This window comes from Rhodoferax sp. LB1P47 (assembly GCF_056521445.1).
The window spans coordinates 114060-168307 of sequence record NZ_JBWMAU010000007.1 but is presented as its reverse complement, the minus strand read 5'-3'; the positions used below and the strand labels follow the sequence as shown (position 1 = coordinate 168307).

General features: G+C 63.5%; 54 protein-coding genes and 1 pseudogene (2 of these 55 cut by a window edge). 26 read left to right on the top strand and 29 right to left on the bottom strand.

What is annotated here, in order from left to right:
- Both erpA and mdtD read left to right on the top strand, forming a co-directional pair.
- A protein-coding gene (gene erpA / locus AC0969_RS10625) for an iron-sulfur cluster insertion protein ErpA (protein ID WP_092758362.1) crosses the window boundary here: on the top strand, window positions 1-175 show its final stretch. It extends 191 nt beyond the left edge of the window; the window shows 175 of its 366 coding nt (coding positions 192-366); the start codon falls outside the window, past its left edge; its stop codon occupies window positions 173-175.
- Between the two features lie 62 nt (window positions 176-237).
- Window positions 238-1644 carry a multidrug transporter subunit MdtD gene (mdtD, locus tag AC0969_RS10620; RefSeq protein WP_479624117.1) on the top strand — a complete coding sequence of 469 codons (1407 nt, stop codon included), beginning with the start codon at window positions 238-240 and terminating at the stop codon, window positions 1642-1644.
- Window positions 1645-1647: 3 nt separating this feature from the next.
- On the opposite strand, the gene AC0969_RS10615 is transcribed toward mdtD, so the two are convergent.
- The gene (locus AC0969_RS10615) at window positions 1648-2751 is read right to left on the bottom strand and encodes an anhydro-N-acetylmuramic acid kinase (protein ID WP_479624116.1); all 1104 of its coding nucleotides are present in this window, start codon (window positions 2749-2751) and stop codon (window positions 1648-1650) included.
- A 4-nt stretch (window positions 2752-2755) separates the two neighbouring features.
- The gene (locus AC0969_RS10610) at window positions 2756-4096 is read right to left on the bottom strand and encodes a peptidoglycan DD-metalloendopeptidase family protein (RefSeq protein WP_479624115.1); all 1341 of its coding nucleotides are present in this window, start codon (window positions 4094-4096) and stop codon (window positions 2756-2758) included.
- A gap of 174 nt (window positions 4097-4270) precedes the next feature.
- Between AC0969_RS10610 and tyrS the strand changes: the two genes are divergently transcribed.
- Both tyrS and dtd read left to right on the top strand, forming a co-directional pair.
- A complete protein-coding gene (tyrS, locus tag AC0969_RS10605; protein WP_479624114.1) occupies window positions 4271-5515 on the top strand; it encodes a tyrosine--tRNA ligase in 1245 nt (414 codons plus the stop codon).
- Window positions 5516-5522: 7 nt separating this feature from the next.
- Window positions 5523-5960: a D-aminoacyl-tRNA deacylase gene (gene dtd, locus AC0969_RS10600; RefSeq protein WP_479624113.1), complete on the top strand. Its 438-nt coding sequence runs from the start codon at window positions 5523-5525 to the stop codon at window positions 5958-5960.
- Here dtd and AC0969_RS10595 read toward each other — a convergent pair.
- From AC0969_RS10595 to AC0969_RS10580, 4 genes are read right to left on the bottom strand one after another with little or no spacing between them, the layout of a single operon-like run.
- Window positions 5957-6565: an OmpA family protein gene (locus tag AC0969_RS10595; protein ID WP_479624112.1), complete on the bottom strand. Its 609-nt coding sequence runs from the start codon at window positions 6563-6565 to the stop codon at window positions 5957-5959. The two genes, dtd and AC0969_RS10595, sit on opposite strands and share 4 nt — an antisense overlap.
- Window positions 6562-7017, bottom strand: a complete 456-nt coding sequence (locus AC0969_RS10590; protein ID WP_479624111.1) for a FecR family protein — start codon at window positions 7015-7017, stop codon at window positions 6562-6564. Before AC0969_RS10590 ends, AC0969_RS10595 begins: the two co-directional genes overlap by 4 nt.
- A gap of 13 nt (window positions 7018-7030) precedes the next feature.
- A complete protein-coding gene (gene ybeY / locus AC0969_RS10585; protein WP_479624110.1) occupies window positions 7031-7495 on the bottom strand; it encodes an rRNA maturation RNase YbeY in 465 nt (154 codons plus the stop codon).
- 47 nt (window positions 7496-7542) lie between these two features.
- The gene (locus AC0969_RS10580) at window positions 7543-8499 is read right to left on the bottom strand and encodes a PhoH family protein (RefSeq protein ID WP_479624109.1); all 957 of its coding nucleotides are present in this window, start codon (window positions 8497-8499) and stop codon (window positions 7543-7545) included.
- A gap of 163 nt (window positions 8500-8662) precedes the next feature.
- Between AC0969_RS10580 and AC0969_RS10575 the strand changes: the two genes are divergently transcribed.
- Genes AC0969_RS10575 through AC0969_RS10560 form a run of 4 tightly spaced genes read left to right on the top strand, consistent with a single transcriptional unit; the run spans window position 8663 to window position 12230 of the window.
- Complete coding sequence (locus AC0969_RS10575) at window positions 8663-9769, top strand: MlaE family ABC transporter permease (RefSeq protein WP_479624108.1); 1107 nt, start codon at window positions 8663-8665, stop codon at window positions 9767-9769.
- A gap of 1 nt (window position 9770) precedes the next feature.
- Window positions 9771-10583, top strand: coding sequence for an ABC transporter ATP-binding protein (locus AC0969_RS10570; RefSeq protein WP_479624107.1), 813 nt, complete (start codon window positions 9771-9773; stop codon window positions 10581-10583).
- Complete coding sequence (locus AC0969_RS10565; protein WP_479624106.1) at window positions 10573-11550, top strand: MlaD family protein; 978 nt, start codon at window positions 10573-10575, stop codon at window positions 11548-11550. The genes AC0969_RS10570 and AC0969_RS10565 overlap by 11 nt, the downstream gene beginning before the upstream one ends.
- A gap of 23 nt (window positions 11551-11573) precedes the next feature.
- Entirely contained in the window at window positions 11574-12230 is a 657-nt protein-coding gene (locus tag AC0969_RS10560; protein ID WP_479624105.1) for an ABC-type transport auxiliary lipoprotein family protein, read from the top strand.
- Between the two features lie 2 nt (window positions 12231-12232).
- Here the strand turns inward: AC0969_RS10560 and AC0969_RS10555 are convergent, their stop codons facing one another.
- Complete coding sequence (locus AC0969_RS10555) at window positions 12233-12760, bottom strand: bactofilin family protein (RefSeq protein ID WP_479624104.1); 528 nt, start codon at window positions 12758-12760, stop codon at window positions 12233-12235.
- 177 nt (window positions 12761-12937) lie between these two features.
- On the opposite strand from AC0969_RS10555, the gene ruvA reads away from it, so the two are divergent.
- Window positions 12938-13510, top strand: coding sequence for a Holliday junction branch migration protein RuvA (ruvA, locus tag AC0969_RS10550; protein ID WP_479624103.1), 573 nt, complete (start codon window positions 12938-12940; stop codon window positions 13508-13510).
- Between the two features lie 57 nt (window positions 13511-13567).
- On the opposite strand, the gene AC0969_RS10545 is transcribed toward ruvA, so the two are convergent.
- Window positions 13568-14743, bottom strand: a complete 1176-nt coding sequence (locus AC0969_RS10545; RefSeq protein ID WP_479624102.1) for a carbonic anhydrase — start codon at window positions 14741-14743, stop codon at window positions 13568-13570.
- Window positions 14744-14863: 120 nt separating this feature from the next.
- Here AC0969_RS10545 and ruvB point away from each other — a divergent pair, with 120 nt between their 5' ends.
- Complete coding sequence (ruvB, locus tag AC0969_RS10540) at window positions 14864-15925, top strand: Holliday junction branch migration DNA helicase RuvB (RefSeq protein ID WP_315246398.1); 1062 nt, start codon at window positions 14864-14866, stop codon at window positions 15923-15925.
- Between the two features lie 53 nt (window positions 15926-15978).
- Here the strand turns inward: ruvB and AC0969_RS10535 are convergent, their stop codons facing one another.
- The 8 genes from AC0969_RS10535 to AC0969_RS10500 form a co-directional block, all read right to left on the bottom strand.
- On the bottom strand, window positions 15979-16620 hold the full coding sequence (locus AC0969_RS10535; RefSeq protein ID WP_479624101.1) for a histidine phosphatase family protein: 642 nt from the start codon (window positions 16618-16620) through the stop codon (window positions 15979-15981).
- Window positions 16621-16623: 3 nt separating this feature from the next.
- Complete coding sequence (locus AC0969_RS10530; RefSeq protein WP_479624100.1) at window positions 16624-17235, bottom strand: DUF4136 domain-containing protein; 612 nt, start codon at window positions 17233-17235, stop codon at window positions 16624-16626.
- Window positions 17232-18161 carry a tRNA 2-thiocytidine(32) synthetase TtcA gene (gene ttcA, locus AC0969_RS10525; protein WP_479624099.1) on the bottom strand — a complete coding sequence of 310 codons (930 nt, stop codon included), beginning with the start codon at window positions 18159-18161 and terminating at the stop codon, window positions 17232-17234. The genes AC0969_RS10530 and ttcA overlap by 4 nt, the downstream gene beginning before the upstream one ends.
- A gap of 57 nt (window positions 18162-18218) precedes the next feature.
- A complete protein-coding gene (locus AC0969_RS10520) occupies window positions 18219-18971 on the bottom strand; it encodes a substrate-binding periplasmic protein (RefSeq protein ID WP_479624098.1) in 753 nt (250 codons plus the stop codon).
- Between the two features lie 11 nt (window positions 18972-18982).
- Window positions 18983-20359 (bottom strand): GGDEF domain-containing protein, encoded by a 1377-nt coding sequence (locus tag AC0969_RS10515; RefSeq protein WP_479624097.1) that lies wholly within the window; start codon window positions 20357-20359, stop codon window positions 18983-18985.
- Window positions 20350-21117, bottom strand: coding sequence for a substrate-binding periplasmic protein (locus tag AC0969_RS10510; protein ID WP_479624096.1), 768 nt, complete (start codon window positions 21115-21117; stop codon window positions 20350-20352). Before AC0969_RS10510 ends, AC0969_RS10515 begins: the two co-directional genes overlap by 10 nt.
- 136 nt (window positions 21118-21253) lie before the next feature.
- The gene (locus tag AC0969_RS10505; protein WP_479624095.1) at window positions 21254-21625 is read right to left on the bottom strand and encodes a dihydroneopterin aldolase; all 372 of its coding nucleotides are present in this window, start codon (window positions 21623-21625) and stop codon (window positions 21254-21256) included.
- 10 nt (window positions 21626-21635) lie between these two features.
- Window positions 21636-22436, bottom strand: a complete 801-nt coding sequence (locus AC0969_RS10500; RefSeq protein WP_479624094.1) for an SDR family oxidoreductase — start codon at window positions 22434-22436, stop codon at window positions 21636-21638.
- Between AC0969_RS10500 and AC0969_RS10495 the strand changes: the two genes are divergently transcribed.
- The 6 genes from AC0969_RS10495 (at window position 22394) to AC0969_RS10470 (ending at window position 27206) form a co-directional block, all read left to right on the top strand.
- Complete coding sequence (locus AC0969_RS10495) at window positions 22394-23557, top strand: class I SAM-dependent methyltransferase (RefSeq protein ID WP_479624093.1); 1164 nt, start codon at window positions 22394-22396, stop codon at window positions 23555-23557. The genes AC0969_RS10500 and AC0969_RS10495 overlap by 43 nt on opposite strands.
- A gap of 2 nt (window positions 23558-23559) precedes the next feature.
- The gene (locus tag AC0969_RS10490) at window positions 23560-23754 is read left to right on the top strand and encodes a DUF2905 domain-containing protein (protein WP_479624092.1); all 195 of its coding nucleotides are present in this window, start codon (window positions 23560-23562) and stop codon (window positions 23752-23754) included.
- 13 nt (window positions 23755-23767) lie between these two features.
- Window positions 23768-24694, top strand: a complete 927-nt coding sequence (locus AC0969_RS10485; RefSeq protein WP_479624091.1) for an ROK family protein — start codon at window positions 23768-23770, stop codon at window positions 24692-24694.
- A gap of 160 nt (window positions 24695-24854) precedes the next feature.
- Window positions 24855-25142, top strand: coding sequence for an H-NS histone family protein (locus tag AC0969_RS10480; protein WP_479624090.1), 288 nt, complete (start codon window positions 24855-24857; stop codon window positions 25140-25142).
- Between the two features lie 238 nt (window positions 25143-25380).
- Window positions 25381-26070, top strand: coding sequence for a glutathione S-transferase family protein (locus AC0969_RS10475; RefSeq protein WP_479624089.1), 690 nt, complete (start codon window positions 25381-25383; stop codon window positions 26068-26070).
- On the top strand, window positions 26070-27206 hold the full coding sequence (locus AC0969_RS10470; RefSeq protein ID WP_479624088.1) for a tRNA nucleotidyltransferase/poly(A) polymerase-related protein: 1137 nt from the start codon (window positions 26070-26072) through the stop codon (window positions 27204-27206). Before AC0969_RS10475 ends, AC0969_RS10470 begins: the two co-directional genes overlap by 1 nt.
- 53 nt (window positions 27207-27259) lie before the next feature.
- Here the strand turns inward: AC0969_RS10470 and AC0969_RS10465 are convergent, their stop codons facing one another.
- Window positions 27260-28279 carry a substrate-binding domain-containing protein gene (locus AC0969_RS10465; RefSeq protein ID WP_479624087.1) on the bottom strand — a complete coding sequence of 340 codons (1020 nt, stop codon included), beginning with the start codon at window positions 28277-28279 and terminating at the stop codon, window positions 27260-27262.
- A gap of 508 nt (window positions 28280-28787) precedes the next feature.
- Here AC0969_RS10465 and AC0969_RS10460 point away from each other — a divergent pair.
- From AC0969_RS10460 to AC0969_RS10440, 5 genes are all read left to right on the top strand, one after another.
- Complete coding sequence (locus tag AC0969_RS10460) at window positions 28788-29774, top strand: hypothetical protein (RefSeq protein ID WP_479624086.1); 987 nt, start codon at window positions 28788-28790, stop codon at window positions 29772-29774.
- Between the two features lie 297 nt (window positions 29775-30071).
- Entirely contained in the window at window positions 30072-31352 is a 1281-nt protein-coding gene (locus tag AC0969_RS10455; RefSeq protein WP_479624085.1) for an ABC transporter substrate-binding protein, read from the top strand.
- 98 nt (window positions 31353-31450) lie between these two features.
- The gene (locus AC0969_RS10450) at window positions 31451-32383 is read left to right on the top strand and encodes a carbohydrate ABC transporter permease (RefSeq protein WP_479624084.1); all 933 of its coding nucleotides are present in this window, start codon (window positions 31451-31453) and stop codon (window positions 32381-32383) included.
- An 11-nt stretch (window positions 32384-32394) separates the two neighbouring features.
- On the top strand, window positions 32395-33240 hold the full coding sequence (locus AC0969_RS10445) for a carbohydrate ABC transporter permease (protein WP_479624083.1): 846 nt from the start codon (window positions 32395-32397) through the stop codon (window positions 33238-33240).
- A 48-nt stretch (window positions 33241-33288) separates the two neighbouring features.
- Window positions 33289-34476: an ABC transporter ATP-binding protein gene (locus AC0969_RS10440; protein ID WP_479624082.1), complete on the top strand. Its 1188-nt coding sequence runs from the start codon at window positions 33289-33291 to the stop codon at window positions 34474-34476.
- A 111-nt stretch (window positions 34477-34587) separates the two neighbouring features.
- On the opposite strand, the gene panC is transcribed toward AC0969_RS10440, so the two are convergent.
- The 3 genes from panC to AC0969_RS10425 are packed head-to-tail and all read right to left on the bottom strand — an operon-like array spanning window position 34588 to window position 38333.
- On the bottom strand, window positions 34588-35430 hold the full coding sequence (panC, locus tag AC0969_RS10435; RefSeq protein ID WP_479624081.1) for a pantoate--beta-alanine ligase: 843 nt from the start codon (window positions 35428-35430) through the stop codon (window positions 34588-34590).
- Window positions 35431-35454: 24 nt separating this feature from the next.
- Window positions 35455-36339 carry a 3-methyl-2-oxobutanoate hydroxymethyltransferase gene (gene panB / locus AC0969_RS10430; protein WP_479624080.1) on the bottom strand — a complete coding sequence of 295 codons (885 nt, stop codon included), beginning with the start codon at window positions 36337-36339 and terminating at the stop codon, window positions 35455-35457.
- On the bottom strand, window positions 36336-38333 hold the full coding sequence (locus tag AC0969_RS10425) for a lytic transglycosylase domain-containing protein (protein WP_479624079.1): 1998 nt from the start codon (window positions 38331-38333) through the stop codon (window positions 36336-36338). Before AC0969_RS10425 ends, panB begins: the two co-directional genes overlap by 4 nt.
- Window positions 38334-38354: 21 nt before the next feature.
- On the opposite strand from AC0969_RS10425, the gene AC0969_RS10420 reads away from it, so the two are divergent.
- Window positions 38355-38945, top strand: coding sequence for a 5-formyltetrahydrofolate cyclo-ligase (locus AC0969_RS10420; RefSeq protein WP_479624078.1), 591 nt, complete (start codon window positions 38355-38357; stop codon window positions 38943-38945).
- Between the two features lie 229 nt (window positions 38946-39174).
- On the opposite strand, the gene AC0969_RS10415 is transcribed toward AC0969_RS10420, so the two are convergent.
- Window positions 39175-40161: a LysR substrate-binding domain-containing protein gene (locus AC0969_RS10415; protein ID WP_479624077.1), complete on the bottom strand. Its 987-nt coding sequence runs from the start codon at window positions 40159-40161 to the stop codon at window positions 39175-39177.
- A gap of 216 nt (window positions 40162-40377) precedes the next feature.
- Here AC0969_RS10415 and AC0969_RS10410 point away from each other — a divergent pair, with 216 nt between their 5' ends.
- Window positions 40378-40845 carry a DUF2917 domain-containing protein gene (locus AC0969_RS10410; RefSeq protein ID WP_479624076.1) on the top strand — a complete coding sequence of 156 codons (468 nt, stop codon included), beginning with the start codon at window positions 40378-40380 and terminating at the stop codon, window positions 40843-40845.
- A gap of 60 nt (window positions 40846-40905) precedes the next feature.
- Here the strand turns inward: AC0969_RS10410 and AC0969_RS10405 are convergent.
- From AC0969_RS10405 to AC0969_RS10385, 5 genes and pseudogenes are all read right to left on the bottom strand, one after another.
- A pseudogene (locus AC0969_RS10405) lies at window positions 40906-41719 on the bottom strand (DODA-type extradiol aromatic ring-opening family dioxygenase).
- A gap of 96 nt (window positions 41720-41815) precedes the next feature.
- Complete coding sequence (locus AC0969_RS10400) at window positions 41816-43213, bottom strand: Dyp-type peroxidase (protein WP_479624075.1); 1398 nt, start codon at window positions 43211-43213, stop codon at window positions 41816-41818.
- Window positions 43210-45060 carry a cytochrome P450 family protein gene (locus AC0969_RS10395; RefSeq protein ID WP_479624074.1) on the bottom strand — a complete coding sequence of 617 codons (1851 nt, stop codon included), beginning with the start codon at window positions 45058-45060 and terminating at the stop codon, window positions 43210-43212. The genes AC0969_RS10400 and AC0969_RS10395 overlap by 4 nt, the downstream gene beginning before the upstream one ends.
- A gap of 45 nt (window positions 45061-45105) precedes the next feature.
- On the bottom strand, window positions 45106-49161 hold the full coding sequence (locus tag AC0969_RS10390; RefSeq protein ID WP_479624073.1) for an ATP-binding protein: 4056 nt from the start codon (window positions 49159-49161) through the stop codon (window positions 45106-45108).
- A gap of 18 nt (window positions 49162-49179) precedes the next feature.
- On the bottom strand, window positions 49180-49518 hold the full coding sequence (locus AC0969_RS10385) for a 2Fe-2S iron-sulfur cluster-binding protein (protein ID WP_479624072.1): 339 nt from the start codon (window positions 49516-49518) through the stop codon (window positions 49180-49182).
- 110 nt (window positions 49519-49628) lie between these two features.
- Here AC0969_RS10385 and AC0969_RS10380 point away from each other — a divergent pair, with 110 nt between their 5' ends.
- Window positions 49629-50156, top strand: coding sequence for an N-acetyltransferase family protein (locus tag AC0969_RS10380; RefSeq protein WP_479624071.1), 528 nt, complete (start codon window positions 49629-49631; stop codon window positions 50154-50156).
- Between the two features lie 180 nt (window positions 50157-50336).
- Here AC0969_RS10380 and AC0969_RS10375 read toward each other — a convergent pair whose 3' ends face one another.
- Complete coding sequence (locus AC0969_RS10375; protein ID WP_479624070.1) at window positions 50337-50999, bottom strand: Crp/Fnr family transcriptional regulator; 663 nt, start codon at window positions 50997-50999, stop codon at window positions 50337-50339.
- 82 nt (window positions 51000-51081) lie between these two features.
- Entirely contained in the window at window positions 51082-51750 is a 669-nt protein-coding gene (locus AC0969_RS10370; RefSeq protein WP_479624069.1) for a helix-turn-helix transcriptional regulator, read from the bottom strand.
- Between the two features lie 238 nt (window positions 51751-51988).
- Between AC0969_RS10370 and AC0969_RS10365 the strand changes: the two genes are divergently transcribed.
- Together AC0969_RS10365 and AC0969_RS10360 are read left to right on the top strand one after the other, a co-directional pair.
- The gene (locus AC0969_RS10365) at window positions 51989-53038 is read left to right on the top strand and encodes a hypothetical protein (protein WP_479624068.1); all 1050 of its coding nucleotides are present in this window, start codon (window positions 51989-51991) and stop codon (window positions 53036-53038) included.
- 147 nt (window positions 53039-53185) lie between these two features.
- Window positions 53186-53422 (top strand): hypothetical protein, encoded by a 237-nt coding sequence (locus AC0969_RS10360; RefSeq protein WP_479624067.1) that lies wholly within the window; start codon window positions 53186-53188, stop codon window positions 53420-53422.
- 619 nt (window positions 53423-54041) lie between these two features.
- Here the strand turns inward: AC0969_RS10360 and AC0969_RS10355 are convergent.
- Window positions 54042-54248: the end of a DUF6279 family lipoprotein gene (locus AC0969_RS10355; RefSeq protein WP_479624066.1), read on the bottom strand. Its footprint extends 639 nt past the window's final position; the window shows 207 of its 846 coding nt (coding positions 640-846); its start codon lies beyond the right edge, outside the window; the stop codon is at window positions 54042-54044.

The window sequence follows — 54248 nt, the reverse complement described above, 5'->3', positions numbered from 1 at the left end:
AGACGACACCACCATGACCAAAAACGGTGTGTCCCTGCTGATCGATGCCATGAGCTACCAGTATCTGCTGGGTGCCGAGATCGACTACAAGGAAGACCTGCAAGGTGCCCAGTTCGTCATCAAGAACCCCAACGCCACCAGCACCTGCGGCTGCGGCTCCAGTTTTTCAGCCTGATCGCTAAACGTACCTAAAAAAGCCGCCCGAGGGCGGCTTTTTTGTGGGTGAAACAAAGAAATATGCAAGACGACGTATCCAACCAGCGCCTGCTGTGGCTAGTGGCCATTGGGTTTTTCATGCAGACGCTGGATGCCACCATCGTCAATACCGCCTTGCCCGCCATGGCGGCCAGCCTGGGGGTAAGTCCGTTGCGCATGCAGTCGGTGGTGGTGGCCTATTCGCTGACGATGGCCATGCTGATTCCGGCCTCGGGCTGGATGGCCGACCGTTTTGGCACGCGCCGCCTGTTTGTGTCAGCGATTGTGTTGTTCACGCTGGGGTCGTTGCTGTGTGCTGTTTCCCAAAGCCTGAGCCAACTGGTGCTGTCGCGCATCGTCCAGGGTGTCGGCGGGGCTTTGCTGCTGCCGGTGGGGCGGCTGGCGGTACTGCGGGCCTTTCCGCGCGCGCAATTTTTGAAGGCCATGAGTTTTGTGGCCTTGCCGGGGTTGATCGGTCCACTGATCGGCCCCACGCTCGGCGGCTGGCTGGTGGAATACGCCACCTGGCACTGGATTTTCCTGATCAACCTGCCGGTGGGGTTGCTGGGTTGTGCTGCCACGCTGGTGTGGATGCCCGAGGGCCTGCGGATGGCGTCCAAGCGTTTCGACCTGAGTGGCTATGCAATGCTGTCGTTTGGCATGGTGGCCTTGTCGTTGTCGCTCGATGGTTTGTCGGAGCTGGGGCTGCGCCAGGCCACGGTATTGGTGTTGCTGGTGTTTGGTTTGGCCAGTCTGGTGGCGTATTGGTTGCATGCCACGCGTGTGGCCGAGCCCTTGTTTTCACCGCGCCTGTTCGATATTTCTTCGTTGACGATTGGTCTGCTGGGCAATTTGTTTGCGCGGATCGGCAGCAGCTGCATGCCGTTTCTCATCCCCTTGCTGCTCCAGGTCAGCATGGGGTATTCGCCGGCCCAGGCGGGCATGATGATGCTGCCCGTGGCTCTGGCGGGGATGCTCACCAAGACCCTGGCCACCCGGCTCATTACCCGGCTGGGCTACCGCAAGGTGCTGGTGCTGAATACGGCGCTGGTGGGGCTCACGATGGCCAGCTTTGCGCTGGTGACACCGGGCCAGCCGCTGTGGTTGAAGCTGCTGCAATTGGCGATTTTTGGGGCGGTGAATTCCATGCAGTTCACCGCCATGAACACCGTAACTTTGAAAGACCTGGACGGGCCGCTGACCAGCAGCGGCAATAGTTTGCTGTCAATGGTGCAGATGTTGGCCATGAGCATGGGTGTGGCGGCAGCTGGGGCCGTGCTGGCGGGTTTTACCGGTTACTTTGAGGGGGCTGGGGCGGCGCAGACTTTGGATGCCTTCCACGCCACGTTTGCAACGATGGGGTTGATGACGCTAGCCTCGGCCTGGATCTTCTGGCAGTTGTCGCCCGACGTGCGTGACACGGGGACTACCCATGCCGACAACCACTGAGGCTTAGGCCGGGTACACCGCGCCCAGCACCCGTTCGCCGCGCGCACCGGTCACGCTGGCCAGATTGCCGGGTAAGCCCAGCAGGGTCTGGCGGGCCAGCCAGGCGAACGCTACCGCCTCCACCTGCAAGGGTGGCAGGCCGTGCGCCGCAGACGACTGCACTTGCACGCTGGGGAGCAGGGCTTGCAGGCGTTGCATGAGGTAGCCGTTCAAAGCGCCGCCACCGCACACAATCAGTAGCTTGCTATTATTTATATAGCTACAAACGCAGGTGGATATTGCGCTAGCGGTCAATTCGGTTAATGTGGCTTGCACGTCAGCGGGGTCCAGTCCGGCAAAGCCTTGCCGCTTGGCGGTCAACCAGGACGGATTGAACAGATCCCGGCCCGTGCTTTTGGGCGGGGCTTTGGCCAGGTAGGGCTCGTCCAGCAAAGCGGCCAGCAAGGCGATTTGTACCGTGCCGCTGGCGGCCCAGGCGCCGTCTGCGTCATACGGCGCACCGGTGTGCCATTGGCACCATTGGTCCATGAGCGCGTTGCCGGGGCCGCAATCGAAGCCGAGGATGCGCCCGTCCAGCAGGCTGAGGTTGGAGATGCCGCCAATGTTCAGCACCGCCACAGCTTCGTCTGGGCGGCCAAACACCTGGCTATGGAAGGCGGGCACCAGCGGTGCGCCCTGGCCGCCAGCGGCCACGTCGCGGCTGCGGAAGTCGGCCACCACGGTGATGCCGGTCAGCTCGGCCAGTAGCGCCGGGTTGTTCAGCTGTAACGTGTAGCCGATGCCGTCGAACTCGCCCGGGCGGTGCCGCACCGTTTGGCCGTGGGCACCGATGGCCTGGACCTGTTGGGCGCGGATGTTGGTGGTGCGCAGCAATTGCTGCACCACTTGGGCGTACAGCCTGGCCAATGCATTGGCGGACAGGGCGGCGCGGTGCAGTTCGTCTTTTCCGGACGTGTTGAGGGCCAGCAGTTCGGCTTTGTTTTCGGTGGTGAAGGGCTGCGATGCAAAGGCCAGCACCTGCATGCGGCCTTCGGTTAAATCGACCAGCACGCCGTCCACGCCGTCCAGCGAGGTGCCAGACATCAGCCCGATGAACAGGTCGCGCACCGGATTACTCGGCGCTGGCTTGCTGGATCGACGTGGCGGCTGTCAGTTGCAGGCGCATCACGGAGGAGAGTTGGTTGAAGCTGGCCTGGGCCGTGGGCGACACCGGCTGGCTGTCGTTCTGGCGGGCGATGGTCTGCGGGTCTTGGTGCACGCCGTTCACGCGGAACTCGAAATGCAGGTGCGGCCCCGTGCTCCAGCCAGTCATGCCGACGGCACCAATCCGGTCGCCTTGGCTGATGGACTGGCCGACGCGCACGTCGATTTTGCTCAGGTGGGCGTACAGCGTTTCGTTTTTGTTCTGGTGCTTGACGATGATGACGTTGCCGTAGCCGTTTTGCACCCCGGCAAACTCCACCACGCCGTCGCCCACGGTGCGTACCGGCGTGCCGATAGCACCCGCGTAGTCCACACCCAGGTGGGCGCGCCAGTTTTTCAGGATCGGGTGCATGCGCATGCTAAAGCCGCTGGTGATGCGCGAAAACTCCACCGGCGAGGCCAGGAACGAGCGGCGCAGGCTCTTGCCATCCAGCGTGTAGTAATTGCCCTTTTGACCGGGCTCGGCAAACCACATGGCTTGGTAGGTTTTGCCGTTGTTGGTGAACGCTGCGCTCAGGATGCGGCCCGTGCGGACCACCTGGCCGTCGGCCTCGGCGGTTTCATACACCACGGAGAAGTGGTCACCCTTGCGCAGTGCGCGGTGAAAGTCGATGTCGCTGGCGAAGATGTCGGCCAGTTGGGTTGCCACAGCGTCGGGGATGTTGGCTGCGTCAGTGGCGGCAAACAACGAGCTGCGGATCGTGCCACCGGCCAGACGGCTGGTGTTTTGCAATGCGGCTTCCTGGATGCGCGAGCGGAAACCCTGGGCGGTTTTCTCAATCACCAAGCGTTCATACGCGCCGTCATTGGCGGGGCTCCAGCGCACGCTCAAACTCTGCAAGGCGTGGGTATCGCTGGCCTCGGCATGCACGGTGCGGCCCGCACGGCCCAACAGGGCTTTGCTGGCCAGGGTGTCGCTGCGCAAAAACGCCACGGCGGCCGCATCGTCAATACCCAGGCGCTGCAACAAGGACTTGGCGGTGTCGCTGGAGCGGGTGGTTTCAGTGCGGAACAGGTTGAAGCTGTGGGTGTCGAGAGCTGCCGCCTGGTCTTGCAGGGCCAGGGGCTGTACGGTTTCGGTGATGTTTTGGATGGGGAGGTCAGCGGCATCCGGGCCGAGAGACGCGACGGCATATGCGCCGCCTCCGCCGCCCAGCAGCACAGCGGCCACCAGCGCGGAGAGGCGCTTGGGGTGGCGTTGCAGCATGGATAAAAGACTGTCGCTGACGGTTTTAAAGCCGTGGTTCAAAACAGGGTGTCCTAACGAATGTGGGTGCTGGGGCGCAGGAGGCGCGGCCGGTGGGTTCAGTGTGGGGAGCGGCCTATCAGGCAACGCGCCACTAAAATCAGGGGCTACAGCGAGTTCGCGAGTATAGCGATGCTCCGCGTGGGCCACAACCGAAAAAAGCACTGAAAAATCCTTATGAATCAACCTTTACCTAGCAGTCATAGTGGCTCATTCCCTGTAACAGACCGCGTGAAAGAGGCCTTGGCGGTGTCGCTGCGTGGCTGCGATGAGTTGATTCCGCAAGAAGAATGGACCCGCAAGCTGGCCCGCTCCGAGGCCACCGGCGTGCCGCTGCGCATCAAGCTGGGCCTGGACCCCACCGCACCCGACATCCACATCGGCCACACCGTGGTGCTCAACAAAATGCGCCAGTTGCAGGACCTGGGCCACACGGTGATCTTTTTGATTGGCGACTTCACCAGCCTGATCGGCGACCCGTCGGGGCGCAACAGCACCCGCCCGCCGCTCACGCCCGAACAGATCAAGGTCAACGCCGAGACTTATTACAAGCAGGCCAGCCTGGTGCTGGACCCTAGCAAGACCGAGATCCGCTACAACAGCGAATGGAGCGAGCCGCTGGGCGCGCGCGGCATGATTCAGCTGGCCTCGCGCTACACCGTGGCCCGCATGATGGAGCGCAACGACTTCCATGACCGCTTCCACGGCGGCCAATCCATCGCGGTGCACGAGTTTTTGTACCCGCTGATGCAGGGCTATGACTCGGTGGCTTTGAAAAGCGACCTGGAGCTGGGCGGCACCGACCAGAAGTTCAACCTGCTGATGGGCCGCCACCTGCAGGCCGAATACGGCCAGGAGCCGCAATGTATTTTGACCATGCCGCTGCTGGAGGGCCTGGACGGCGTGGAGAAAATGTCCAAGTCCAAAAATAACTACATCGGCATCAGCGAAGCGCCCAACAGCATGTTTGCCAAGGTGTTGAGCATTTCCGACGTGCTGATGTGGCGCTGGTACACCCTGCTGTCGTTCAAGTCCGAGGCCGAGATTGCCGCGCTCAAGGCCGAAATCGACGGTGGCCGCAACCCCAAGGATGCCAAGGTGGCGCTGGCCAAAGAGATTACCGCGCGCTTCCACAGTGCGGCCGCTGCCGATGCCGCCGAGCAAGATTTCAACAACCGCAGCAAGGGCGGCGTGCCCGACGAGATTGCCGAAATCAGCCTCAGCGGCGCGCCCTTGGGTATCGGGGCGTTGCTGAAAATGGCCGGACTGGCCGCCAGCAGCGGCGAAGGCAACCGCCTGATCGACGGTGGCGGCGTGCGGGTCGATTCCAGCGTGGTCAGCGACAAGGGCTTGAAGCTGGGCGCGGGCAGCTACGTGGTGCAGGTGGGCAAGCGCAAGTTCGCCCGGGTTACTTTGTCGTGAGGATCGCTTGAAAGTCATCCTCCAGCGCGTCGCCCAGGCCCGCGTCGAGATCGCCGGGCAGGTGGTGGGCCAGATCGGCCCTGGCCTGCTGGTACTGCTGTGTGCCGAGCATGGCGACACCGACGCGCAGGCCGACAAGCTGCTGGCCAAAATCTTGAAGCTGCGCATCTTCAGCGACGCGGCGGGCAAGATGAACCTCAGCCTGCAAGACGTGGCCGGGGGCCTGCTGGTGGTGAGCCAGTTCACCCTGGCCGCCGATGTGGCGGGCGGCAACCGGCCCAGTTTTACCGGGGCAGCCCCGCCGGACGAGGGGCGGCGGCTCTACAACTACTTCGTGGCCCAGGCCCAGTGCGCCCACAGCCCCGTGCAGACGGGGCAGTTTGGGGCGGATATGCAGGTGCATCTGGTCAACGACGGCCCGGTGACCATTCCCATCCAGCTTTAACGCAAGATTATTTCCACCCGGCGGTTGCGGGCTTCGGCCACACCGTCGGCGGTGGGCACGGCCAACTGGCGCTTGCCCCGGCCGCTGGCTTCGATCAACTCTGCGGCTACCGACTGCGGGTCTTGCAGCAGCATCTGGCGGACCTGCTCGGCGCGTTTGAGCGACAAGGCATCGTTGTCGCTATCGCTGCCTTGGGCATCGGTGTGGCCGGTGACCAGCATGTCGGCCCCGCTGCGCTGGCGGGTGGCGGCCACAATTTTGGCCAGATCGGCCAGCGATGCGGAGGTGAGCCGCGTGCCGCCGGGCTCAAAGTACACGGTGAAGTGCGCGGGCGGAGGCGGCATGGCGCTGAACAGGGCCGGGTAGGCCTGCTGCACGCGGGCCGGGTCCAGGCTGTCTAGCGTGGGGGCCTGGCCTTGCGTGGCGGTGGCGCGCTGGTAGGGCATGGCCAGGGTTTGGCTGTGCGGGCCCGACACCACCACCACCGACGACGGCGTGCCGTCGGCCTGCGGCAACAGCACCACATCGACTGAGGGCGGCGTGGCCCGGCCTGCCAGCAGCGCCATCACCAAGGCTCCGACGGTGACGATGGCCGCGCCCATCATGGCTGGCCCCCTTGCACGTGGACGATGAAGTCGGTGCCCAGCACGCCAATCACCGAGGTGGGGGTGGTGATCTTGACGGCCTCGGGGTGGCCCTTGCCGACCAAGCCGGTGACCATGCGCAGGCTGCCGCGCAACAGGCTGATGAACATATTGCCTTTTTGGGTGGTGCCGTTGAAGGCGAAGCTGGTGATGTCGAGCTGGCTGCTGGGGCCGAGCACCAGGATGCTGCCGTCGCGCATGACCACACTGGCGGCGCTGTCGGCGCCGGTGACCAACCGGTCGGCTTCGGCCACGGGGTCCCCGGGGTGGGCCGGGCGGGTGCCCTGGGCGGTGCTGACGGTGACCGTGCCTTGCACGGTTTTGAGGGTGCCTGCGCGGGCGGCATCGCTGCTTTGGGCCCAGCCTGTGGTGCAGCACAGGACCAGCGCGAGGGTGGCTACAAGATGTCGCATGGTGCTTTGAGGGTTAGTTGCCGTAGGGATTGGCGATGCCCAGCCCGGCCAGAATTTGCGTTTCCAGGGCTTCCATCGCGTCGGCATCTTCGGGGCTGGTTTCGTGGTCGTAGCCCTGGGCGTGCAGGGTGCCGTGGACCAGCAGGTGGGCGTAGTGGGCTTGCAGGGTTTTGCCGTTCTCTATCGCTTCGCGGGCCACCACCGGGGCGCACAGCACCAGGTCGGCGGTGACGACGGGCTCCTGGGTGTAGTCGAAGGTCAGCACATTGGTGGCGTAGTCTTTCTGGCGGTAGTCGCGGTTCAGGGCCTGGCCTTCGGCGGTATCGACAATGCGCACCGTGATTTCGCCGTCCAACTCCAAGGCATGGCGAATCCAGCGGTTGACGCTGTGGCGCGGCAGGGCGGCGCGGTGCAGGGCGGCATCGGCCAGATTGTCGAAAGCGCCAAATTGCAGGGAGAGCTGTAGATTTTTAAGCATATTTAAGGGCTCTAGCGCATATTCTGATTGCGCAAGTAGCTATTATTTTAGGAGCTAGCACGTTTGCGCGGCAGGGCATCGGATTTGCCCCGGGTGTCGTAGGCATCCACGATGCGGGCCACCAGGGGGTGGCGCACCACGTCGGCGCTGGTGAAGCGGCAGATGGCGATGCCCTGGGTGCGGCGCAGCACCTGTTCGGCGTCGATCAGGCCGCTCAGTTGGGTTTTGGGCAGGTCGATCTGGCTTACATCGCCGGTGATCACAGCCTTGGCGCCGAAGCCGATGCGGGTCAGAAACATCTTCATCTGCTCGGGCGTGGTGTTTTGCGCCTCGTCCAGGATCACAAACGCGTTGTTCAGCGTGCGCCCGCGCATGAAGGCCAGCGGGGCCACTTCCAGGGCGTTGCGCTCAAAGGCCTTTTGCACCTTCTCGGCCCCCATCAACTCGTACAGCGCGTCGTACAGCGGGCGCAGATACGGGTCGATCTTCTGGTTCAAATCGCCGGGCAAAAAGCCCAGCCGCTCGCCAGCCTCTACCGCCGGGCGGGTCAGCACAATGCGCTGCACGGCGCTGCGCTCCAGTGCGTCCACCGCGCAGGCCACAGCCAGGTAGGTTTTGCCAGTGCCTGCCGGGCCGATGCCGAAGGTAATGTCGTGCTGGGCGATGTTTTCCAGGTAGGTGGCCTGGTTGGGCGTGCGGGCGCGCAGGTCGGCACGGCGGGTTTGCAGGGATTGGCTGTCCACGCCTTCGCTGGTGTCGGTGGCCAGCATGAGTTGCACGGTGTCGGGGCGGATTGGGCGGGCGGCCTGCTCGTACAGGGCTTGCAACAGCTCCAGCGCCTGCTGGGCTTTGGGCTTGGGGCCGTCGATCTTGAACTGCTCGTGGCGGTGGGCGATGGTGATTTGCAACGCGGCCTCAATGGTGCGCAGGTGGCTGTCCATCGGGCCACACAGATGGTCTAGCCGGGTGTTGTTCGGGGGTGAAAAGGTGTGGCGAAGAATCATGCGCACATTGTCGCCTGTGCTCTGCTTTGAGAACGCCTAGGACTTACGCAAGGCCCCTGCTAGCCCAAAGGGCGGCGCAGGGGGCGCTGCGTAAGTCCTGACCTGATCCCAGGCCCTTGTCCTACCCGGTTGCGGCGCTTGCATTGGTAGTATGGGCGGCACTATGAGTTTGGATTCTGCCCCCCGCATTGCCCCTGGCGCGACCGCCCGGCTGCTGGGCCGCTGGGCGGCTGCCGACCTGGCCGTGCCCGCGCAATGGCGGGCGGTGCACGCGGCCTTGCAGGCGCCGCCCGCCACGGCCCACTGGGATCTGGTGGGTGTGGAGCGGCTGGACCACCTGGGCGCACAGCTGCTGTGGAACCACTGGGGCCGCCAATGGCCGGCACAGATCGACCTGCTGCCCGCACAGCGCAGCCTGCTGGAGCGGGTGGCCGGGTTCTCGCACCCCGCGCCACCGGCCGCCCGCACCAGTTGGGCGCAGTGCGTTGACGCGCTGGGCGTGTGGGTGCTGGCGGGCTTGGGGCAGGGGGTGGTGCTGTTGCGCATGGTGGGCCAGTTGGCGCTGGACCTGCTGCGCCTGGCACGCCGCCCGCAGGCCGGGCCGTGGCGGGATATTTCCGGCCATCTGTACCAAATGGGCACGATGGCTCTGCCGATCACCGCGCTGGTGGGGTTTTTGATTGGCGTGGTGCTGGCCTACCTCACGTCGCAGCAGCTGCGCCAGTTTGGGGCCGAGGCGTATATCGTTAACATCATGGGCATGTCGGTGGTGCGCGAACTGGGGCCGATGCTGGCGGCGATTTTGATTGCCGGGCGCTCCGGCTCGGCCATTACCGCGCAGATCGGCGTGATGCGCGTCACCGACGAGCTGGATGCCATGCGCGTGATGGGCATTCCACTGGGCTACCGGCTGGTGATGCCACGGGCCATTGCGCTGGCCATCGCCATGCCGCTGATCAGCGTGTGGACCTCGGTGACCGCGCTGGCCGGGGGCATGCTGGCGGCAGACCTGGCGCTGGGCATCACGCCCGCGTTCTTCCTACAGGCGCTGCCCGATGCGGTGGGCGTGGCCAATCTGGGGCTGGCGGTGTTCAAGTCGGCGGTGTTTGGCCTGCTGATTGCGCTGGTGGGCTGCCACTGCGGCCTGCGCGTCAAACCCAATACCCAGAGCCTGGGGCAGGGCACGACGGCTTCGGTGGTGGCGTCGATCACGGTGGTGATTTTGGTCGATGCGCTGTTCGCCATCCTGTTCAAGAACGTGGGCGTTTAGCATGGACGCAGACACCATCGTCGATATCCAGGGCTTGCAGACCGCGTTTGGCAGCGGCAAAAGCCGGGTGGTGATCCACCAGGACCTGGCCATGACCGTGCAGCGCGGCGAAATTGTGTCGCTGGTGGGCGGCTCGGGCACCGGCAAAACCGTGCTGCTGCGCCAGATGCTGGGGCTGGAACAGCCCGCCCAGGGCCAGGTCACGGTGCTGGGCCAGCCCGCCGCGCAGCTCAGCCGGGCCGGTGCGGCCAGCCGGGTGGGCATGCTGTTCCAGCAGGGCGCGCTGTTTTCGGCCTTTACCGTGCTGGAGAACATCGCCTTTGCGCTGCGCGAACTCAAAACCCTGCCCGAGGCACTGGTGCGCGACGCGGCCCTGGTCAAGTTGCAAATGGTCGGCCTCAGCCCGGCCGAGGCCGACAAAATGCCCGCCGATCTGTCGGGTGGCATGGTCAAACGCGTGGCCCTGGCCCGCGCCCTGGTGATGGACCCGCCGCTGCTGCTGCTGGACGAACCCACCGCCGGGCTAGACCCCAACGGTGCGGACGAATTTGTAGCCCTGCTGCGCGCCCTGCACCAGGGCCTGGGCCTGACGGTGGTGATGGTGACGCACGACCTGGACACCCTGTTTGCCCTCAGCACCCGGGTCGCCGTGCTGGCCGAAAAAAAGGTGCTGGTTACCGGCACACCCGCCGAGGTGGTGGCTTTTTCACACCCGTTTATCGAACACTTTTTTCTGGGCGAACGCGGGCGGCGTGCTTTGGCACCGCTGCCCGCCGCCCCCGTTCCCCAAGGAGATATCCCCTATGGAAAATAAATCCCACGCGCTGGCCGCAGGCGCGTTTGTGCTGGCCATGACCGCGCTGCTGGTGGCGCTGGCGGTGTGGCTCACGCGCGACGCGGGCAGCAGCCACCCGTATGAACTCACCTCGCGTGACCCGGTGACGGGCCTGCAGCCCCAGGCCGCCGTGCGCTACAAAGGCGTGGCCGTGGGCAAGGTGACCCACATCGGCTTCGACCCCGACGTGGTGGGCAATGTGCTGATCCGCATCGCCGTGGACGACACCACGCCGCTGTCGCCCACCGCCTTTGCCACCCTGAGCTACCAGGGCATCACCGGCCTGGCCTTTGTGCAGATCGACGATGCAGGCCAGCCGCAAACCCGCCTGCCCCCGGGCCGCAGCGGTGTGCCGCGCCTGCCGCTGGAGACCTCGCAACTCGGCAAGCTAACCGAGCAGGTGCCGCACATCCTGGAGCAGGTGGACCAGGCCACGCTGCGCCTGAACCAGCTGCTGAACGACGAGAACCAAAAACTGTTCACCGGCGTGCTGGTCAACGCCGACCGCGCCACCACTAGCCTGGCCCAACTCAGCGCCCGGCTGGAGCACACCGTCACCCAGCGGCTCGACCCGGCGCTGGCCCGTATCCCGGCCCTGGCCGACGACACCCACCAGGCCATGCAGGCGCTGCAAACCGCCGCCGCCACCGCCCACGGCAGCTTTGCCGCCATTGGCCAAACGGCGGCCCGCCTGAACGAAACCGGCGGCGTGGTGGACCGGCTGGCCGACGGCACGGGCGCGCTGTCCCACGCGGCCGACACCTTTGGCAGCGCCACCTTGCCGCGCATCAACCGGGTGGCCGAAGACGCGTCCCGCGCGGCCCGGCAACTGGGCCGCACCGTCAACGGCATCAGCGAGCAACCGCAGTCCTTGATTTTTGGCGGCGGGGCGGCCGTGCCCGGCCCGGGCGAAGCGGGCTTTGTGGCCCCAGCCGCGCAACCCTGAATACTGTTTACCAAGGATTTGCTATGAATAATATAGCTGAATACGCAGGTGGAATATGCGCTAGAGGCCTATTTGGCTTAATTTTTATCACCTTGACCGCCTGCTCGGCCCTGCCCGATAAACCCCTGCGTGCCACCCCGTACGACTTCGGCCCCGGCCTGGCGGCGGCCGAGGCGCCGGCCAGCCTGCCGCCGCTGGCGCTGGCCGAGGTGGACGCGCCCGGGCTGAGCGATGGCGGCACGGCCATGCTGTACCGGCTGGCCTATGCCGATGCCCAGCAACTGCGCCCCTACACCCAGGCCCGCTGGAGCGTGCCGCCCGCGCAACTGGTGGGCCAGCGGCTGCGCGATGCGCTGGGCCAGCGCCGGGCGGTGTTGAGCGCCAGCGACAGCGCAGCGCTGGCGCGTACGGCGGGGCCCGCGCCCCGGCTGCTGCGGCTGGAGTTGCAGGAATTGACCCAGGTATTCCAGTCGCCCACCGCCAGCACCGGCCTGCTGCGGCTGCGCGCCACGCTGGTGGAGCGCACGCCGCTGGGCGACACCTTACTGGCCCAGCGCTCTTTTAGCGTGCAGCGCCCGGCCCCCAGTGCCGACGCGCCCGGCGGGGTGCGGGCGCTGGCCGCCGCCACCGATGCTCTGGCGCAAGCGCTGGATGCCTGGCTGGAGACGGCGGGGCGCTGAACTCAGGCGGCGATGGCTTGCAAGGCGGTTTTTGCGGGGATGGCCTTGGCCGTGCCGAAGGCGATTTCCCCCGACAGTTGGCCGCCTTCTTCGATCACCAGCTTGCCGTAGCGCACCTTGCCGGTGACTTTGCCGGTGGCGTAGATCACCAGCTTGTCGCGCACCGTCAGGTCGCCGTCAAAGGCCCCGTGGATTTCGGCAATGTCGATTTCGGCCGATCCCTTGAAGGCCCCGGCGGCGGTGATCTGCATCAGGCGCGAATCCATCGTCGCCTCGACCGTGCCCTCGACCACCAGGGTGTCGCAGTCGGTGATCTCCACGCCCTTGAGTTTGATGTTGGGGCCGACGGTGAGCGTGCTGCCGCTGGCTTTGGCCGGGGGCTGGGTGGCCACGGTTTCGACCGGAATGTCTACGCTTGCCGCCACCACGGGGGCGGGTTTGTGCACCAAGGTTTGGGCCTGGGCCAGGTTCTGCCGCACACCAAAAACTTCGGGTTCACGCTTGCCAAAAAACGGGGCTTGTAGAGCCATGGGAGTTCCCTTCATGAAAGAAATCCATAGTAGGGGCCGAGGCCGGTTACATATCCGCGCAGGATGCAAGGGGTGTAACAAAATGGCAGCGAATCCATTGGCTGGATTCGCGCACATTGCGCACGAATGGCCGCATAGGCTCCTCATGGACAATGGCGTTTTCTCTCCAGGAACCCCATGATCGGACGACTCCAAGGCCTGCTGGCCGCCAAAAACCCGCCCCAGGTGCTGATCGACTGCCACGGCGTGGGCTACGACGTGGACGTGCCGATGAGCACCTTCTACAACCTGCCCGGCCTGGGTGAACAGGTCACGTTGCTGACCCACTTTGTGGTGCGCGAAGACGCGCAAATCTTGTATGGCTTTGCCACGCCGGGCGAGCGCGATGCCTTTCGCCAGCTCATCAAGATCAGCGGCGTGGGCCCACGCACCGCCTTGAGCGTGCTGTCCGGCATGGGAGTGGACGACCTGGCCCAGGCTGTGACGCTGCAAGAGGTGGGGCGCATCCGCAAAGTGCCGGGCATTGGCCCCAAAACCGCCGAGCGCCTGCTGCTGGAGCTGAAGGGCAAGCTGGGTGCCGACATCGGGCTGCGAACGGGTGCCACCAGCGATGCCCAGGTGGACATCTTGCAGGCCCTGGTGGCTTTGGGTTATAGCGACAAGGAGGCGGCGCTGGCGCTGAAAGCCTTGCCCGCAGGCGTGGGCGTGAGCGAGGGCATCAAGCTAGCCCTGAAAGCATTAGGCAAATAGTATCCATTTGATAGCTGTTAGTGCAGGCAGTACCTGCGCTGGAGGCCAATTTGTCTCTTATTGTGCGTCTCTGACGACTCGGCCATTCAAGGGCTGCACGGGCCGTGCATTCAGCGGAAACAGCTGGCTAAACAGGCGCAACTGCTCGGGGCTGATCTGCACCGGCTGCTTCAGCACCATCCACAGCACGTTTTCGCTACACGGCGGCGTGGTCAGCGAGCCCATGAACTGGTAGTAGCGCTGGTCTTGCGGCAGCAGCTCGTTCAGATCCAGCAGACCGGCGGGCATGCGCACCCGGTCACCGGTGTCTAGCGGCATGTAGGTCCATACCTTGTTGATCAGCGCATTGCCTTGGCCGGGGTCGAGCAGCACCGCCAGCACGGCCAGTTGGCCGTCGATGTTGCGGTGTACCAGGTGCGCCACCATGCCGTAGGTGCGGTCGTTTATGCGCTCCTCGCTGGGGTGGTGGAAGTGGAATTGCAGCAGTTTGTAGGTGGAGCCGCGCACGGTCAGGGTGTTGTCGCCCACCACATCCACCTGGATGGTGTGGCCGTTGTTGACCACCATGGCGCTGCTGGGTTGGTAGCGTATTTGCAGCGGTTCGGCCGGGCCTTGCAGGGTGTTGCCGTCCTGGATGGCGATGGGCGACTGGCGCTGGCCCAGCGCACACAGGTTGAATTCGGGTTTTAACTGCGACCAGGCCTGGGGGCCGTTGCTGCCCGCGTAGTCCCAGTGCACTTCGCTACCGCCGTAGCCCATGCTCCGAGCGTTTGGTGTGGCGGCGTGTCCGGCAGCGACAGCGCGGGCGGCGGTTTTGGCATCGACCGGATTGAACAGGCCGTTGGCCTTGGCATGGGCGGCAGCGATGTCGGGCGGGGCAGAGGGGGTACCGCGCGTACTGCGGGGGGCTGCCTTTTTGGGCTCGGCCTCAATCGTGATGGTCATATTGGCCGGTTCGGCCGTCTTGCCTTTTTTGGGCTTTTTACCTTCGTTGGCGTTGGTTTGCTCAATCGCTTCGCGTACTTGGGCGGCCATCGCGTCCTTGGTGCTGCTGGTGCGCGGCTCGGGCTTGGCGGGCAGGGTGATCTTGCCGGGCGCTGCTTGCTTTTCTGCTGGCGCATCGCTGGCCCATGACCCACCCACCAAGCCCGCGCAGAGCAGCAGGCTCAAGGCCTTGCTGCGCATGCCTCTGGGCGGCAGGCTGCGCTGTGATAAAGGCTGGCGGTGCGGCATGGGGACTCCTGGGTGTCAAAAATGGGGTGCTTGCACTATAGCCAGATATGGCAGGGTGTTTCAAGGTGTTTCAGGAAGGCCGCGCTATAGTGGCCCACTCCTTTTTTGAACTGCCTGCCCGTGTCCATCCAGACTGACGATTTCGCTGCGCCGCCCCCCAAGCGCATGGTTTCCGCCGCCCCTACCTCGCCGCAAGAGGAGGCGATAGAACGGGCACTGCGCCCCAAGCTGTTTGACGACTACGTGGGCCAGACCAAGGCCCGTGAGCAGCTGGAAATCTTCATCGGCGCGGCCACCAAGCGCGGCGAGGCGCTGGACCACGTGCTGTTGTTCGGCCCGCCCGGCCTGGGCAAAACCACGCTGAGCCACATCATTGCCCACGAGCTCGGCGTGAACCTGCGCCAGACCAGCGGCCCGGTGCTGGAAAAGCCCAAGGACCTGGCCGCGCTGCTGACCAATCTGGAAAAAAACGACGTTCTCTTCATCGACGAAATCCACCGCCTCAGCCCGGTGGTGGAAGAAATTCTGTACCCCGCGCTGGAGGACTACCAGATCGACATCATGATCGGCGAAGGCCCGGCAGCCCGCAGCATCAAGCTCGATTTGCAACCCTTCACCCTGGTGGGCGCCACCACCCGCGCGGGCATGTTGACCAACCCGCTGCGCGACCGCTTCGGCATCGTGGCGCGGCTAGAGTTCTACACGCCCGAGGAGCTGGCCCGCATCGTCAAGCGCAGCGCTGGGTTGTTGAATGCCCCGATGGATGCCGACGGCGGCTTCGAGATTGCCCGCCGGTCGCGCGGCACGCCGCGTATCGCCAACCGCCTGCTGCGCCGGGTGCGCGACTACGCCGACGTGAAGGGCAACGGCACCATCACGCTGGACATCGCGAATCGCGCCCTGGCCATGCTGGACGTGGACCCGCAAGGTTTCGACCTGATGGACCGCAAACTGCTGGAAGCCGTGATCCACCGCTTCGACGGCGGCCCGGTGGGGCTGGACAACATCGCCGCCAGCATCGGCGAGGAGCGCGACACGATCGAGGATGTGATCGAGCCGTATCTCATCCAGCAAGGCTTTTTGCAGCGCACCAACCGGGGCCGTATTGCCACCCTGGCCGCCTACCGGCACCTGGGGGTCACCCCGCCGCAGACCGAGGGGGGCTTGTTTTCCGTGGATTAAATTGCCATCTAACGCATATTCCATATGCGCTAGTAGCTATTAAATTTATAGTGCTATGCCGTGTTCTCGTCCAACGCGCCTTGCTGCTCTAGATGGAAAGTATCGGCCCAGCCCACCAGGGTGAAGCCCTCGGGGGTCCACAGCAGGCGGTTGATGGCGGCGTTGCCCAGGGTCCAGGTGCGCGGGGCTTGCAGGCCCTGGCCGGTGGCGGCGCGGTACAGCACGTCCATCACGCCGCCGTGGGCCACTACGGCGATTTGCTCGCCGGGGTGGCGGGCCGCCAGGGCTTGCACGCAGCCGACCACGCGGTCGCGGAAGTCGTTCAGGCACTCACCGCCCTCGGGGGCAAATGCGGGGTCGCGCTTGCGCCAGCGCAGGGCTTGCTCGGGCAGCTCGGCCTCGATCTCTTTGAAAGTGCGGCCCTGGAATAGGCCAAAGCCGCGTTCGCGCAGGCCTTCATCGGTGGTGATGTTGAGCCCCACCGCCCCGGCCACCGACAGCGCGGTCTCATAGGCCCGCCACAGGTCGCTGGCATAGACAGTGCTGATGGGTTCGCCGGTCAGCGCCTGCCCGAGCTGCTGGGCCTGCCAGCGGCCGGTGGCGTTCAGGGGGATGTCGAGCTGGCCCTGGATGCGGGTGTCCACGTTCCAGGCGGTTTCGCCGTGGCGGATGGCGATGATACGGGTGGCTTCCATCTTTTAAGGGGCTTTCACGGGTGGTGCGGTGTCCACGGTTATGCGTTGCAGCCCCGCCGGCGGGTTCGGAAAGCCGTGCAGCGCGGCCGTCACCATCGCCGGGAGCCGGTCGTTGGCTATGGGCCAGCGGCTGTCCATGCTGGCCTGGGTTTCATACACCACCTGGCCGGTGCCGAGGTCGCGCAGCACCAAGCTCAGTACGCGCTGGTAGCTGCGGGTTTCCATGGGCATGGGTGGGAAAAATGGGCCACGCATGCCCTTACCACCGATCCACGGGCCACGTGGTCCCCAGGGGCCGTAGGGCGGGTTCCACGTGCTTTCGGTCAGCATTTGGGTGCTGAGTTGCAGGCTGAACTGGGCGGCGGGCGCATCCAGCACCAGCCCGGCCTGGGCCAGCGCGGGCAGGGCCAGTTGCTCCAGCGTGGTCTGCTGGGTGGCATCGGTTTGCTGCGACAGCAGCCGCTCGAAGCGGAAGGGCAGGGGGCGGGGCACGGCGCGGGTCCAGCTGGCAAAGCTTTGTACGTCGTTGTCCACCCGGGTGGCGGTGGCGCAGCCGGTGAGCAGCACGGCCATACCAAGGGTGAGGCCGAGGGTGAGGGTGCGCCAGAGTTTCATAGATGTACTACCTGTAGTCCGGGCAAACCGGCGGGGGGAAAGCTGGGGGCATCAAAGGCTTGGTCGCCGTCTTCACTGGGCACGCCGGTGGTTTGCAGGCCTTCAAAGTCGTAGCGTTTGCGGTCCATCAGGTGGGAGGGCACCACGTTTTGCAGGGCGCTGAACATGCTCTCGATGCGGCCGGGGTGCTTCTTTTCCCACTCTTGCAGCATCTGGGCGATCTGCTTGCGTTGCAGGTTCTCCTGGCTACCGCACAGGGTGCAGGGGATGATGGGGAACTGCTTGTGCGCGGCCCAGCGGGTCAGGTCTTTTTCGGTCACATAGGCCAGCGGGCGGATGACGATGTGGCGGCCGTCGTCGCTGACCAGCTTGGGCGGCATGCTCTTCAACTTGCCGCCGAAAAACATGTTCAAAAAGAAGGTTTGCAGCATGTCGTCGCGGTGGTGGCCCAGCGCAATCTTGGTCGCGCCCAGCTCGTCGGCCACGCGGTACAAGATGCCCCGGCGCAGGCGGCTGCACAGGCCGCAGGTGGTTTTGCCCTCGGGAATCACGCGCTTGACGATGCTGTAGGTGTCCTGGTTCTCGATGTGGAAGGGCACGCCCAGGGCCGTCAAATATGTGGGCAGCACATCGGCGGGAAAGCCGGGCTGCTTCTGGTCCAGGTTGACGGCGATGATGTCAAAGTGGATGGGGGCTCTAGCCTTGAGCTTGAGCAAAATGTCCAGCATGGCGTAGCTGTCTTTGCCGCCGCTCACGCAGACCATCACTTTGTCGCCTTCTTCCACCATGTTGTAGTCCACGATGGCTTTGCCCATCTCGCGGCACAGGCGTTTTTCTAATTTATGCGTTTCCCGCTCGATCTTGAAGTCGGGGGCGGCAGGGGAAATAGGGGCGACAAGCTCGTCGGGGGTCCAGGTGGCGCTCATGGGGGCAATCGGTTCTGAAAGATGCCGATTATCCCGTGCTGCGCCGGTTGCGCTATTTCAGCGGGCTTTGCTGGTGGTGGTTTTGGGCTCCATCGCGCGCTGTACCGTGCCGTTGGCCTTGAGCACTTTGAAGGCGGCCTGGGTGCGGTCCACCAGCGCGGTGGGGGTGGCGAGGCTATAGGCCATGTAGACACCGATGGTCAGACTGTCTAGCGGCAAGACTTTTTCCAGCTTGGCGCAGTCAAAGTGGGTGGTGCGGCACTGGGCCTCGGCCCCCGATTCGCTCAGCGGCACCATCTCTACCTTGCGGTGGACCAGTTGGTTAAAGTTTTCTGCCGCTTGGGCCGACACCACCAGGCGGGAAAATCCCAGCTGCTGTAAGTACTGGTGGCGCAGGTCGTCGCGCATCACGCCGATGGTGTGGTTGCGCGCAGCATCCAGATTGGGGGGGCGGATATCGGCACGTGCGCGCAGCTTGTACAGGTAGTAGCGGATCTGCATGAGTTCGCCCACCCACTGGAACTTGGCTTCCCGTTCGGTGGTGCGGGCGATCAGGTAAATCAGCACGTTGGGCTCGGTCAGGGCCATGTCGTAGGCACGGGCCCAGGGGTACAGGTTCAGGCTGTAGTCCTTGATGTCGGCCAGCTGCAAGGTTTTTTCCATCACCTCGGTGGCCGGACCGGCAATTTTTCCGTCTTGCAGGTAGACGAAGGGCGTGGTTTCGGTCACCACCTGTAGCGGCTGTGCCCATAGGCTGAGGGGGCTTAAAACGGACCATGCAAAAAGGCCTGTGCGCCATGCTGTGTTCATCTTGTGTTCCTTTATACCTCTGGCTGGCCGTGTACCACCACCCGGTTGCGGCCCCGGCTTTTGGCCTGGTAGAGGGCTTTGTCGGCCTGCTCGAACAGCGTATCGAATTTATCGACCTGCTGGGGGTCCAACTGGGCCAGCCCGATGCTGATGGTCACCACAGGGGCAGCCTCTGAGTTGCGGTGGGCAATCCCCAGGTCGGCGACCACGCGCAGTAGCTGGGCGGCTAGCAAAATGCCGTGGGATGCGTCGGTGGCGGGCAGCAGCATGGCAAATTCTTCCCCCCCGATGCGGGCCACCAGATCCCCTGCGCGGGCGCTGCTGGCACCCAGGGCGGCGGCCACGGCCCGCAGGCACTGGTCGCCGGTGGCGTGGCCGTAGGTGTCGTTGTAGCTTTTAAAGGAGTCGATGTCGCAGACCAGCAGTGTCAGCGGGTGGCCGGTGCGCAGGGCGCGGCGGAACTCAATTTCCTTCATTTCATCGAACTGGCGGCGGTTGGCCAGCCCGGTCAGCGGGTCGGTGCGGGCCAGGCCATCGAGCCGGGTGTTGGTGTCTTCCAGGCGGCTATTGGCCATCTCCAGGGCAGCGGTGCGGTCCCGCACCAGCTCGGTCAAGTTGTCGCGGTGGGCCCGCAGTTCTATTTCGTCGCGCTGGCGCTGCTCCAGGTATTCGAATAGTTTGGTTTGCAATTGGTTGACCCCGCCCACGAGCTGGGACAGTTCATCTTGGCGTGTGGATGGGCGGTCCAGCGTCAGCAACTGGCGCAGATTGGCCGGGCTGAGTTGGCCCATGTGCTGGGCGATACGCCGGACGTGAACCGTCACCAGCCGGTTGAACAGCAGCATGATCAGGCTGGCCAGCAGCAAGGACTGGGCGATCTGAGTCACCACAATTTCTGCGATTTCAGCGCGCAACCAGGCCCACAGTACCCGCTCATCGCCATACAGCGCCAGGCTGCCCACGCCCTCGGTGTTGCCGGTAAAAGCCTCGTAGTGCAATACGGTGTGCAGTTCTGGTGCGCGGGGCGATTCCAGCCAGCCGTCGCGCTTGCGGCGCAGTACTTCGGGCGCGCGGTTGGCCGACTCCAGGCTCAAAACCACCTGCCCCACTGAGTCCACGTTGGACATGCTGCTGATGTGGGTTTGCAGGGCATCGCGGTCCATTTCCCAAATCGATTTGGAGAGCGTGCGCTGGTAGACCTGGGCGATCAGCGCCATCTCGCCCGACATGCGGGCGACGTTGTTTTGCCATGCCGACCAGGTGCGCACGGTCGCAACCGCCAGAGTGAATAGCAGGCAAAAAAACAGGGTGGCCAGCACCATCCTGCTGCCCAGCGATGTGGACGTGGCAGTGGCGGTGGGCGGGGCGGCGGCAGGGGTTACAGCCATTTTTTATGCAGGGCATCAAGCGTGCCGTTTTTTTTGATGGTTTCTAGGCCCTTGCGGAAGCGCTCGACCAGCGCGTCAGGGGTTTTTAGGCCAAAAGCCATGTAGTTGCCGCTGCTGCTGAGCTCCGGAATGTGCAGGGATTTTTGCAAGACAAGGTGGGGATCGTCGCCCGCGTGGCGCGCAATGTAGCTCGCTCCCAGCTCATTGACGACCCACAGATCCACCCGGCCTAATTTGAGTTTTTCGTAGTTCAACCCATATTTGGCGCTGGATTGTAGGTTGCGGCCGATCTCGAAACCTTGTGTAAGCAAGAACTGCTCGCCAATGGCCTGGTTGACTGTGCCGATTTGCAGCTCTTTGGCGGCTTCCAGGCTGTCTAGCCGAAGATTGCGGCTTTTTAGTGAAAACAGGTAGTAGTCACTGGGGGCGATGATACCCACCCACTTAAACAGCTTTTCGCGTTCTTTGGAGCGGTTGATGGAATAAATCAACACGCGGGCATTGTTTTGTGCGGTCTCGTAGGCCCGTGCCCAGGGCAGGGATTGGAAATGGCCTTCGATCTGGATCTCTTTCAAGACCGCCTGCACCACGTCGGTCCCCAGACCGGTGATCTTGCCGTGCTCGGTGTAGTTATAGGGCGGATATTCCTCGGTTACCACCTGGATGGTTTCGCCCGCCAGGCCCGGAAAACCCCATGTCCACAGCCCCACAAGCAAGGCGTTGCGGCGGGCGGTGGCTGGGGTGTTTGAAAAAAGCATGCAAATCTCCAGGGCGGTCCATTCAGTTCATGGCGCTATGGTTGTGTGCAGCAACAACCCGTGCAGTTTTGTCACGTGGCGCGGACGCAGCACCGATCTTATGGCAACTGCGGCGGTGTTTGGCTTCGTTTTGGATTTACCACTGCCCGGCTTCCACCCGTATGGCGACTTCGCAGTCGTCAAAAATCTCTAGCTTGGCGATTTTGACGCGCACGCCCAGCACGCCGGGCAACTGCATCAGCCGCATGGCCAGCTTGCCGATCAGGCTCTCCAGCAGATTCACGTGCTCGGCGGTGCAGTCGTCGATGATGATCTGGCGCACCCGGCGGTAGTCGAGCACGTGGTGGATGTCGTCGTCGCTGGGTTGCAGCGGCTGCGGGCCCAGGTTCAGCTCAGCATCCACCAGGATGGGCTGAGGCGCGATTTTTTCGGACTCCAGAATCCCCAGGTTGGCGTTGAAGCGCAGGCCGGTGAGTTGCAGGGTTTGGTTGCCGGTGGTGTGGGACATGGTTTTGTTATTAGGTGAGATCCATTAAGGAGAAGTCGCGCTCGAATTGCATTAGGTGCTGGCCACCGTCCACCAAGAGGGTGGTGCCGGTAATCGACGCGTTTTCTAGCGCAAACTTCACCGTGGCCGCCACATCGGCGGCGGTGGACGAGCGGCCCAGCGGCGATATCTGGTGCAGCACGGCAAATTCTTCGTCGCTCAGCATGTGGCTTTTGAGCGTCAGGCCGGGGGCTACGCCCACCACCCGCACATGCGGGGCCAGGGCCTGGGCCAGCATGGTGTTGGCCACTTCCAGCGCGGCTTTTGACAAGGTGTAGCTGAAGAAATCGGGGTTCAGGTTCCACAGCTTCTGGTCTAGCAGATTCACCACCGCGCCGACTGCATGGCGCGCTTGCAGGTGGCTGTGCAGGGCCTGGGCCAGCAAAATCGGTGCGCCGGTGTTGCTGCGCAGATGCTGCTCCAGCGCGGCAAAGCCGAAGGTGGCGGCGCTGTCGTGCTCAAAGGTAGACGCGCAATTCACCACCGCATCCACCGCGCCAAAGTGCGCCACCACCTGAGGCAGCAGGGCGCGCACGGCGGCCTCATCCGCCAGATCGGCCTGGAATTTATGGTGTTTTAGGCCGCTAGCGCATGTAATACCTGCGCAGTCAGCTACAGTTTGTATAGCATCTTGCTCCGAATGCCGGTAATGCACCGCCACCTGCCAGCCGCCCGCCGCCAGCGCCAGCGCGATTTCGCGGCCCAGCCGTTTGCCCGCGCCAGTTACCAATGCAGTACGAGCTGGGGGAGGGGGCAGGTTTGGAGGCAACATTCAGAGACAATCTGGGGGTGGAAAAAACACCCCCCAGTTTAACGAGCACGCTCCAAACCGAGATCCGGCAGGCCATTACGTCGTCTGTGGCCGCCGACGGATGGATTCCCTTCGACCAATTCATGGCCCAGGCCCTGTACCACCCCGGTTTGGGCTACTACGCCAACGACCGCCCCAAGTTCGGTAGCCAGGATGCTGACGGCAGCGACTTCGTTACCGCGCCCGAGCTGTCTGGCTTGTTCGGCCAGGCCCTGGCGGCCCAGGTGGCGCAGGCCTTGCAGATAACCGGCACCACCGAGGTGTGGGAATTTGGCGCGGGCTCGGGTGCGTTGGCGCTGCAATTATTGGAAACCCTGGGCGAGCAGGTGCAGCGCTACTGCATCGTCGATGTGTCCGGCACGCTGCGGGCCCGCCAGCAGCTGCGCCTGGCCCGGTTTGCCGACAAGGTGCAATGGGTGACCGAACTACCCGCCACCCTGCAAGCCGTGGTGGTGGGCAACGAGGTGCTGGACGCTATGCCGGTGCAGCTGCTGGCCCGTATCGGCGGCGTGTGGCATGAGCGCGGCGTGGCCTGGTCTGGCCAAGCATTCGTTTGGCAAGACCGTCCCACCGCCCTGCGCCCCCCTGCCGAGATCGACGGCCCGCACGACTACCTGACCGAAATCCACCCCCAGGCCGAGTCCTTCATCCGCACCTTGGCCGACCGGCTCACGCAAGGCGCGGCCTTCTTTCTGGACTACGGCTTTCCCGAGGCCGAGTACTACCACCCGCAGCGCAACACCGGCACCGTGATGTGCCATTACCAGCACCGGTCAGATACCGACCCGCTGGCCCTGGTGGGGCTGAAAGACATCACCGCCCATGTCAACTTCAGCGGCATCGCCCTGGCCGGCCAAGACGCGGGCCTGACCGTGCTGGGCTACACCAGCCAGGCGCGGTTTTTGATGAACTGCGGTTTGCTATTAAAAATGGAGCACGCTACGCACGCAGAACGTGCGCAAGCGCTCAAATTGATCACTGAACACGAAATGGGCGAACTGTTCAAGGTGCTGGCCTTTGGCGCGGGGCCAGAGTGGGCCCCACTGGGCTTTACCCAGGGCGACCGCTCGCACACGCTGTAACCATGTTCCGCTGGCTGCTGGTTATCTTTCTCGCCTTGTTACTGATTGACTGGTTTTCCCCGTTGTTGCAGAAGCTGGGTTTTGGCAGACTGCCGGGCGACTTGCGCTTTCGGCTCTTTGGCAGACCCTGGTTTCTTCCATTCACCACCACTATTGCCCTGAGCCTGGTTGCAGGCCTGGTCGCTAAATTTATCTAACGAAAAGATTCCCATGAAAGCATGCATCGACATCGGCGGCACCAAGGTTGCCGTCAGCCTGGCCAGCGGTAATGACGACCTGCCGGTGCTGCAAGGCCGCCGCACCGAGCCCACCGCCAAAACCGGCAGCAACGACGCGCTGGCGGTACAGATCATCCGCATGGTCCAGGAAACCTGTGTCGAACTGGGGGTAGACCCCGCCAGCGTGCAAAACGCCGGAGTCTCCTCGTGCGGCCCCTTCATCATCAACGACGGCCTGATCGAGCTGGCTGGCCCCAACATCTGCGGCGGCATGGCCGGCCCGGCGCGTGGCCTGCCCAACGACTGGAAAACCGCCTTGCTCGAAGCCCCGCTAGGTGCCCGCTTTGCCCGCGTGCGGATTGAAAACGACTGTGTGGCCGCATTGGAAGCCGAGCGCCGCTGGGGTGCGCTGCAAGGCGTGGACCATTGCGCCTACGTCACCTGGAGCACCGGCATCGGCGTGGGTCTGTGCGTCGATGGCCACGTACTGCGCGGCAAAAACGGCAATGCGGGCCACGCGGGCCACATGTTTGTCAGTGACAACATGGATGCACTCTGCGGCTGCGGCAACGTCGGCGATGTAGAAGGTTTGGTGGCAGGCAACGCCATCGCCCGCCGCTTTGGCCAGGAAGCGCCGGTGCTGTTCCAAGCCGCCCGCGCAGGCGATGCTGCGGCCCTGGAAATCGTCGATAGCCTGTGCCGCGTGCTGGGCCGCGCCCTGTACAACCTGGTGGCCACGCTGGACCTGCAGCGCATTAGTTTGGGTGGCAGTGTGTTTTGGCATAACCGAGAATTTCTGCTGCCGCGCCTGCAAGCCCATATTGATGCCCATTTGCCCGCATTAACCGCCGGTGCAGTGCTGGTGCCCGCCGGATTGGCCGATAAGGTCGGCGATTACGCCGCCGTGGCATTGGCCTGAAAATTGATGTGGTTTGGCTATTTTTTGGATTTAAAAATACCAGCTAACGCAAATAAATACGCTGCGTCGGCTGATTTTTAATTGACTGGTCCGTGGGGTTTTATTTCGACGGTTATAATAAGTTTCTCGATCGTAATCCTCGAAATATCTGGAAAATAAAATGCCAACCTACAAAGAACTTCTAGAGCAACGCGCACTCCTGGAACAGCAAATCAAGCAAGCCCACACGCTTGAAAATGCCGATGCCATTGAAAAAGTAAAAGCCTTGGTGGCCGATTTTGGTTTGACTGCTGATGATATTTTTGGTGCGGGTAAACCCCGTGCTAAATCCGTCACCAAGGTGGCCCCCAAGTTCCGCAACCCTTTGACCGGTGACACCTGGACCGGCCGTGGCAAACCACCAAAGTGGATTCAAAATCTGGACCGCGAGCAGTTTCTGATTGCTTAAGTCCGCTTCTTGCTAGTCCGCATTCTGCGGGCAATAGAAGATATTCAAAAGCCTGGTCCGTTGACCAGGCTTTTTGCATTCTGCGGGGCTGCTTCTAAACATACCATCCCGTGCCCGTGCGCAGATACGGGGCATCAATCCGGCGCTGTTTTTGCATCAATACCCCGCCAAACTTGCGATAAGCTGTTGTTTCAACAAGGTTTCTACGTAAAACCCTTCTTTATTCTCAGGAGCTACGATGCAAAAACTTTACATTGGTAATAAAAATTATTCGTCGTGGTCCATGCGCCCGTGGGTACTGCTTGTGCAGATGGGTATTCCGTTTGAAGAAGTCTATGTGCGGTTTGATTCATTCAACGCCGACTCGCAGTTCAAAGCCACCGTGCATGCGGTGAATCCGGTGGGCAAAGTGCCTGTATGGGTGGACGGTGAACTCGCCGTCTGGGACACATTGGCCATTGCCGAGACCCTGGCCGAGCAATATCCCGATAAAAATCTCTGGCCGCGCGACCCCCAAGCCCGCGCCCGGGCCCGCAGCGTCTGTGCCGAAATGCATTCCGGCTTCAGCGCCCTGCGCAGCCACTGCCCCATGAACATCGAAGCCCATTTGCCCGAGGTGGGCCAGATCATCTGGCGCGACCAGCCCGCCGTGCGCGCCGACGTGGCCCGCCTGGTGGCCATGTGGAGCGCCCTGCTCGATACCTACGGCGGCCCCATGCTGTTCGGTGCGTTCAGCATTGCCGATGCGTTTTTTGCCCCGGTGTGCATGCGCCTGAATGGCTATGCACTGCCGCTGCCGCCCGCCATCCAGGCCTATGTGGACCGTGTCATCGCCCTGCCCAGCGTGCAGGCATGGACCAAAGATGCCTTGGCAGAGCACGACTTTCTCGACTTCGAGGAACCCTACCGGGCCGCTAAACTGGCCTGATGCACATTTATCTTGTCGGCGGCGCGGTCCGCGATGCCTTGTTGGGCCGCACCGGCGGTGACCGCGACTGGGTGGTTGTGGGCGCTACGCCCGAGGCGCTGCTGGCCCAGGGCTACCTTCCGGTGGGCAAAGACTTCCCGGTTTTCTTGCACCCGCGCACCCATGAGGAATACGCCCTGGCCCGCACCGAGCGCAAAACCGCTCCCGGCTACCACGGCTTTGCGGTCCACGCCGCCATCGATGTGACCCTGGAGCAAGACCTGGCCCGGCGCGACCTTACTATTAATTCAATAGCTGCTAGCGCAAGTGAAATAAGCGCTAGTGGCCAATTAGACGTAAATTTTTCGGACCTGACCGATCCCTTTGGCGGCCAGCGTGACCTGCACGCCAAAGTGCTGCGCCATGTCACCGATGCCTTCCGCGAAGACCCGGTACGCATCTTGCGCGTAGCCCGCTTTGCCGCCCGCTTCGCCGACTTCACCGTGGCCCCCGAGACGATGGACCTGATGATTGAGATGGTGGCCGCAGGCGAGGTCGATGCCCTGGTGCCCGAACGCGTGTGGCAAGAGCTGGCCCGTGGCCTGATGGAGCCGCAGCCTTCGCGCATGTTCGCGGTGCTGCGCGACTGCGGCGCGTTGGAGCGGCTGCTGCCCAAAGACCTCGCTACCGACCTGCATGCCATGCCAGTGCTGGATACCGCAGCCCGGCTGCACGCACCACTGCCGGTGCGCTTTGCCTGCTTGGAATGGGGGTCTGACCCCTATTTAATTTTGCGCGTGCCCAACGACTGCCGCGACCTTGCCGCGCTGGTCGCCCGCGAGAAGGGCAACCTCCACCAAGGGCTGGACACCAGCGCCGCTGCCGCCTTGCGTTTATTGGAGCGGGCGGATGCCTTGCGTAAACCCCAGCGCTTTGCGGATGCCCTGCTGGCCTGCGAATGTGATGCGCGGGGGCGTGGGGCAACGGCTTATCCGCTGCGCGCACACTGGCTACAGGTGTTGCAAGCCGCACAGTCGGTAGCCACCGAACCCATCGCCAAAGCGGCCCAGGCCAACGGCGTGCAAGGCCAAGAGATTGGGGTGCTGGTCCATGCCGCGCGGGTGGCGGCGATCAAAGATGCAAGGCTGTGCGATTAACGTGAAAGAACAAACTTTCGTAAGCCGGGGTGCGCGGCATCCCGGCATGAAAGTTAGCTGGCAAGTGGCGGCCCGTCGCTGTCGCCAATTTCCAGCTCGGGCATGCACAGTTTTTGCAGCGACTCCAGCGGCTCGCCGCGCAGGCGTGCCAGGGTCATTTCGGCCAAGGCCACACCGGTAGTGGCGGGGGTGGGTTGCATCACCGCTGTGACCGTGGTGCGCACCACGGAATCGGAACCCAGCCCGTCGTACACGATCACCGACAGGTCGCGCCCCAGCACCAGACCAGAATGCAGCACCGCGTGCAGCGCACCAATACCGGCCAGATTGTTGTCTACCAGCACGGCGGTGGGTCGCTGGGGCAGAGCCAGCAATTTTTGCATGGCGGCATAGCCCGAGCGGCGCTCCAGCGCATTGCGCTGTACCGCCACGGGTTTGATGGGAATGCCCGCCGCCTTCATGCTGGCGCAAAAACCGGCATAGCGCTGGTCGGCAAAGTTGTATTCCGGCGGGGCACCCAAATAGCCCACCCGGCGGTGGCCCAGGCGTAGCAGGCGGTCGGTGGCCATGCGGGCACCGGCCAGGTTGTCGAAATCAAACCAGGCGTACTCGGCGGTCAGCGACTCGGTGCGGCCATACGCCACAAACGCCACATTGCGCGCTTGCAACAGCTCCAGCCGCCGGTCTTGTACGCGGGTGCGCGGCACCACGAACACGCCAATATGGCGGCCGGTGATGGCCCGCTCGTAAGCCGCCAGCTCGTCGTTGGCCGAGGCCGAGACAATCAGCAAGTCCAACCCCGCCTGGGCGAAGCGCTCGCCCATAGACGATGCCACTTGCAAAAACTGCTGGTCACCCAAATCGCCGGTGGTAATAGGAAACACGATGCCCACGGCATCGGCGCGCCCCAGGGCCAAGCCCCGGGCACGGGCATCGGCCCGGTAGTCCATGCGGGCGGCAGCCGCCAACACATCGCGGCGCGTGGCGGCCGCTACTTCGGGGTAGCCGTTCATGGCGCGGCTCACGGTGGTGAGCGACAGGCCGAGTTCTTCGGCGATCCGTTTCAGTGACATCTAAGAAGCGTAGTGGGTGGGGTTGGCGGCCGATAGTAGCCGATGGCGTTGAAATGTAACGGCTTGTGAATGGGGTGGTACTGACGCCTCTGCGCTGGATTGTCGCAATTTCACAACGCAGCGCAGCGCCTCTGGAAAATAAATGGCACCTGCTTTCATGGGTTCATTTTTGTAAATAGACGTTACCGAGTGGCTTGCTCCAGGGTGTTTTGGAAAGGGTGGACCAGCGGGTTAAAAACGGTCAATTTGAGAGGAGAAACCGGGTTTTAGCCCGTCTATGTAACCAATTGGTAACTCTTGCATGCGCATACCGTATACAAAGATGCCAAAAGTAGCTTGGAGGCGGTTCAATTGTCCGACTATTGGGGTTCGTCCTTATCCCTTCCAAAACACAGGCAGCCAAAAATGCGGCAGGTCTGCACATATTCGTTGGCAAGCAGAGGGCTCCGCAAAGCCCCGCCACAGACGCAGATCCATCGCAAAACTTAAAACTTCACAGGAGACTTCCTTGACCCAAACTCTCAAAACCGTTTTCCGCGCCACCGCACTGGCCGCTTTCGCAATGGTGTCTGCCTCTGCTTTTGCGGACTTTGATGCCAACCTGGAATTGGATAGCACCTACCTGAACCAAGACCGTGGCATGAAGCAAAGCGGTCGCGTCGAAGTGAATGCCAGCAAGAAAATGGGTTCTAAATACTTCATGGCTGGCCGTGCTAGCTTGTTGGCGCAAAAGACTGGTGGAACGGCTACCGACGACATGTGGGGTCAGTTCGGCAGCGATGTGGCTGATATTAAATTAGGCCGTTTTGAAGCTGCCAATCTGTACCAAACACCTGGCGATACGCTCGTCAACCATGCCGGTTTCAGTCCTTACAACGCGGGTACTCTGCGTGGCCGTATGGGTTCTGACGTGTTTCATGCTGCTGCAAACTTGAAAATGGGTGGCGGCTTGGGTCTGGAAGTGGGCTTGGTTTCATCTAAGAACGCTGGCCAAGCTACCGGCGTGCGCCCTGTGTTGACTTATGCCAATGGCCCACTGAATTTGGCTGCTGGTTTTGAGTCGGTCAAGACTAACGGAACTTCCGCTGTGGCGTTTGCTGCTGCGACCCCAACATCGTTTCAAGTGAATGCAGTTGCGGCCATTAATTCCGTGACCCGCACTGGCTTCGGCTTGACCGGTGGCTACGATTTTGGCGGCTTCATCCTGACCGCTAACGTGGCATCCGGCAAAACCATTGCCAACATGAAACAACGTGGCTATGGCTTGATTGCCCAAGCCGGTCCAGCCACTCTGGGTGTGTTGATGGGTACGGTTGACGCAGGAGCAGGTGTTGCTGATGCTAAGGTCACCACCGTTTACGCTTCTTACGCCATTCCTTTCTTTGACATCAAGGGTGCCACGATCACCCCAGCCGTGTCTTTGTCCAAGGCCGGTGGCTCCAACACTGCTGCTAACGACAACGGTGTCCGCGTCCGTGTGAACTACGCCTTCTAAGGACCCCGCAGCGCTTGTCGCTGCGCCGCAGGACTGTCGCCTTTGGGCATAGCCCTGTACCTCCTCCAAAACCCACCCCAGCGTGCCGCTCGGGTGGGTTTTTCATTGGGGAAACGGTTCTGGTTGGTGGCAAAAATGGGGTGTGTGTGGCTTTCCTCGGGTAAACCCAGTGTTCAATTCAAAGCGCTTTGAATTTATACTGCACTGGCTTTTAACAGCACCAAAACTTCGGCCTTGTGGGGTGGCGTTAGCTGCCCCACTACCCCGGCAGATATCGAACACAACAGGAGACATTCCATGACAGCAATGACCAAAACCGCAGCCGCCGTGCTGATTAGCTTCGGCGCTTTGGGCGCTATTGGTGCGCACGCAGCGGGCGTCACCGTCACCATTTCTTGCGGCTCCGTGGGGCAGGATTTCGAGTTTTGCAAAAAAGCCGGTGATGAGTGGAGCGCCAAGACCGGCAACACCGTCAAGCACCTGAGCATTCCCCAGTCTTCCAGCGACATCCTGGGCCTGTTCCGCCAGATGTTTGCCGCCAAGGCTACCGATTTGGATGTGTTGTCGGTAGACGTGGTGTGGCCCGGTTTACTGAAAGACCACTTGCTGGACCTGAGCTCTTACGCCAAGGGCGCAGAAAAAGAGCATTTCCCCGCCATCGTGGCCAACAACACCGTGGGCGGCAAGCTGCTGGCCATGCCCTGGTTTACCGATGCCGGTGTTTTGTACTACCGCAAAGACTTGCTGGCCAAGTACAACGAAAAAGCCCCCACCACCTGGACTGAACTAACCGCCACCGCCACCAAGGTGATGGACGGCGAGCGCAAAGCTGGTATGGCCGATATGCAAGGTTTTGTGTTCCAGGCCAAGGCCTATGAGGGCCTGACCTGCGACGGCCTGGAATGGGTGTCCAGCTTCGGCGGCGGCAACATTGTGGACAGCACCGGCAAGATCACCATCAACAACCCCCAGGCTGCCAAGGCCTTGGACACCGCAGCTGGCTGGATCGGCACCATCGCCCCTACCGGCGTGCTGAACTACGGCGAAGAAGAGGCCCGTGGCGTGTTCCAGAAGGGCAATGCCGTGTTCATGCGCAACTGGCCTTATGCCTGGTCGCTGAGCCAGGGTGCCGACAGCCCCGTCAAGGGCAAGGTCGGGGTGGTGGCCTTGCCCAAGGGCGAGGGCGGCAAAACCGCCGCTACGCTGGGCGGCTGGCAGTTGTCGGTCAGCAAGTACTCCAAGAACCCCAAGGAGTCGGCCGATCTGGTGATGTACCTGACCAGCGCTGCGGTGCAAAAAGACCGCGCCATCCGTGGTTCGTATAACCCCACCATTGCCACGCTGTACAAAGACAAAGAAGTGCTGGCCGCGAACCCGTTCTTCGGCGATCTGTATGACACCTTTGTCGGTGCAGTGCCCCGCCCCGCCACCGTGACAGGTGCCAAGTACAACGAAGTGTCCGCCGCTTTCTGGAATGCCACCCACGAAGTGCTGTCCAAGAAGTCCACCGGCGCGGAAAGCGTGAAGAAGCTGGAAGGCAAGCTGAACGCGATCCGTCGCGGGCCTAAGTGGAACTAAGCAGTCTGGACCTGAACAGTCGCTTTCGTTGAACCTCGGGCCGCTGTGTGGACACCATGCAGCGGCCCGTTCAGCCACTAGATCCCCTTGGAGTCTCCATGCGCACCCAAACATCCGAACTGACCCGCGAGCGCACCCGTAGCGCGTGGATATTTCTGACCCCCACGCTGCTGGTCTTGTTACTGGTAGCGGGCTGGCCACTGGGCCGCACCATCTTTTTCAGCTTTACCGATGCGTCGCTAGAGGCGATTGGCGATTCCACCTACAAGATGGTGGGTTTTCAAAATTACTTTGGCGAATATGGTGTATTCAATTTGAATGCCGTCGAGGGCTTCTGGAATACCGATTGGGGTATGGCCATTCGTAATACTTTTAAATTCTCATTCTTTTCGGTCGTCACTGAGACGCTGCTGGGGGTGATTTTTGCCCTGGTGTTGAATGCCAACTTCAAAGGCCGCTCGTTTATCCGTGCTGCGGTGCTGGTGCCCTGGGCCATCCCGACCATCGTCTCGGCCAAGATGTGGGCCTGGATCATGAACGACCAGTTTGGCGTGATGAACGCGCTGCTGCGCAGTGCCGGCATCATCGACCACAACATTGCCTGGACGGCAGACCCTAACTATGCCCTGTGGTCGGTGGTGTTGGTGGACGTGTGGAAAACCACGCCCTTCATGGCCCTGCTGATTTTGGCCGCACTGCAAATGCTGCCCACCGACTGCTATGAGGCCGCCCACGTGGACGGCATCCACCCGGTGCGGGTGTTCTTCAAGGTCACCGTGCCGCTGATCTGGCCGGCCCTGATGGTGGCGGTGATCTTCCGCCTGCTGGATGCCCTGCGGGTGTTTGACATCATCTACGTGATGACCTCCAACAGCGTGGACACCATCAGCATGTCAGGCTTTGTGCGGCGCGAAATTGTGGACAACAACTATGTGGGTTATGGCTCGGCCGCCTCCACGGTGCTGTTCCTGATCATCGGGGCTTGCACGGTGCTGTACCTGAAGCTGTCCAAAGTGGATATGTCGAAATAAGGATGCACACCATGAACTACCAACACCAAAAAATCCTCGGCACCATCGGTTTGTACCTGCTGGTGGCCGTGATCGCGCTGTTTTGCCTGTTTCCGTTTTACTTTGCGATCGTTACCTCGCTCAAGTCGGGCACCGAGCTGTTCAGCTCGTCGCTGTGGCCTGCCGCGCCGTCGTTCAAGAACTACATCGCCATGTTTACCGTGGCCGAGCACCCGTTTGGCCGCCACATCCTCAACTCCTTGATGGTGTCTACGCTGGTGGTGATTGCCTCGCTGTTTCTGGGGGTAACGGCGGCTTACGCGCTGGGCCGCATCCAGTTCCGGGGGCGGGGTCTGCTGCTGCTCACCGTGCTGGCGGTGTCCATGTTCCCGCAGGTGGCGGTGCTGTCGGGCATGTTCGAGCTGATGCAGTTCATTGGCTTCTACAACCACTGGTGGGGCCTGACCCTGCCGTACATGGTGTTCACCCTGCCGTTCACCGTGTGGGTGCTCACCACCTTTGTGCGCGACCTGCCCAAAGAGCTGGAAGAGGCCGCCATCATGGACGGCTGCACCCCCTGGGGCATCATCACCAAGGTGTTTTTGCCGGTGATGTGGCCTGCGCTGGTGACCACCGGCCTGCTGGCTTTCATTGCCGCCTGGAATGAATTTATGTTCGCCCTGACCTTTGTGCTGAGCAACGCCGACCGCACGGTACCGGTGTCGATTTCGCTGATCAGCGGAGCCGATAAATACGAAATCCCCTGGGGCAAGATCATGGCCGCCTCGGTGCTGGTCACCCTGCCACTGATCGGCCTGGTGCTGATATTCCAACGCAAGATCGTCGGCGGCCTCACGGCAGGTGCCGTCAAGGGCTAAACCCCTGCGCGCACCCCCCAGCATCCATTTAAAAATTAGGAGACCTGCATGTCTGAAATCAAATTCCGCGATGTCCACAAACGCTACGCCAGCCACCTGCCCGACACCATTCGCAAGGTCGATCTGGACATCAATAAGGGCGAGTTTGTGGTGTTTGTCGGCCCGTCGGGCTGCGGCAAATCTACGCTGCTGCGCATGGTGGCGGGCCTGGAAGACATCACCAGCGGCGAGCTGAGCATCAACGGCCAGCGCATGAACGAAACCCCACCCTCGCGCCGGGGCGTGGCGATGGTGTTCCAAAGCTATGCGCTGTACCCGCACATGACGGTTTTTGAGAACATGGCGTTTGGCCTCAAGCAAGCCAAAACCGATGCCAATACGGTGGAGCAACGGGTCAAAAAAGCCTCGAAGATTTTGCAGCTCGACCCGTTGCTGACGCGCCTGCCCAAAGAGCTGTCGGGCGGCCAGCGCCAGCGGGTGGCGATTGGCCGGGCCATCGTGCGCGAACCCGATGTGTTCTTGTTTGACGAACCCCTGTCCAACCTGGATGCCTCGTTGCGCGTGCAAACCCGCCTGGAAATCGCCAAGCTGCACAAAGACATCGGCACCGCCAGCATGATCTACGTGACCCACGACCAGGTCGAAGCCATGACCCTGGCCGACAAGATCGTCTTGCTCAACGCCGGTGAACCCGTGCAGCGCGACGGCAGCGTGGCCCAGTGCGGTGCGCCGCTCGATCTGTACCACCACCCGGTGAACAAGTTTGTGGCGGGCTTTATCGGTAGCCCCAAGATGAACTTCATCGCCGCCCGCCTGACGCGCGCCAACGGTGCCAGCGCGGTGGCCACCGTGGCCGAAGTAGAGGTGCATGCTGAAGTCAATGCCAGCCGTATTGCCGCCCATGCCGAGGTCACCATTGGCGTGCGCCCCGAGCATGTGCAGATCGTGCCGTCCGGCGGCCCCAATGTGGTCACCGGCCTGGTGGCCTTTTTGGAGCAACTGGGCGAAGCCAGCTACATCTACGTGCGGCTGGCCGGTGGCGAGCTGGTCACCGTGCGCGAAAGCGGCCAAACCAGTTGCAGCGTGGGCAACCCGGTGCACCTGTATTTGCCACCGCACTGCATGCACCTGTTTGATGAAAACGGTGTCGCCACCCAGCGCACCACCCGGCCTGAAATTCTGGGCCAGCCGCTGGTGGCCGGTGTGTCGATTTCGCGGGCAGCGACCCACGGGTAAGCTTGCGACCCGTAAAGGGTTTTAAGCATAAAAAGAGCTGCTAACGCATATTCTGTATGCGCTAGCAGCTATTTTTTTTGTAGCAGATGTTGCGGGGTGTCCGCAGCGGCTTCAGACCTCTAAATTGTCGATCAAGCGCGTGTTGCCCAGCCGGGCCGCGCCCAGCACCACCAGGGGTTCGTCGGAGGCTGTGGGGGCCAGCAGGTCGCTGCGGCGGCGGGCGGTCAGGTAGTCGGGGGCCCAGCCGCGTGCGCGCAAGCTGTCCAAGGCCTGGGCTTCCAGCGCGGGGATGTCGCAAGCGCCCTGGCGCAATGCGGCTGCCATCGCTTGCAGGGTTTGGGACAGTTGCACCGCCTCGGCACGCTCGGCCGGGCTGAGGAAGCCGTTGCGCGACGACAGGGCCAGGCCGTCGGCATCGCGCTGGGTCGGGCCGCCCACCACGGTGATGGGCAGGGCAAACTGCTGCACCAGGCGGCGGATCACCATCAGCTGCTGGTAGTCTTTTTGGCCAAACAGGGCGGTGCGCTGGCCCTTGGATTCAGAGAACACACAGGTGAACAGCTTCATTACCACCGTGGCCACGCCCACAAAGAAGCCGGGGCGAAACTGGCCCTCCAGCAGGTCCGCCAGCGCCGGGGTGGGCTGGACCTTAAAGGTTTGCGGCTCGGGGTAGAGCACCTTCTCCTTTGGTGCAAACAGCACGTCGCAACCGGCATCTTTGAGTAAGGTGCAGTCGCGCTCCCAGGTGCGCGGGTAGCTGTCGAAGTCTTCGTGCGGCAAAAATTGCAGGCGGTTCACAAAGATGCTGGCCACCGTCACATCGCCCAGCGGCTTGGCCTGGCGCACCAGGGCCAAGTGCCCGGCGTGCAGATTGCCCATCGTGGGGACAAAGGCGGGGTGCTGGTGGGCGCTGAGGTGGGCGCGGAGTTCTTCTATGGTGTGGGCAATGCGCATGGGACGTGGGGCAAGGGGCAAAAATTACCAGGCGTGCTGGCTGTTGTCGGGAAAGCTGCCGTTTTTGACGGCTTGCACATAGGCTTCCATCGCGCCCCGCACGCTGGGGGCATCCAGCATGAAATTGCGCACAAAGCGCGGCATCTTACCCAAGTTGATGCCGAGCATGTCGTGCAGCACCAGCACCTGGCCAGCGGTGTCTTTGCCCGCGCCGATGCCGATGGTGGCGCAGTGGGGCAGGGCGGTGGTGAGCTCGGCGGCCAGCGGGGCGGGCACCATCTCCAGTACCACCATCGCGGCCCCGGCGTCTTGCAAGGCGTGGGCGTGTTGGCGCAGGGTGCTGGCGGCGGCATCCGACTTGCCCTGCACCCGGTAGCCGCCCAGCGCATGCACGGTTTGCGGGGTTAGCCCCAGGTGGGCGCACACCGGGATGCCGCGCTCCACCAAGAACTGCACGATCTCGGTGGTCCAGCCGCCGCCTTCGAGCTTGACCATGTGCGCGCCCGCCTGCATCAGCACGCCCGCGCTGCGGATGGCCTGTTCGCGGCCCTCTTGGTAGCTGCCAAACGGCAGGTCGGCAATCACCCAGGCGGTGGACTGGCTGCGCAGCATGCCGCGCACCACGCTTTCGGTGTGGTAGCGCATGGTCTCCAGGCCCACGCCCACGGTGCTGTGCAGGCCCTGGCAGACCATGCCCAGCGAGTCGCCCACCAGGATGCATTCGACCCCCGCTGCATCGGCCACGGCGGCAAAGGTCGCGTCGTAGGCGGTCAGCATGGTGATTTTTTCGCCACGCTGGTGCATTTCGGCCAGGCGCGGCAGGCTGATGGGCTTGCGCTGCGCCGGGGTGCTGGTGGGCGGCAGGGTGCCGTAAGGGGAGGCAGAGGGGGATGGGGTGGCGGTGTTCATGGCAGTTCCTTGCTGGCATCGGGGGCATTAACGGCCAGCGGGCCGACCAGGCCCAGCCGGGCTTTCAGCGACTGGGGTTGGCCGGTCAGGATGGCGGCGTAGTTGGTGGTGTTGGAGAGCACTTTTTTCACGTAGTCGCGGGTCTCGGTAAACGGCACATTCTCGGCCCACACCGCCGCCTCCAGCACCGGCCCGTTGCGCCACACACGGGGGCGGCTCGGCCCGGCGTTGTAGGCGGCGGCGGCCATCGGCATGGAGCCCGCAAAGTCGTCCAGCACCAGCTTCAGGTAGCCGGTGCCGATGGCGATGTTGGTGTCGCGGTCGGTGATCTGGTCGGGGGTAAAGCTGGTCAGGCCGATCTTTTTGGCGGTCCAGCGGGCGGTGGCGGGCATTACCTGCATCAGGCCGGATGCGCCCACGCCGGAGCGCGCGTCCATGATGAAGCGCGACTCCTGGCGGATCAGGCCGTACACGTAGGCCGGGTCCAGGCTGATGGCCTGGCTGCGCTGCACCACGCTGGTTTGATGCGGCATGGGGAAGCGCTGCGCGAAGTCCATCACGCCCTTGGTGCGTTCGCTGGTGTTGATGCAGCGGTCCCACACCTCGCGCTGGCAGGCCAGGTCGGCGGCGGCCAGCAGGGCGCGGTCGTCCATGCCGCCACGCTCGTGCAGGTTGGTGCTGTAGTTCCATTCGCGGTTGCCTTCGCTGCGCAGGCCCAGCTGGATGGCGGCCAGCGCGCGTTGCAGGCCGGGGTTGGCGCTGGCGGCGGATTTTTCTTCGGGTGTCAATGCGGCGGGGCGGGGCGGTACGGTGGTTTTTTGGCCCAGTTCTTCCAGCGCCAGTTGCTCGTAGAAGCCGCGCACGCTGGCAATGCTGTCAAACAGGCGCTTGGGCTCCACCCGGTCCAGGTCAGACAAAGCCTGGGCTTGCAGGGCGCGGCCCTTCCAGTAGACCCAGGCGGGGTCGGCCTGCGCGTCTTTGCCCATGGCGTTGACGGCGCTGGCCACCTCTTTCCAGCGGCCCCCGCGCAGGGCGCTGCGCACCCGCCAGGCCAGCATGTCGTCGCTCAGGTCGTTGTTGTCGGTGACGTGGCCGTAGTACTCGCTGGCCGTGGCCGACAGGCGCGTGGCGGCCTGCTTGCCGATCACGCCCCAGGTCCAGTTGCGCTCCTCGGCGGTGAGCTGGCTGCTCCACTTGTTGTCGAGCAGCGTGGCGGCGTTGTCGGGGTCGGCGATGGCGATCTTGGTCAGCGCCAGTACCACCATTTCTTTGCGCACCCGGCCCAGGGCGATGGCTTTGCTGCTCAAGAATTTGATAGCACTGTCGTTAATGTCTGCCAGCGCGGGCAGCGATTCGGGCGAGATGATTTCCAGCGCTTTGGCGGCCATGCGCGGGCGGTTCGCCTCGATGCCCAGCCGGGCTTTGCGCCAGATGTCTTGCGGGCTGAGCTTTTTGGCGGCAAACAAATGGCTGGCGGCCTGGGTGCAGCCGTCGTCGGCCTCGCGCTGGGCGAGCCAGTTTTTGCGTACCTCGTCGGCCAGGGCGGGCGGGCTGTTGGCACCTTGTTTGATCTGGTCGATCAGCAGGGCGTAGCAGCGCACTTCGCGGTCGTCGGCCATGCGGTAGCGGCTGTATTCGTCGGCAAAGGTGGTCCAGTCGCGGCGCTGGCCCAGCAGCAGCAGCCAGTCGTTGCGCAGCCGGTCTTCCTGGTAGCTGCCGGGGAAGCGCGTGGCAAACATCTGCATGTCCAGCGTGGTCATGTCTTCCAGCCGCTGCTTTTGCTCCCAGTAGGCGGCCCAAGGCTCTAAAAGGTGGCCGCGCACCTGGGGCAGCAGGGCGCTGAGGCGCTTGCGGTCGCCTTTTTTGAAGGCCTGGGCCATGTCCACGAGGGTGGCATCGCCCGCTGGGTCGGGCCTGGGCTGGCTGCAGGCGGCGCCAGTAAAGGCGATGCCGAGGGCGAGGGTGATCGGTGTCAGAATGGCTGGAAATTGCATGTGGGGATTATGGACAACCAAATGAACGACAAAGCCCAGGACAAAAAAGCCCTGCGCCAAGCACTGATTGAACAACGCCTGGAGCTGCCCGACCGGCTGGAGCGCTCTGATTTGCTGCAACGCGTGATGCGCATCTGGCTGGTGGGGCGGCCCGACGCGGTGATCGGGGCCTATTGGCCCATCAAGGGCGAATTTGACCCCCTGCCCGCCCTGCACCGCTGGAAGGAAGACGGCGAACTGCTGGACGGCCCGCAGCTCAAGCGCATCGGCCTGCCGGTGGTCAACAAGCTGCACAAAACCATGACCTTCCACGCCTGGTATCCCGGCTGCCCGATGGAAGAAGACGCCTACGGCATCCTCAAACCCAAAGCCACCGAGCTGGTCACGCCCACCTTGCTGTTTGTGCCCTGCGTGGGCTACGCGGCAGGGGGCTACCGGCTGGGCTACGGCGGCGGTTTCTACGACCGCATGCTGTCCACGCTGGAACCCAAACCCTTCACCGTGGGGCTGGGTTTTACCAATGGTTACCTGGACGATTTCGAGCCCGAAGCGCACGACGTGCCGCTGGATGCGATCTTGAACGACAACGGAGTGGTCTGGCCGGTAGGTTAGAGGACTAGGCACACCCCCAGGCTACAGCGCAAGCGCTTTCCGCCAACCCCCTTGGCAAGGGGGCAACAGCAGCAGCCTGGCAAAGCCAGTTCTGCGCTGTTCGCGAAGGGGCATCGCTTCGCTTGCCTTGTAGGGGGCAGGGTGGCGAATACTCGAATTTATGAGAAAAAGGCTGCTAGCGCATATTCCACCTGCGCAAGCAGCTATTTTTAATATAGCAAAAAAACTCTCAGTCAAAGTGGTCCACCGTATCCGGGTCCGGCCCATCCCCAATCGCCGTACGCGTGGCTTGCGCCTGTAGCAGCAGCCAGGCACAGAAGGCCTTGATCTCGGGCCTTGCCGCGCTGCGGGGGCCGACCACCAGCCAGTAGGCCATCGGCGAGTCCAGCCGCATGTGGGGCAATATTTCGACCAGATCGCCGCTGGCCAGGCTGTCGGCAATCAGCGGCATGCGGGCCAGGGCCACGCCTTGGCCGGTGAGGGCGGCCTGGGCGATCTGGTGGGCGTAGTTGAAGTGCATCCAGCGTTTGGGCTCCAGCTTGTGCAGCTGGTGCATCTCGAACCAGCGCTGCCAGGTCAGCCATTCCAGGTGCTGGGTGCGGTGCGAGTCGCCCGCCTCCAGCAGGGCGAAATGGGCCAGGTCTTCACCCCGGGTCAGTTTTTTGCCGGTTTTCAGCAGCCAGGGGCTGGCCACGGCGGTGAGTTGTTCGCCAAACATACGTATCGCACCGGGTGGCACGGTGTCGGGCATGGCGTAGCGCAGCGCCAGGTCTACGTCGGAGGTGTCCAGGTCCACCAGGTTGTCGGTGGCGTCGATACGGATGTCGATGTCGGGGTACTCGGTCTGGAAGGCTTCCAGCCGGGTGATCAGCCACATCGAGGCAAACGAGGCCCAGGTGCTGATGGCCACGCTTTTGCGCCCGGCGCTGCGCCGAATCATGCGCACCGTGCTGTCCAGCTGCTCCAGGTTTTGGCCCACGGTGCGCATCAATTGCGCGCCTGCACCGGTCAGCTCCACGGCCCGGGTGTGGCGCAGAAACAGGGCCACGCCGACCTCGTCTTCCAGTGCCTGGATTTGGCGGCTCACGGCCGATTGCGTCAGCGACAGCTCTTCTGCCGCCGCCCGAAAGTTCAGCAGCCGGGCCACGGCGGCAAAGGCGCGCAGCTGGCCCACGCCGATGGGGCGGGTGCGCAAATGGGTTTGGGTGGTGTGCATAGGGGCATCCATTTTCAGATCAATTCGAGATTAGACGCGAAGCCGCAGACAGTGCTTTAGCACGGCAAGGCGAAGCAACGACATATTCGGATTGATCTGGGAATGGATGCGGGATTCATGCGGTTTGGGAATCAATAGCCTAACCCGTTTTCATTGGACCCTGCGGTCTTTGGGCGCGATGATTCTTCTACTGCAACAAATTACCAGGAGCCTGCCATGTTTACCGCCTTCACTTCCTCTTCCATCCCGTCCGCTGCGGCATTGACGACCTGCTGGAAGCTGGACGCGGGCCAGGCCACCCGTTTGCAGCCGCGCCAGGCGGGCGTGTTCCGCGTGGCCCAGGGGCGGGTGTGGGTGACCATCAGCGGCACGGTCGATCTGCTGGGCGACCATGTTTTGCAGGCCGGTGATAGCCTGCCTCTGCAAGCCGGTCAGCGGCTGGTGGTGGAGCCACTGGCATCCGATGCGCCCGTGTTCTTCAGCTGGGAACCCGTGGCCGAGGTGGTGTGGGATGGCCGCCGCGAGGCCCGCAGCGCCGGTGCCCAGTGGCGCGGCGGTGTGGTGCAGCCCAGCCGCGAACTGGCGCAGGCACTGCATTCGGCGGCGGCCGCTGCCGGTCGACTGGTGCTGGGGCTGGTCGGCCTGGGCGATTATTTGGTCGTGGGCCGGGGCCGGTCTGTGTAAACCGATTGCTCCTAAATTAAGAGCTACTAGCGCAGGTACTACCTGCGCTAGTAGCTCTTTTTATTTGGAAGCGTCAAATCTAAAGCTGGACACGGTGATGCCGCCAAAGACGTTGTCCTCGTGGTAGACACAGGTGGCGGCATCGCCCTCGGCGGCGCCCAGGGCCACCATCAGCGGCAGCAGGTGCTCTTCGCGCGGATGGGCGATGCGGGAGGCGGGAGGCGGGGGCGGCGGTCCAGTCCAGCAGGCGGGCTTTGCGCTCGGCGGGGCTGGCGGCCACCACGGTGTCTTGCAGCCATTGGTCAAAGGCCATCGACGGGGCCTTGCCCGGCGGGCCAAACTGGCGCAGGTTGTGGTAGCTCAGGCCGCTGCCGACGATCAGCACGCCCTCGTCGCGCAGCGGGGCCAGCGCCCGGCCCAGCGCGATGTGCTCGGCGGGGTCGAGGCCGGTTTTCAGGGAGAGTTGGAGCACGGGCATGTGGGCCTCGGGGTACATCACCACCAGCGGGCAGAAGCAGCCGTGGTCAAAACCGCGCTGCGCGTCCAGCCGTGCGGGTAGCCCGGCACCCACCAGCAAGCTGTGGATGCGCAAGGCCACATCCGGTGCGCCGGGGGCCGGGTAGACCACCTGGTAGGTGTGGGCTGGAAAGCCGCCGTAGTCGTACAGCATGCCGGGCTGGGGGCTGGACATGGTGCTGAAGGCGCTTTCCTCCCAATGCGCGGACACCACCAGGATGGCCTTGGGCGCGGCGTATTGGCGCGGCATGTCGGCCAGCGACGTAGCCAGCCCGCGCATGGCCTCCCGCATGTTGTCCATATACGGCCACGGCCCGCCGCCGTGGGAGATGAAATAGGTGGGCAGGGTGGTAGTCATGCCGTATTAAACCCGCTCCATACGCCGCGTGCAGTAGGGCGGTTGTTTGCTATTAAAAAAATAGCTGCTGGCGCACATTCCATAAGCGCTAGAGGCCTATTCTGCTCTTATAGATTGAGCCAGCACCGCCAGCGCAGTCAGGCTGGGGAAGAAGCTGTACAGCGTGCCCTTGGTGGTGACGAAGGGCGTGAAGCCGCTGATCTGCGGGCGGGGCCCGGTGGCGCTGGGGATGTCGAACGTGCCACCCGTGCCTTCGTGGTTGCCGACGATGGGGTCTTTGGCGGTGCTGGGGTTGGGCACGCCGAAGGGGTTTTTGTTGCCCCATTCGGCCAGCAGGTGTTCAAACTGGTCTTCCAAGCTGGCGCAGAAGAACAGGCCGAGCAGGCCGCGCTCGGCTTCTGGGTCGGTGGCTGCTGTGGGACCGTAGGGGATGCCGCGCCGGATCAACGGGCGTTTGCGCACCGGCACCACCGGGTCATCGCGCGGGTTCATGCGGCGGATGTGGGCACCGAAGGGGCAGCCCAGGCCTTGCGGGTCGGCGCGGAAGTCAAAGTCGTTCAGGCCCGCACGGGTGCTGGGTTTGGGGCCGGTGGGCGGTGTGGTCTGGGCGGGAGTGACGACGCGGCCGTCGTCCCAGCGGCCCAGCAGCTTGGCGCGTACCGCATCCACGGGCAGGGTGGGGCTGGCTTGGCGCTCTACAAAGGCTTGGAAGTTTTCCGTGTCTTGGGCCATTTTGCGCAGAGCCGAGAAGCTGCCGTCGGCAAAAAATTGCCGCACCCGGGCGGGTTCGGAGGCGATGAGCCAGCGGTTGTAGCCGTCGTAGTTGCGGTGGCCCAGCAAGAATTCGCCGGGGGCGTGCAGGGTTTGGGGCACGGCCAGCGCGGCGTGGCCGGGGGTGTGGTGGTGGATGCCGTCGATCAAGGGGTTGGTGATGCCGTCCAGAAAGCCAAAGTGCTCGCGCCGGGACTTTTTGTTGCGCTCCAGGTGGGCACCGTCCAGCGGCGTGGCCCAGCCGGTAAAGGCCGTGCCGGCCATGTGTTCCAGCGTCTGGCTGCATGCGACCAACTCGGCGTGGTGGTCGGCGTGCAGCGTGAGAAACACGTGGGCGGTGTGCTGCTGGAAGGCGGGTTCCCAGAGCGCGGCGGCGCTGGGGCCGGTGTCGGCCAGGCGGTGGGCGGCGCGCGGGGCGGCACCTTGGGCAAAGGCCGGGGCCAGGTCTTGCAGCAGGCGCAGATACGGGGTGGGCAGCTCCAGGGCTTGCAGGCCGGCAAACGTGAAGCCGATGCCTGCGGGGCAGCGCTGGTGGTGTTGCAAGGCGGTGGACTGCTCTCGGGGCTTGTCCGCGTGGACCACCCAGCCCTCGGCCAGCAGGGTGTGCAGAAACTGCCGGGCGGCGGCGGCGTGCTGGATGGTCAGCAGGAAGTAGCGGCTGTGGTGGGTGTCGAAGCCTTTGACCACCAGGTTCTGGATGTGGGCGGGGTTGGGGGATGTCATGGCATGCCTTTGGTGGCGCGTTGCAGGTCGTCCACCGTGCGGGTGGGGTAGGCGCTGTAGAAGTAGCCGCCCACCGGGGCCTGGTTGAAGCGGCGGATGGTGTCTACAAATTCTTTGGGAAATTCGGCCACAGGCCGGGGAGGGGCGTGCTGGATGTGGTCTAGCAGCTGGTCGAACAGCGGGCCGACGTGCAGCGCAAAGTGTTCGATGTAGGCATCGAAGTCGCCATCGAACACGGTGTGCAGGGCCAGTTCGCTGTCGTTGTTTTGCAGGCTGAACCAGGCAAAGTGCACGTGCCGCGACTGGTCCAGCCGCAGCTGGATGCGGGGGGCACCGTAGGCGATGATTTTTTTCACCATCTCGGCGTGCTCGGAGAGCGGGGTTTTGATGGGCATGACCACGTTCAGCGATTGCTGGATCAGCGCTTTGTCCACCGTGTATTGCAGGGGAAAGCTCTCGCAGTTGAAGCCCCAGCGCTTGACCAGCTGGCTGGGGTCTGCGGTGCGCGCGTCCAGCACCTGGTCCAGGCCGGGCAGCAGCAGCACCTGCTGCACCACGTGGGTGATGAGGGGCATGGCGATGTGCTTGCCCAGGCACTGGTGCAGGTAGTCGGGGGTGGCACCCAGGGGGCCGCCGAAGATCAACGGGTCGTCGGTGCTGGCATGCGGGCGGAACGCGTGGGGGTCGGGTTGGCCGTCTTGGCGGGTGGCTGCACCCACGGCCAGGATCACGATGGCCCCCTCGGGGAGCTGCATGCCATCGGCCGTGCCAAAGGGGTTGGCACGCAGCACTTTGCGCGGCAAAAACGGCGCGGGCGGTTGCAGGCGCAGGGCTTCCATGGTCAGTGCTTGCAAGGCGCTGCTGCTGGGCGGGGCCAGTGCGGCGGCCTGGGCGGCGGGCAGTTGCCGCAGTGCAAAAAACTGGCTGATGGCAATCGCCACGCTGGCCTGCACGTTGCCGATGATGCCGGCAATGGCCCCCACCACGATGGCGGCCAGCTCGGTGCCCGAATAGGCCCCGGCGATGCTGGCCAGGCGCGGCAGCACCGGCTCGAAACTGGCCAGCGCGGGGTGAAAGGCTTGCAGCTCACGCAGTTCCTCGGCGATGGTTTTTACCTCGTCGGCCTGGGCGCGGCTGGTGGGGGACTGGTGCTGGTCGATCAGCTGGGCTACGCGCACCAGCAGCGCACCCATGCCGCCGGTGGCCTCTAGCAGCGTGCCGGGCGAGGTCACAAAATGCCGGGCAAACATCTGGTAGCCCATGCCGGCGTAGGCCATGCGCATGCTGCGCTCCAGCAGGGCAATGTCGGACTGCGCAAAGCCAAACAAAAAGCCCACAAAGCGCAGCGCGGCCTGCTCGGCCAGCAGGGCCAGGTCGAACTGGCGCGACTTGAGTGGCAGGGTGGATGCAGCCTGGTAGGCCACGGCCGACAGCACGCCGATGGTGGTTGGGCTGTATTTGAAGGCCTGCATGGCCAGCCGGCGCTGCGCCAGGTGCTCGTCGGTGGCGGGCGTGGGCTGGTCTTTGTCCAGCCCCAGCATGAAGGTGCCGCTGCCCAGTGCCAGGTAGGGCGCGTTGCTGAAGCTGGCGGTGTCGGTCAGCGCTTGTTCGATGTGCGCCCGCTGGGTCAGCAGGTAGACGGTTTGGTGGTACTGCGAGTTGCCGTCGTCGGTGCTGCGGAATTTGGTGTCAGCGCGGCTGGTGAAGGGCAGCACCTGGGGGTGGGCGAGCAGCTCTTGGTACAACTGGCTGCGCTGCGAGTTGTCGCACAGGATGCTGAAGAGCTGGTGGTTGTGTGCGTAGGGCGCGCTGCGGAGTGCGTCGAGGGCCGTGAGGTGTGGGGTCATGCTGGATTCCGTCGTGGTGTTGCACCACAGAATCCGGCCCGCTTTTCAGACGGGTGTCAGGTCGTTGTGGGGCGCTGGCAGTGGTTGTAGCAAGGCGCTGGCAGCCTGCACGTCGCGAGTGTAGAAACCTTCTGTTACAGCGTCATACTCCATTTTGAGGATACGTTGCGCATCGGCGTGGCGGCCTTGGGCGGTCCACAGGCGGGCCAGGCTGGTGGCGCTGCGCAAGGCGGCGGCGGCATGCTGGTGGGTGTGGGCAAAATCCAGCGCACCCTGTAGCCATTGCTGGGCTTCGGGCTGGCGGTCCAGGCCGTGCTGCTGGCTGGACAGCAGGATGAGTTCTCCGGTCAGGCGGCGCACTTCGGCCTCGTGGTAATGCTCTTTGGTGTGGCACACCAGGGCAAAGGCTTCGGCCAGCAGGGCCAGGCCTGCGTCGGGCCGCCCGGCCAGGGCCAGGCCTTCGGCCTGCATGGCCAGGTACAGCGGGCGGGTGACGATGGCCCCGGTGGCCATCCACTGGGCGTAGGCGTGCTGCATCTCGGCCACTCCGGCCTCCGGGTCGCCCAACTCGGCTACCAGTCGGCCGTGCAGCAGCTGGGCATACGACAGCCACACCGCAAAGCCGCCCTCCAGGCAGATGTCGCGGGCGCGCTTGGCAAAGTGCAGCGCCTCGGTGTGCTCGCCCCGAAACAAGTGCACCGAGGCGCAAAACGCATAGGCTTCGGCCATGCTGAATTTGTGGTCGAGCTGTTCGGCCATCGCTACGACCTGGTGTGCCCGCTCCAGGGCTTGGTCGGCCCGGCCTACCTCCCACAGGGCCCAGGCCGAATAGCACAGGCACATCACGCCGGGGTCTTGCACCATGCGCGGGTGGTGCTGCAATTGGGCGTAGGCGCTCAGGCAGGCATCCATGTGGGCTATGGCGGCGGCAAATTCGCCCTGGTGGAACAGGATGTTGCCCACCGCCCATTGCAGCTGGATTTTGCGCATCGGGTCGGCCGAGTCGGCCAGTACCAAGGCCGCTTGCCGGGCGATGACGTGGGCCCGGTCAAAGTCGGCACGCATAAAGTGGTAGCCCTCTAGTCCGAGCAGGGTTTTCATTTGCGCGGCTTCGTCGCCTGCGCGTTGGCAGAGTTCGGCGGCGCGTTCGTAGGCATGGCCCACCGGGTCGGCCCCGTAGCCGTGGGTGGTGATGAGCTGCCCGGCCAGCATGAGTTGCAGGCGCAGTTCGGTGCGGTCGCGTTCGCTTACCGGGGGCAGGCGCGCCAGCAGGGCCAGGCCGCTGCGCAGGTGGTTGATGGCCTCGATGTGGGCCGACCGGCTGGCCGCACGGCGGGCGGCGCGCTCCCAGTATTCCAGCGCCTGGGCATCGTTGCCCGATTGGGCAAAGTGGTGGGCCAGCAGCTCGGGTTGGCTGTCTGCCATGTCGGGGAATTGCTCGCGCACCACGTTGGCAATGGTGCGGTGCAGGCGTTTGCGGTCGCGCTCCCACAGCGATTCGTAGGCCGCGTCGCGCACCAGCGCGTGTTTGAAGAAGTAGCGCGGGCTGCTGGTGTCGCCTTTTTCCACCACCAGCCCGGAGCGCACCAGCGCCGCCAGTTGTGCGCTCAGGTGGTTCAGGCCGATGGGTGAGGTTTCGTGGGAGAGCACGGCTTGCAGCAGCGGCAGGGCAAATTCGCGTCCCATGGTGGCCCCCACCTGGGCCACTTGCTTGGCGCTGGCCAGGCGGTCGAGCCGGGCCATCAGCAGGTCCTGGATGGTGCTGGGCACGGTGAAGCGGGCCGCCAGGGTGGCATCCATGCTGTTGGGCTGCACGCCCATGTCCAGCAGCATGCGGGTGGATTCCTCGATGAACAGCGGCACGCCGTCGGCCTTGTCGGCCAGCAGTTGCAGCATGTCGCCGGGCACAGCGCAGGGGCCGCAGGCGGTCAGGATCATGTCCCGGGTAGAGGCGGCCGACAGGCCTTTAAGGGGTATTTCATGCACCGCAAAACCAGGGTCGTGCGGGGGCGGCTGCTCGGAGCGCAGGGTGAGCAAGATCAGCAGCGGAGCCTGTGCGCCCTGGGTGATTACGCGGTGAACGCATTCGCGGGTGGAGGGGTCGATCCATTGCAGGTCTTCCACCAGCAGGCATACCGGGCTGTTGCGGGCTTCAAACAGCAGCCAGGCCACCAGCACGTCCATCGTGCGTTGGCGCTGTTTTTCGGCCGACAACTGCAAGGGTGGCAGGTGGCCGTCGGTGGGGACGGACAGCAGGGCCGCCACCAGGACCAGATCGCTTTCGTGCGCCATATCGGGCATGCGGGCCTGGATGCGGGCCAGTTTGGCTTTGGTGCTGTCCTCTTCAAACAGGTGCAGTCGGCGGCGCAGCAGGTAGATCAGCGGGTGGAATGCGCTGTGGGTGTGCTCGGGGGTGCAGCGGCATTCGATGGTGGTGTGGCCGCGCAGGCTGAGCGAGCGGCGGAATTCGCTGGCCAGCCGGGATTTGCCCATGCCCGCCTCGCCCGTAACCAGCACTGTTTGCAGGCCGCTGGTGTGGATCTCTGACCAGTGGGTTTCGATTTGTTGCAGCTCGCCATCACGGCCCACAAAGGGGGTGCGCTGGGGCGCGGTTTCGGGCGGGGGCTGGGTGTGCTCGCGCACCTCGCCCAGCACCTGGTAGGCGCTGGTGGCGAGCGGAAAACCTTTGAGCTGGGGCAGGTCGGTGAGCCGTTCAAAAATAAATTTGTCTTTGACGATTTGCCGGGTCGAGTCGCTGGCCACCAGCGTGCCGGGGCGGGCGATGGACTGTAGCCGTGCGGCCAGGTGCAGCGATACGCCAATGGGTTGGCCGGCCTTGACCACCACATGCCCGGTGACCACGCCTACGCGCACCTGCACGCCCAGCTGGGCCACCGCTTGCAAAATCTCCAGCCCGGCCCGCAGTGCCCGGGCCACCGAGTCCTCGTAGGCCAGCGGCACGCCAAAGTAGCACATGATGCCGTCGTCGCCCTGGGGGTCGTCAGATACACCGCCCCAGCGCGCCACGATGCCCGCGCAGGTGGCGTGGTAGCTGTCGAGCATGTCGCTGTAGCGCTCGGCCCCCCAGGTTTCCAGTAGCTGGGTGGATGCCACCAGGTCGCAGAACATGGCGGTGACCTGGCGCAGGTTGTCGCCCAGACCGGGGCGGTCGGCGCTGGGCCGCAGTACCAGCGTGGCATCGCCATACAGTGCGGGGTAGGCAGATGCCGCCAGGGTGTGGGCCGGGTGGCGCAGGCCTTCTATCCGGGCCTGGTGCACCGTTTCGCCCAGCGGCAAACCCTGGGCCAGGCCCAGGTACACCTGGTGCATAAACCCCACCGTTCCGGGCACATCCGCCCGGCCTTCGTGCACCAGCACAGGCGCACCCCGGCGGCAGGCCGTGTGCAGCCAGGGGGCGCGGTTTTGGTGCGGATCCGCTTGGTCGAACACCAGTAACTGGGCGGTTTTGGACTGCTGGGCGATGTCGCTCCAGGTGGCGGGCGTACCGGGGTCCGGCTCCATAGGGCCGATGCAGTGCACCACGTCGTGCTCGTCGGCCAGCCGCAGCAGGGTGGCCCGGTCCAGCGCGTGATCGATCGCCATGTGGGTCATCACCAGGCCTTCGATGGACTGGATGCTGCTGGCCAGGTCGGCGCCATAGTCGCTGTGCAGCCGTGTGCCGCCCTGGCCTTGCAGCAGCAATACGCGCAAGGTTTCGCGTTGCGCTCCGATACGCACGCTGCGGGGCAGCGCCGCATCGGACAGGATGCGCCGGGAGGTCTGGAACTTCTCGCCCAGGTAGTGGTGGCCGTCAAAGACCATCTCCCAGGGAATGGCGAGCAGGTTTTCATCCAGTTGCAGGCACAGGTTGCGCGGCGGGCTGTGCATTAAGAACTGGCGAATTTTCTCGGGGAAAAATTGCGCGGCCAGGCGGGTACCCAGCGCCATCGGGCTTTCCAGGGGCAGGGCTTGCACCTCCATGCTGGGCACTGCCGTGTGGGCGATGTGGCCGATGGCCCGTCCGTCGCTCAGGGCCATAAAAATGACCGCGTCTTCCCATAAGACGGTGAGCGTCAGCGTTGGCGTGTCGGGGGTGTGCACAGGCGGGTCCGGGCGAAATCAGGGGCTGACGCACTCGGTGCTACCGGCCTGTACCGGTAGCTGTATGTGGACATCCGACACCGGATAGGCCACGCAGGGCAGGATGTAGCCCTCGGCTTTTTCTTCGGCGCTCAAGCCCGGCCAGGCGATGCGGTAGGCCACCTGGCCGTCCATCAGCCGACAAATGCAGGTGCGGCAGGTGCCGTTACGGCAGGAGTTGGCCAGCAGCAGGCCTGCCTGCTCGGCCGCTACCAGCAGGGGAAGGTCTGGCGGGGCATCAAAGCGCAACTCTGCCTTGGCGGTAACGGGATGGTTCGGCGCAATAAGGGCTGTGTAACAGGCGGTTGCGTATCGCATAGGTAAAGCCGAGTTTAGTCGGAGGCCCATGCAGTGCCAAGGCCACCGCGTTTTGCGGCGACAATCTTGGTCCCCCAAAAAATTTACGCGCATAAGCCTTTATCTATTCCATGACCAGTTCTTTTATTGTTGATGTCCGCCCCGCTGTTTTGAAAGAAGCCCAGGCCATTGCCGACCTGCACGTGAGTGCTACCGCGTCGGCCTACCAAGGCTTGGTGCCCGATGAGCACCTAAATACCATGCCCGCCCCCAAGCGGTTAGGCATGTGGCGCGATGCCATCGAGTACGGTGACCCGCAGGTGCAGGTGGCACTAGACGGAGCCACGATTGTCGGTTTTGTGGGTTTTGACCGCTCACGCGACAAGGGCACCAAAAACACCGTGGGCGAGATCTGGTCCATCTACGTGGCCGAGAGCCACTGGGACAAAGGCGTAGGCCTGGCCCTGTGGGATGCCGCCCGCGAAGCACTGATCGAAGAAGGCTGCACCACCGTTACCGTGTGGATTCCGCTGCGCAACGAGCGCGCACTGCGATTTTTTGACCTGGCCGGTTTCAAGCGCGAACTCAACACCGCCAAAACCGTGCCGATGGGCGACATCAAAATCGAAGAAATCCGCCTCAAACGCACGCTGGATTAATTAGCTACGCTTTTAGTAGCTGCCCCCGCACACTGCATAAGCGCTAGCAGCCTAAAAGTCATAAACCCAGCAATTCAACATCCCTTCCAGAGATTCCGCAGAACTGGCTCCGCCAAGCTGCTGGAATCGCCCCCTGCAAGGGGGTGGGCGAAAAGCGCTTGCGCTGTAGCCTGGGGGTGTTCACCACCTAGCGGGTAGGGGCTGTAGCAGCACGATTTGGCGCTTCTCAATCTGCACATAGCCACCGTGTTCCAGGTCTTTCAGAATTCGGCTGACCATTTCCCGGCTGCAGCCTGTGCGGCTGGCGATTTCCTGGTGGGTGATGCGTTCCGTAATGCGGTGGGTGCCATCGGCTTGGAGCGTGGCCAGGTTTTGCAGGCATTGGCTCAGGCGACCATACACATCGACAAACGCCAGGCTGCGGGCACTGTTGGTGGCCATGCGGGCGCGGCGGATCACTTTGGACAGCAGGTCCAGCGCAAACTCGGGATGGCGGCCAATAAAACCCAGCAGCGTGGTGCGCGTCAGCAGGGTGCAGACGGTGGACTCCAGCGTCACTACGCTGGCCGAACGGGGCCCGCCGTCTAGCGCCATTTCGCCAAAATAGTCGCCCGGGCCGATCACGCCAAAGGTGATCTCTTTGTCAAAATCGTCGGTGCAATACACCTTGACCCGCCCTTCCACCACCACAAACAGCGTGTCGCCCGGGTCGGCCTCGTGGATCAGCACCGTACCTTTGCGGTAGCGCCGGGATTCGCCCAGGGGGACAAGTTCGCGCAGCAACTGGGGCTGTACCGGGTCGTTACAAAAAGCGTGGATGAGGGTGTCTAGTGGGGACTGCATGGCATAGAGGAGCGCACTTCGCGCGCCCGCAGTCTATGCGATGCAGCGATGGAACTTTACATTCCCGCCCAATATGCAAGGCTTAGTGCTGCACAGCCGACATATGCCGGGCCATAGGCGGCAGGATGGAGACGGTTTCTACCAGTTGGCGGATGGTGTCGCAGCGGGTTTTGAGGCGGATGCTGCGCAACTGGCTGCGCACGGTGGATATCTGCACCCCGTGGTGGCTGGCGATTTGGGTGGGCCGCATGCCGCTGCACACCGAAGCCAGCACATTGCTCTCGGCGCTGGTCAGGCCGCGTTCGCGGGCAAATAGTGCCATGGTGGAGCTGTCGCACAGCTGCTGTTTGGCAAACACCAGCAAAGCATACGGTGCTGCACCGGGCGCGTTCAGCGGCACCAGGGCAACGCTGGTGGTGCAGTCGTCACCGCCTAAGCTGATCAGCGCGCGCACCCCGGTTTGGGCCCGCTGCAATGCATGGTCGAGTTGCAGTGCGTCGGTGCGCAGCAGGGTGGTGAGCCGCCCGTCCAGCATGCACAGGCCGCTGCGCAGGCTGCCCGGACTGTTTAGCCCATCGTGCGCGAGGCGGTTGGCAAAGCGGATCTGGCGGGTTGCCATGTGTACCAACGCCAGACCGTAGTCCATTTGCTCCAGCACGCATTGCATCAGATTCAGTGTGTCCGACGGTTCGGGCTCATCAATATAGTTGACGGTATCGGCGGCAAAGGATGGTAAGGCGATGTTCAGCATGGCAGAGTCCCAAGAGCGCCTGCTGTTCCTGCGACATGCAGGCGGGAGTGAGGAGATGCAGACGTAGAACGATTTGCAGCGAGGCTGGGGCCAAGCATAGGCATTTGGGACGGTTTTGGGCTGGTATTCAGACCACCCAAGTTTGTGACGTATGCACATAAATAGCCGGTTGGGCTATGCGCCGGGTGCGTACGTGTGAACAATCAGCAGTTGCAACGCAGTTGCAAAGGGGAAATGCATGCCGATCGACTTTGCCCGTTATGACGACCTGGTACACCGCATTTACGACGCGGCGCTAGAACCCAGCCAGTGGCCGGATGCGTTGGAGAGCATTGCCCAAGCCTGCGGTGGCAGCCGCAGTGCGGTGTTTACGCCACTGCACGACCCTGGACGGGGCGGTCTTGCGCTCGCGTACAACTTGCCGCCCATTGTGGTGGAGCGCTGGGCACACAAAAGCCGACAGGACGACCCGTATGCACAGGTGGCCTTCTCCAAGGGATTGTTTTTAGACGGAGCCGCCTGGAGTGGTGACACGCTGGTGTCCCATGCCGATTTGGTACGCACCGCGTTTTACCGCGATGTATTCGAACCGATGGACGTGGCCCATGTTTGCGCTGGTGTGGTGTTTGATGGGGTGGATGCCCACAAAGTACCCACTGCCATGACGGTCTACCGCTCTGAGCGGGATGCCCCGTTTGATCCCTCGCAGGTAGACATCCTGCGGCTGCTGCTGCTCCACGTGTCGCGGGCCTTGGGCGTGATGTTCCACCTGCGCAACAGCCAGTTCCAGGTGGCCGCCACCCGGGCCGCGCTGGACCGCCTGTCTGCCGGGGTCGTGCTATTGACCGGGCACGGCGGCGTGCAGTTTTGCAATTGCGCCGCGCTGCGGCAATTGCAGGCCGCAGACACCGTGTTGCTGCATGCGGGTGGTCTGCCGCAGGGCGACCGGCTGGCGCTGGCCCCGCGCCTGCATGGGCAAGAGGCCGACTTTCAGCAGGCCCTGCGCGCCGCCTTGTCGCCCTTGGCGGGCACGCCTGGTCATTTCTCTAACGCCCTGCTTTTGCCCGATGCCGCCGGTAAACCCATTTGCGTGTTGCACATCGCCCCGCTGGGCCAGGCTTCGGCCCTGGCCGTGGGCAGCGTGGCCCCCCAGGCGATTGTCTTTTTGTATGACCTAGCCGCCGCTGCCAAGCTGCCGCCCGCCCTGCTGATCGAATTGTTCGACTTCACCCCCGCCGAAGCCCGTGCCGCCCAGCAAATGCTGCAAGGCGGCAGGCTGACTTCTTGAAGCTGCTGCTGGCCTTGGCGGTGGCGGGCGGCTAATGGGAATCGCGTGAAAGTGAGGGGCCAAGCCATCCCCCTTTTTGAGGATGGATGCGGGGGGGGGGAGGATGGGGCCGGTCCAACCTCACAACCCCCGGATAGGAGCCACCCCATGAAAAACCGACTCAAGCTGGTACTTTCCAGCATGGCGATTGCTGCCTTGGCTGCGTGTGGAGGCGATGGTGAAGGCAGCAGCCCCGTTGCATCCACCACCACCGACGTATCCGTCACCGTGCTTGACGGGCCGATCAAAGATGCGCTGGTGTGCCAGGACAACTGCACAAGGGTGACCGAGTGTGGGAAGGAGGCGTGGATCGAAGCTATGAGCCGATGTACAAGAACCGGATAGAAGACGCTGCCGAGCCGGGCGAGCGGGCCAAAAACCGCAAAGCTCTAGTGATCAAGGCGAAGCGGCGTAGATCCGGCGGTTGTGTAGCGAAGGAGTGCGTTCTTACCCGGGGAGATCTCGCCTTGCGCCTGAACGGGCGACGGCCATGCCGGAGCGAGAAGTCAGCAGAGGTCGTAGTAGTCCAAGTCGTGAGCCGATGAGGCATAACCAAAAGGACGAAGGGCCAAACGAGAAGTGAGTGACTGAAGACATGAGGATGCCAAAGGCCATGCGTCAGATGCCGGAGCAATCTGGGTGGGCTGAAGTAGCACGCGGTGAAGCCGCGCGCGAACCTGTCAGCTTTGAGGCCAACGACCCACCCCATGAACACCCGGCCACAGAGTCGGCAAAACTGAAAGCGGGGGCAGGCCCCCTGCTGGAGGCGGCGCTGACGAGAGAGGCTGCAAGCAGCGTGGAAGCGGGTCAAGGCCAACAAAGGCGCAACCGGGGTGGACGGACTCGGCATCGAGCAAACCGCCGAGCTGCTGCGCAAAGTGATGATTCCCAAACCCGACGGGAGCCAGCACGAACTGGGAATCCCCACGGTGCTGGACCGGCTGCTCCCTATGCCTATTTGCGCTCAGCCCTGCGCCGCCAACGCCCGCAGCGCCTGGGCGTACCCAGCCAGCCAGCGCACCGCTGCATCGCGCTGCTTTGGCGTGGTGCTGTTGTGCAGCAACGCAATGCCCTGGCAGTCTTGCTGGGCCAGGGCTTCGGCGTAGGCGCGGTAGCTGCTGGGCGGTGGGGCATGGATGCTGCGCTCCAGCAGGCCCCGCACGGCGCTGCG

What these genes read in the sequence shown, in the direction of transcription:
- mdtD (WP_479624117.1), top strand. Translation starts at nt 238, where the DNA reads ATGCAAGACGACGTATCCAACCAGCGCCTGCTGTGGCTAGTGGCCATT.
- tyrS (WP_479624114.1), top strand. Translation starts at nt 4,271, where the DNA reads ATGAATCAACCTTTACCTAGCAGTCATAGTGGCTCATTCCCTGTAACA.
- AC0969_RS10595 (WP_479624112.1), bottom strand. Translation starts at nt 6,565, where the DNA reads ATGATGGGCGCGGCCATCGTCACCGTCGGAGCCTTGGTGATGGCGCTG.
- AC0969_RS10590 (WP_479624111.1), bottom strand. Translation starts at nt 7,017, where the DNA reads ATGCGACATCTTGTAGCCACCCTCGCGCTGGTCCTGTGCTGCACCACA.
- ybeY (WP_479624110.1), bottom strand. Translation starts at nt 7,495, where the DNA reads ATGCTTAAAAATCTACAGCTCTCCCTGCAATTTGGCGCTTTCGACAAT.
- AC0969_RS10580 (WP_479624109.1), bottom strand. Translation starts at nt 8,499, where the DNA reads ATGATTCTTCGCCACACCTTTTCACCCCCGAACAACACCCGGCTAGAC.
- AC0969_RS10575 (WP_479624108.1), top strand. Translation starts at nt 8,663, where the DNA reads ATGAGTTTGGATTCTGCCCCCCGCATTGCCCCTGGCGCGACCGCCCGG.
- AC0969_RS10570 (WP_479624107.1), top strand. Translation starts at nt 9,771, where the DNA reads ATGGACGCAGACACCATCGTCGATATCCAGGGCTTGCAGACCGCGTTT.
- AC0969_RS10565 (WP_479624106.1), top strand. Translation starts at nt 10,573, where the DNA reads ATGGAAAATAAATCCCACGCGCTGGCCGCAGGCGCGTTTGTGCTGGCC.
- AC0969_RS10560 (WP_479624105.1), top strand. Translation starts at nt 11,574, where the DNA reads ATGAATAATATAGCTGAATACGCAGGTGGAATATGCGCTAGAGGCCTA.
- AC0969_RS10555 (WP_479624104.1), bottom strand. Translation starts at nt 12,760, where the DNA reads ATGGCTCTACAAGCCCCGTTTTTTGGCAAGCGTGAACCCGAAGTTTTT.
- ruvA (WP_479624103.1), top strand. Translation starts at nt 12,938, where the DNA reads ATGATCGGACGACTCCAAGGCCTGCTGGCCGCCAAAAACCCGCCCCAG.
- AC0969_RS10545 (WP_479624102.1), bottom strand. Translation starts at nt 14,743, where the DNA reads ATGCCGCACCGCCAGCCTTTATCACAGCGCAGCCTGCCGCCCAGAGGC.
- AC0969_RS10535 (WP_479624101.1), bottom strand. Translation starts at nt 16,620, where the DNA reads ATGGAAGCCACCCGTATCATCGCCATCCGCCACGGCGAAACCGCCTGG.
- AC0969_RS10530 (WP_479624100.1), bottom strand. Translation starts at nt 17,235, where the DNA reads ATGAAACTCTGGCGCACCCTCACCCTCGGCCTCACCCTTGGTATGGCC.
- ttcA (WP_479624099.1), bottom strand. Translation starts at nt 18,161, where the DNA reads ATGAGCGCCACCTGGACCCCCGACGAGCTTGTCGCCCCTATTTCCCCT.
- AC0969_RS10520 (WP_479624098.1), bottom strand. Translation starts at nt 18,971, where the DNA reads ATGAACACAGCATGGCGCACAGGCCTTTTTGCATGGTCCGTTTTAAGC.
- AC0969_RS10515 (WP_479624097.1), bottom strand. Translation starts at nt 20,359, where the DNA reads ATGGCTGTAACCCCTGCCGCCGCCCCGCCCACCGCCACTGCCACGTCC.
- AC0969_RS10510 (WP_479624096.1), bottom strand. Translation starts at nt 21,117, where the DNA reads ATGCTTTTTTCAAACACCCCAGCCACCGCCCGCCGCAACGCCTTGCTT.
- AC0969_RS10505 (WP_479624095.1), bottom strand. Translation starts at nt 21,625, where the DNA reads ATGTCCCACACCACCGGCAACCAAACCCTGCAACTCACCGGCCTGCGC.
- AC0969_RS10495 (WP_479624093.1), top strand. Translation starts at nt 22,394, where the DNA reads ATGCAGTACGAGCTGGGGGAGGGGGCAGGTTTGGAGGCAACATTCAGA.
- AC0969_RS10500 (WP_479624094.1), bottom strand. Translation starts at nt 22,436, where the DNA reads ATGTTGCCTCCAAACCTGCCCCCTCCCCCAGCTCGTACTGCATTGGTA.
- AC0969_RS10490 (WP_479624092.1), top strand. Translation starts at nt 23,560, where the DNA reads ATGTTCCGCTGGCTGCTGGTTATCTTTCTCGCCTTGTTACTGATTGAC.
- AC0969_RS10485 (WP_479624091.1), top strand. Translation starts at nt 23,768, where the DNA reads ATGAAAGCATGCATCGACATCGGCGGCACCAAGGTTGCCGTCAGCCTG.
- AC0969_RS10480 (WP_479624090.1), top strand. Translation starts at nt 24,855, where the DNA reads ATGCCAACCTACAAAGAACTTCTAGAGCAACGCGCACTCCTGGAACAG.
- AC0969_RS10475 (WP_479624089.1), top strand. Translation starts at nt 25,381, where the DNA reads ATGCAAAAACTTTACATTGGTAATAAAAATTATTCGTCGTGGTCCATG.
- AC0969_RS10470 (WP_479624088.1), top strand. Translation starts at nt 26,070, where the DNA reads ATGCACATTTATCTTGTCGGCGGCGCGGTCCGCGATGCCTTGTTGGGC.
- AC0969_RS10465 (WP_479624087.1), bottom strand. Translation starts at nt 28,279, where the DNA reads ATGTCACTGAAACGGATCGCCGAAGAACTCGGCCTGTCGCTCACCACC.
- AC0969_RS10455 (WP_479624085.1), top strand. Translation starts at nt 30,072, where the DNA reads ATGACAGCAATGACCAAAACCGCAGCCGCCGTGCTGATTAGCTTCGGC.
- AC0969_RS10450 (WP_479624084.1), top strand. Translation starts at nt 31,451, where the DNA reads ATGCGCACCCAAACATCCGAACTGACCCGCGAGCGCACCCGTAGCGCG.
- AC0969_RS10445 (WP_479624083.1), top strand. Translation starts at nt 32,395, where the DNA reads ATGAACTACCAACACCAAAAAATCCTCGGCACCATCGGTTTGTACCTG.
- AC0969_RS10440 (WP_479624082.1), top strand. Translation starts at nt 33,289, where the DNA reads ATGTCTGAAATCAAATTCCGCGATGTCCACAAACGCTACGCCAGCCAC.
- panC (WP_479624081.1), bottom strand. Translation starts at nt 35,430, where the DNA reads ATGCGCATTGCCCACACCATAGAAGAACTCCGCGCCCACCTCAGCGCC.
- panB (WP_479624080.1), bottom strand. Translation starts at nt 36,339, where the DNA reads ATGAACACCGCCACCCCATCCCCCTCTGCCTCCCCTTACGGCACCCTG.
- AC0969_RS10425 (WP_479624079.1), bottom strand. Translation starts at nt 38,333, where the DNA reads ATGCAATTTCCAGCCATTCTGACACCGATCACCCTCGCCCTCGGCATC.
- AC0969_RS10420 (WP_479624078.1), top strand. Translation starts at nt 38,355, where the DNA reads ATGAACGACAAAGCCCAGGACAAAAAAGCCCTGCGCCAAGCACTGATT.
- AC0969_RS10415 (WP_479624077.1), bottom strand. Translation starts at nt 40,161, where the DNA reads ATGCACACCACCCAAACCCATTTGCGCACCCGCCCCATCGGCGTGGGC.
- AC0969_RS10410 (WP_479624076.1), top strand. Translation starts at nt 40,378, where the DNA reads ATGTTTACCGCCTTCACTTCCTCTTCCATCCCGTCCGCTGCGGCATTG.
- AC0969_RS10400 (WP_479624075.1), bottom strand. Translation starts at nt 43,213, where the DNA reads ATGACATCCCCCAACCCCGCCCACATCCAGAACCTGGTGGTCAAAGGC.
- AC0969_RS10395 (WP_479624074.1), bottom strand. Translation starts at nt 45,060, where the DNA reads ATGACCCCACACCTCACGGCCCTCGACGCACTCCGCAGCGCGCCCTAC.
- AC0969_RS10385 (WP_479624072.1), bottom strand. Translation starts at nt 49,518, where the DNA reads ATGCGATACGCAACCGCCTGTTACACAGCCCTTATTGCGCCGAACCAT.
- AC0969_RS10380 (WP_479624071.1), top strand. Translation starts at nt 49,629, where the DNA reads ATGACCAGTTCTTTTATTGTTGATGTCCGCCCCGCTGTTTTGAAAGAA.
- AC0969_RS10375 (WP_479624070.1), bottom strand. Translation starts at nt 50,999, where the DNA reads ATGCAGTCCCCACTAGACACCCTCATCCACGCTTTTTGTAACGACCCG.
- AC0969_RS10370 (WP_479624069.1), bottom strand. Translation starts at nt 51,750, where the DNA reads ATGCTGAACATCGCCTTACCATCCTTTGCCGCCGATACCGTCAACTAT.
- AC0969_RS10365 (WP_479624068.1), top strand. Translation starts at nt 51,989, where the DNA reads ATGCCGATCGACTTTGCCCGTTATGACGACCTGGTACACCGCATTTAC.
- AC0969_RS10360 (WP_479624067.1), top strand. Translation starts at nt 53,186, where the DNA reads ATGAAAAACCGACTCAAGCTGGTACTTTCCAGCATGGCGATTGCTGCC.